Origin of the sequence: Tissierella pigra (assembly GCF_009695605.1) — a bacterium.
GTDB classification, from domain to species: Bacteria; Bacillota; Clostridia; order Tissierellales; family Tissierellaceae; genus Tissierella; species Tissierella pigra.
Map to the genome: position 1 here is coordinate 1 of NZ_VUNQ01000011.1, position 57,671 is coordinate 57,671.

Sequence of the window (57,671 nt, forward strand, 5' to 3'; positions counted from 1 at the left end):
TGGTATTCGTGGTGTTCATTACGAGTACAGAAAATAGTCTAACAATCTTAGGCTTTATTGGCATGCTCAAGATTCCTGGGCTGCCTTTTTTTTATTTAATAGGAAAAGTAGGACTTTCCTATTAAATAAAAAAATTGTAAATGAAATTAGATTTCATTTACAACCTTAATAAATTTATTGTTATTTTATATATGTAAAATAGATAGACAAATGCCTATTTATTATACAAAAAATCCATACATTAAGTATGGTATTTAATAACATAACAAATATAGAAGTATGCAATTTAAAAAATATAATCAATTTATTGTATTTTTTATAGCATAAATTTATAAAAGGTATAAATGCAAAAACTATTTCTTAACATTGATTATCTTAAAAATCAACCTTAATAAACCTATCGTAAATACAATTTTTATGTACAATAGTTATAACTACATTATAAAATAATAGTATTAAACTATACATAAAATAAACTTGTATACTTAATAAGTGAAAAGTATTTTTAAGATTGGTATTAAATTATATTACCCTACAATGTTTGAAATTAGTTTTTTCATAAGATTCTCCTTTTATAACTATAATGAACATATCTTATATCATTGTACCAATATTTACAAGTAAATTCTCTTTTTAGCTTATATTTTTCATTAGAAACTCTAAAAACTTATGAGTTTATAATACCATAATATATAAGATCTTCGTATCGACTATCCTTCATTACATGGTCAATTAAAATTCCTTCTCTTACCATACCTAGCTTTTCTATAACTCTACCAGAAGCAGGATTTGAAGCAAAATAACGGGCGTATACTTTGTGGTACCCTTTAACATTGAAGGCAAATTCTAAAATAGCTTTACTTGCTTCCGTAGCATATCCATTTCCCCAAAACTCTTCACCAATCCAATATGCTATTTCTCCATTATTAAATCGTTGATTATTAGATAATGCTACAGCACCATATAATATTCCTTTCTCCTTATCTGTAATAGCAAACTCATATAACCTGTCAGCATCAAAGTTATCAACGTGAGCTTGTATCCATAATAAAGCACAATCTATGGAGTATGGATAAGGTATATATAATGTATTTTTATAAATATTATAATTATTACAAAGCTTAGTAACAGTTTCTGCATCAGATTTTTCAAATATCCTTAGTACTAGCCTCTCAGTAGTAATTGTTTTATTTTCTTTATCATAAATCATAATTAATCCTCCTTATATAATTTTATTTGTTTATTTCATTAAAATATATGCTATTCTTTCAACCATTCATAAGACAAAATAAAAAGTCCGCCTCAAGCCTTAATGTTTAAAGCTTAGGGCGAACTATATATGTCCGTGGTACCACCTAATTTCAGATATGACTATCTGCACTCTGTCAATACGAGATAAAATATATTATCTGATATTGCTTTCCTTTTAACGGTGGAAAATTCCGTTGAAACCTACTAGGATTATATCTTTTCAGTTCACAACTCAAAGGCTACTTCCACACTTCCTTCACGAAGATTTTCACCAACCATCTTCTCTCTATGCTTCAGGTGAGTATGTACTCCTCCTCGTCAACGTCATTTTGTTCGTGTTCGTTTATATTATGATATTTTATTATGCACCAAAAGTCAATATAATTTTTTGATTTTTAAAAATAGATTTAATAGTCCTACAAAATAAATGATACTCCTTACTTTTAGATTAATAGATACTATATTTTCATTAAGGCTTTTTCTAGTATTTCATAATGCCAGTAATATAAATCCTCTGGTTTTATGGATAAAGCTTTTTCTTTATCAAAAATAATCTTACCATCTATAGCCGTTACACAACTAAAAAAAGGTTCTGCTAATAGTAATGATTTACTTGCATTTTTACTCCATTCTTCAATTGTTATATAATCATTACTACTCAATAGTTGGAGCAAATCGTAAAAGGTTTTCTGCATAACTTTAAGTTTAAAATTAGGACATTCTTTTTTTATAATGTATGAGTCTATTTCTTCCCATAATTTTTCAATATTATTTTGCCTTTTAATTAAACTCTCTTGTGATAAATCTCCTGTACTCATTGCCTCGGAAATTTTTATATCCCATTTTGTAGGTGTCCACGGAAGACTTCTGCTAAAATGAAGAATCCATTTTTCATGGGATATATATTCACCATTTGCTATAAATAAAGCTTCTACCAATTTAGTGACTGCTTCATTCATCATAATATCCAATTTAATTGTTTGTAAATAATATTAATGATTATTATTTGCTACATATTCTCTATCCTGTTTACGGATATATACAGAGCAATCTTTGCTTCTTTCTAATAAACCAAAATCCACAAGATATCTACGTAGCAAGGCATAATCTTCATAGTAATTAACTAATTTATGATTAATTTCTTTTTCGGTATACTCTACTCCATTTTCAAACTCTAAATTAGTTAAATAGTAAAAAAGATTTATTTTGTCACTTTTCCTTCTGGGGAAATTAATGATTCTATTTTCTTTCATCCACTTTTCAACTCCACTGTTTCCCACTGAATTCCCTCCTTTCTACAAAGTATTATCTAAATCAAATTTATGCTCTATATTCTTTTGTATATTCCATCTTCTCTTTCCATAAGATTAAATCCTATTAAATCTCTTCTTATGGTACAAAAGTCGTCATGAAAATCTGCTATTATTAAATTGACTTCCTTTTCTGTATAAGTCCTATTTCTTTCAAAACTTTCTACTATTTTTTCTAAAACTATTTGTTTTTTCTTTTGCTGTACTGGCAAATCCTTTAGTTTGTTGTACTTGAAAAAAGATTCTATTACTTTTTGTCTATATTTTTCTTCTCTTTGATTTAAGATTTCTTCTTCATTTCTATTATCCTTTACTAAATCTTTAAGATTCATTGAAAATATCTTTTCATTTAGTCTATAAACTGTATAGTATTGCTCTTTTTTACATGATACTATATTAGCTTCCATTAATTTTTTAAGATGAAAAGAAATAGTTGAAGCAGATAGTTCTAATCTTTCAGCCAGTAGTTCCACATACATAGGCTCTATCATTAAACTATTTATAATTCTTAATCTAGAGCTATCTGCCAAGCATTTGAAAATCTCTAATGAGTTCATTTTACCACTCCTAATCAATATATCTCTTTAAAATATTCTTTAAATCGACTTTTCAATTCTTCAGCTTCCTGTATTTTTATATCTTCTATTATTACTTCCTTTTCCTCCCCAAACTTTAAAGCTTTTTCTTTATTTATATACCAAGACTTTGTTATCTTATGAAAGAAATCTAGATATTTTTCTTCTAAGTCTACAGATTTATCACTGAAACTAATATTAAACATTTTATAAAATATCTCAACTATATTTAGTCTTATCTTGTCTAAATTAGCCTCATCTAAGCATTCCTTTTTTCGTAGTTCCTCTATGTTTGTTTTATAATTCTCTTGTTTTTCTTCTAAAAAGTTCAAATAATTTTCCTTTAACCAATTTATATCCTTCATCATATTCCCCCCTATGATTTATACTCTTATTGTATACTATTGTGTTTTCTATTTCAATATATATCTATATATTTTTATAACATTTAATTCTATATATATAAAATTAAATTGATTCTAAAGAGGTTTTGTACTAAAATATAATTTGATATATATCAAAATAAACTTAACAGGAGGTATTGATGTGAAATTTACAGACATTATTCCAAATATTTGTGAAGGGTTTCCCTTTGAAAAAGGAGATTTTGTTTTATTGAACTTTTGGGGTGATAATGAAGATCTAAAAATTTTAGATTTGATTTCAGAGAATTTAAGTAAAAAAGGAATCATTCCTTCTAAACATCATTGCTCAAATTCTTTTTTTGAAAAAGTAGTTTTAAATTTAATTGACAATAATCTAGAAACTCCTGAAGAATACTTAAGGTATCTATCTTCTTTTAATCAAGTAATAGATATATTCATGTATCCCCCTAGTTTACCCAATGGAGTTTCTGAATCGAGTATACCTAAATTCAAGAAATATTTAGGTGAATTGTTCAACTCTCTAACTGAAAATAAAAAGTATTATATACAGATTAACGTTCCTACAGAAATAAATGCCTCTAAGGCAGGTTTAGATTATGATATTTATAACTGGGCTTTATGTAATGCTCTGTCTGTAAATTTTCCTAAATTAAAAAAATTTTGTAAAGAAAAAGTCGAAAGCCTTAGAGATAAAAATAGTATAGAAATACTCACTGGAAAAGAATATTCATTAAAATTAGATATTAATAATAGGGAATGGTTTATAGATGATGGGTGTGGAGATTTTCCTCCAGGTGAAGTTTATATAGCTCCTATAGAAAATAATAGTAATGGAGATTTACTAGTCTCCATGGTAAATTTAAAGGGACAAATATATAGAGATGTACTTATGACCTTTAAAGATGGTAAATTTATGAAGTCTTCTTCTAAAAAATTAACTGAATTTTTTAATTCACTACCAGAAAATTTTCGAATCTTATGTGAGTTTGGAATCGGACTAAATCCTGAAGTCAAAGATTTAACAGGTATTTCGTCTATTGACGAAAAATCCTTAGGTACTTATCATATAGGATTGGGAATGAACCATTTATTTGGTGGAGAAAACAACTGTCCATTTCATATGGATTTTGTATTTACCTGTGATGATATAATATTTAGTTAACTGCTGCAATTGATTTTATTCCCTTTGTAGCCTTCCTTCATTGGTAGTATATACATCTGCACCTAGTTCATTACAATAAAAATGTAAATCTATTAATTATAAGATTTACCAATATCATAATTTTTCTTATAAACAATAATTATTAGACAAAGTTTTTCTTTTACTATATACTCTACTATGTTGTGTTAATCTAGTAATTTGCTATTAAATACATATCAGTTTAATCTTATGATTTGTGTTGATAAATCCTTACTTATTATAACTTAAATTGCAGATGTAATACTAAATAAGGAGGGAAAATTATGATGGATATATCTGTAAATGGTTTAAGCTTTTCCTATGACAAAGATGCTATATTGGCTGATATTAATATTGAAGTCAAATCGGGTTCATTTGTATGTCTGTTAGGTCAATCTGGTTGTGGAAAAAGCACTTTTCTTCGTTTACTGGCTGGTTTAGAGAAACCAAGTTCAGGAAAAATCACTATTGGAAATGAACCACTAACAAATGCTAGTCTACAAAGAGGGATGGTATTTCAAGATAGTGGTTTATTCCCTTGGATGAGTGCTGGTGAAAATATTATGATAGCAATCAAACAAAAATTTAAAGATATGAGTGCATCTGATAGAAAAGCAGAAGCTCTTAGAAGAATGAAAGATGTTGGTCTTGATGAGTCTGCTTTCAACAAACTTCCAAAGGAACTGTCGGGAGGTATGCAGCAACGTTGTGCAATTGCTCGTGCATTCAGCATTGACCCTCCAATCCTTTTAATGGATGAACCCTTTGGTGCCTTAGATGCAGTCACTAGATCAAATCTTCAAAATCTAATCTTAGATTTATGGAAACAGGAAACTGTAAATAGAAAAACTATATTTTTTGTTACTCATGATGTAGATGAAGCATTACTTCTAGCAACAGATATTTTTATATTTGGTCAATCTCCAAGTAAAATTATACATAGTCATTCTTTTTGTAGAGAAAAGAAACTAGATAGTAAGTCTATTTACGATGATCCTAATGCAATGGAGTTACGAAATGAGCTAATAAAAATCATATACGATGAAGTTCAGAAAAAATCTAGTAATACATATTAAAAATACATAAGGGGTGTAATGATGAAAAAAGAAGCAAAAATTATTCTACTATTGATTGTAGTATCTTTACTTTCAACTGCTTGTTCTACGAAAAACCTAAACGCTAGTTCCAATGATTTAGGATCAGATAATGAAGTCCTTAAAGTTAAATTAGCAGCACAAGCAACATCTGGTCAAGTATTTCAGTTTTTATCTGAAGACAAAGGATATTTAGAAGAAGAAAAAGTAGATGTTGATCTTGTTTATATAAACAACGGTTCAGATGCCTTTTCTGCCCTAAGTTCAGGACAGGTAGATGTTATTTCTACCTACGGTACAGGTGGTCCTTTGATACAAATTGCAAATGGTCAAGAATTTACTATATTTGGTGGTTATATGATTATTGGAGCAACTCCTGTTTTTGCAATGCCTGATACTGTATATAATAGTGTGGAAGATTTTCGTGGTAAAAAAATTGCTATCATGAGAGGTGGTACACCTGATATTGTATTAAAAGGTATCTTACATGATGCAGGATTTGATCTAGAAAAAGATGTCACATTTATCGAAATGAAAAAGAATACAGATGTAATGGAAGCAGTAAGAAATGGTGAAGCTGACTTTGGATCAGTTTCCACAGGCTTTGAACTTCAAATTGCTGATGCAGGAATGAAAATAGTTTTATGGCCTGATGAACTGTGGCCAAACCATTCATGTTGTCGTATGATTGCTAAAACTAGCTGGTTAAAGGAAAATCCTGAAGCAGCAGAAAGATTACTCCGTGCTTATTTAAGAGCTGAAGCAGATATGCAGCATGATATGAGTCGTGTTGTTGAATTGACAGTTGAAAATTTAGATATGTCTGTTGAAACTGCAGAAAGTTTTTTACTTAGTGAACATATGATTTATGAAACTGATCCTTACAAAAATAGCGTAATAAAGATGTGGGAAAAAATGCAGTCTTTTGGTTATATCAAGGATCCTGCAATTAAAATTGAAGATCATATAGATATAAATCATTATAAATCAGCTTTGGATTCTCTAATAAATGACTATCCTGATAACACATTTTTTAAAGATAAACTAGTTGAATTTAACAGTAATAATTTTTAATTCATAGTATTTATCTATGGCAGAATTGATATGTATATATCAACTCTGCTGTTTTTATAGATGAAAACCTTGGTAATTTAATATTTAAAAGGAGTGTATACTTATATGAAAAAATTTATATCCGATAGATTAGGGGTTATTCTTATCTTTATTGGAATAGTGCTATTTTATGGATTAGGAACGGATTTCCTTGGAATATTTGACCCTTTTTTATTTCCAGGATTCAGTAAAATTATTCCAGGATTTGTTACACACTTTAGCAAGCTTATATTGGGTCTAATAAATTCCTTGGGTCTTCTTGTACCTGCTTATGTTACAGCTGTTATTTTAGGAATAAGTATTGGTGTATTTATTGGATTAAATAAACTGCTTCGAAAGAATATCACCCCCTACATCAATGGCTTTAGTGCAGTTCCTGCTACACTTTTAACACCATTTGCAATTCATATTTTTCCATCATTTCGAATAGCATCTATATTTATTATATTTTTAGGATCATTTTGGCCAATATTAGGTACAACAATTAACGCAGTAATTACTATTGATAAAAAGTATTTAGAAAATGCAGCTACTTTAGAAATAAAAGGTGCAGAAAGGATGTTTAGAGTCATACTTCCGGCTGCCTCACCTACTATATTATCAGGCTGTGCCATTGCACTTAAGTTTTCATTTGTAATGCTAACTGTTGCAGAAATGTTTGGTGCAACTTCTGGTATGGGATATTTTGTCCAGTATTATTCTGATTTTGCTAGATTTGACCTTGTAATTGTTGGTTTTATATTTATGGCTTTAATTTTAGTTTGCATAATGCACCTATTTGATTTAATGAAATCCAAAATTCTTCATTGGACTATAAACGACTAATATTTTTATCACTTAACTATAATTGTTATTTAGGAGGTTATATTTATGTCTAATACTGATCTTATGACTCCAGCTGAAAGAGGAGCAGCTATTGCAAATGGTGTGGAAGTAGATAGATTGCCCTGCAATCCCAATATTGCCAATGGAGTAGCAAGAATTTATGGTTGTAAAATTTCCGAGTTCAATCATAATCCTAAGATTATTGCTGAAGCACAAATGGCAGCATATCGTAAATTTGGATGTGATAGCTTACGTATCTTTACTGATTTATTTACTTGGGCAGAAGCCATGGGTGCGACTGTCATCTTACCAGATGATGATACTGTGGATTTAGTAAAACCTGCAATTTCTCGTATAGAAGACATTGACACATTAACTCCTGCCAATCCATATAAGGATGGTCGATTGCCTATATATTTAGATGCAATGAAATACTTACGAGATCTTGCAAAAGATGAGATAAAATGTTCCGCAGGAGTTGTTGGTCCTTTTACCAATGCCTTTTTCCTTTTCGGAGTGAATGAAACATTAAAACTTATATATAAAAATCCAGAGGCTGTACATAAACTTTGTAAGATTTCCTTAGAAACATGTAAGGCCTATGTAAAAGCTTCTATGGACATTGGATTAAATCCTACAATATCTGAACCCATGTCCTCTTGTACCGTAATTAGTCCTAATACCTTTAGAGAATTTTCTCTGCCATACTTAAAAGAACTTGTTGATTATATAAAAAGCTATGGTAGCAGCCCCATTATTCATATATGTGGTCAAACTGATAAAATTTGGCAGGATCTTGCTGACATAGGTATTGGAGGTATGAGTATAGATAATGTAGCAAGCTTAAAAGATTGTAAAAATACGATTGGTAACCAAACAAAAATTCTAGGAAATGTTGACCCCAGTGGGATTATGTATATTGGAACTCCAAGAGATATTCATGTCAAAACTTTAGAATGTATTTTGGAAGGTTATGATTCACCTAAAGGTTATGTTGTTATGTCTGGTTGCAGTTTACCTATAGATACTCCTTCAGAAAATATTGAAGCCATGATGGAAACTGTTCGAGAAGTAGGCTACCCTGTTGATCCAGAAAAGGTAAAGTATCTTTTAGAACATTATAGCAAATAATCTAAAATCTACTAAAAATATGGGTTTTATATCAGCCTTAAAGACTGTTATAAAACCCATGTTTTACATTTAGAAGACTTTCATATATTGAACAATGTCACTTACATTTTTAAGATATAACTTATACTATAAAAATCTTTATATCCATTCATCTCTTTCAATCTCTAAATAGACATCATTATCTTCAAGGTAAACAGGTCGAGGTTTGCTGACGAACCCTAATCTTTCGTAAAGTTTCCATGCACTTATATTATCTTTATGTGGCTCCACATATACTCTTTCAGCCTTTCCTTCTTCAAAGGCTTTATCTATAGTATATAATAATGCCTCTGAAGCAATTCCTTTACCTTGGACAATGGGTAATAATTTAATATCTAATGCAGCTGTTTTAGTATTTACATCGGTATTATAAAATGTTTCTCCGCAATAAGTACCATCCTCTAAATAAATAGAATAATGACAACGATATGGTAGTTTTATTGCCTGTATAATCCACTTTTCAAGATTCTTTATAGTTGTTCCCAAGCCATGAGGAAAACCTACAAATTTCATTACTTCGCCATTATTCCATAGCTTCATGATGTTATCTAAATCATCTCTACTTGTTTCTCTAATAATAATTTTATTATCTACCAAAATATTTCCTCCTAAAATCTTCATTTTGGAGGGTTAAAGTGAGTGCACCCTCCTTGCACTATGCTTTAATAATTTAGTTATATTTCTCATAAAAAACACCCTTTCTTTTTAAAATTTGGGTACATCTTTTTATATTATATCTTATTAATCTTTATTTTTCCATTCCTACAGACTACAATTATAAGAAAAGAGATAGATAATTGATTTTGAAAGATTTATTGTGATCTTTCCTATCCTTGACTATGAATATTTCTTCAAATATAATTTAACTAAGTGAGGTGGTACATATGATTGAATGTAGTATAAATAGTTTAATCAAATATTATGGAGCAAATAAGATTTTTGAAAATATATCCTTTGAATTACACAGTAATGAAAGGGTCGGGTTGATTGGACAGAATGGATGCGGAAAAACTACTTTAATGAAGATACTAATGGGCATTGAAGATTATCATGGAGGAAATATTAGCTTTAGAAAAGGAAGTAGAATTGGATATTTAGACCAGATATTCAAATGTTCCAAGGATACTACTGTAATAGAAATCCTTGAAATGCCTTTTGAAAATATATTTAATATTAAGCTAGAATTAAAAGGATTTGAGGAAAGATTAAAAAATTTATCTGGTGAAGAATTAGAGATTGAAATGAAAAATTATGGTCTTCTCATGGAGGAATTTGAACGCTGTGGCGGATATACTATGGAAATCAATATAAACAAAGTATGTAATGGACTTTTCATACCAGATGATTTTAGAAATAAATTATTTGAACAATTATCTGGTGGTGAAAAAACCAGAGTTCTTTTAGCAAAATTACTTTTAGAAAATCCAGATATACTCTTATTAGATGAGCCTACTAACCATTTAGACATAGAATCCATTGAATGGTTGGAAGAATTTTTATTAGGATATAATGGTACAGTTCTTATGGTTTCACATGATAGAAGTTTCCTTGATAAAGTTGCCAATAGAATTATAGAGTTAGAACCTACAGGTACAAAAATCTATGATGGAAATTATAGTTACTATGTTGAGGAAAAGCAAAGGCGATTTGAGTTAGAATATAATGCCTATATAAATAATCAAAGAAAAATTGAGAGAATGGAACAGCAAATTGAAAGATATAGAATTTGGGGTGCCATGAGAGATAGTGAAAAGATGTATAAACGTGCTAAAGAGCTTGAAAAACGATTGGAAAAAGTAGAAGTAGTAGATAGACCAACATTGGAAGATTCCAAAATTAGACTCTCTGCCGAAAAAGTAAATCGTTCTGGAAAGATTGTTCTTAATGTAGAAAACTTGAAAAAATCCTTTCCTCAGAAAAAATTATTTTCAGATATATCCTTTACTCTATTTTATCAGGATAAGTTATGTATAATGGGAGAAAATGGTGGTGGAAAAACAACCTTATTGAAAATTATACTTGGAGAAATTGAAGCTGATAATGGGAACTTTACCATAGGATCCAGTATAAAATTAGGCTATTTACCACAAAATGTAGTATTTGAAGATGAAGATATGACAATTCTTGATTACTTTGCTGCAAAACATAATATCAGCAATTCAGAAGCAAGGTCTGAACTGGCAAAAATGTTATTCATTAGAGATGATGTATATAAGAAAATCAAATCCCTATCTGGTGGTGAAAAATCTCGACTTAAATTATGTTCTTTAATACTTGATAAAGTGAATTTTATGATTCTAGATGAGCCTACTAACCATTTGGATATTGATTCTAGGGAAGTTTTAGAAGAAACACTTTCTAATTTCAATGGCACAATTTTATTTGTCTCCCATGATAGATATTTTGTACAAAAAGTAGCCACAAAGATAATGGTATTAGATAAATCTAAAGCTAAACTATATCCTGTACCATATGATGAATATTTAGAAATAAGGGAAAAGGAAATAGTTGTAAAACCTATAATAAAAGGATCTAAGCCAGTTAAAGCCATTCCAACTAAACCACCTAAAAAACCTAATACCTTTAAAATAGCACAGGTTGAAAAGGAAATTGAAGAATTTGAAAATAAATTAAAACTGATTGATGAAGAAATGGCTTTAAACAGCGATAATGCAGATAAATTATATGAATTATTTGCCCAAAAAGAATTAATTGAAAAGCAACTGGAGGACTCTTATGAATTATGGGAGACCCTTCAAATCTAAACATCATTAAACAATAATAATATATCCCTTAATCGTAACGATTAAGGGATATATTATTTAAAACTCACTTTCATATTTCTTGAAAAACTCATAGTATGTACGCACATTTTCTAGTTCTGTCCATTTCTTCACTACAACTGGATTTTCATCAAGATCATATATTTTCGCCTCAGCCATAGCAAGAAGAAAAGGAGAATGTGTTGATATAATAAACTGACATTTAAAAAATCGTGCTGAGTCCTCAATAAATTTCATTAACTCCATTTGACGTTTTGGAGAAAGGCTGTTTTCAGGCTCGTCTAATAAATAAAGTCCGTCTTCTTCTATCTTTTCCGTAAAATATAAAAAGGAACTTTCACCATTTGAATATTCTCGTACATTATCCATTAATTCATTTCTTACAAAACGAGATTGAGTTTTTCTTCTAGTGTCATTTATCTTTTTTAATTTTTCATAATCTGCTATGGAATTCATTTGAAAGTGAGAATACTTAGAATCCAAATATTCCTCAAAAAGTTCTTCTCGTTTTTGGTCGATTCCTTCGTTAAGGTTACGGATATTAAACATATAATCAAATACATCATCACTAGTAATAATTCTACTCTTTTCAGAAATCTCAGTCCTAATCTCCATTGTACACATACTGACATAGTCGGTATAAAAATTAGATTTATTATAGATAGAATCACGATTGACTCCTGTTTTTTCTGCTATAACATTCAATGCAGTTGACTTTCCTGAACCATTTCCTCCATATAAAATTGTAATTGGCTGAAAATCAATTCTTTCAAATTTATTTCTTGATAATATATTAAATGGATAAAAGGAGTCATAGCAAGTTCTTTTTATCCCTAGAAAAAAATCAAATTCCATGTCCTTATTTGGAAATGTAAAAGCATTTAAATAAATCATTATCATCTTCCTTTAACTAATACATTTTTTCCAGACTGCTTTAGTTGCAATTAATCCAACTGGAATATAAATATATGCACCATAAGGAATTCTAGTCAATATATAGTGTCCCAATACAAATACTCCCATTATAAGGATACCTATTATAATATTATATCCACCTGGCCCTTCTGTTACTTCAAAGGCTTTGGAAAATGGTAGCTTCTTATCTAATATTTTAAATTCTATAATGATAAATAGCAGCATATTTATTCCAACCACTATAATTTGTTCAACTATCTGCATTTTATATATAATTAAAAATATTAAACTAACTAAAATAAATACTGGTACAAATAGATTAACAATTGCTGCCTTAACAGTTCCTCTATAAATAGCTGCTTTATTTTTAATAGGTATAGTTTCGTATATCCATGCCCCTTTATAATTTCCCGAATACCCTAAAAAGGCTAATATATTAGGAATCATTGCAAAAACCATATAAATCCATAAATAATTCTTCGTATTGGAAATATTTGAGATTTGACTTCTATTCATACTAAACATCATAAGAAATGGAAATATAATTGCCATTCCCAAACTTGGATAAACCTTTAACTTGAAAGTTCTTTCATTTTTTAGCATACTAGTAGCAAATTTGTAAAAACTTCTTTCCTCTTCATCTTTACAAACTACCTTAGATATAAAAATATTAACTTTGCTTTTATCCTTAGTCTGCCCCTCTGCACTATTTAACTTCTGTAAATTTCTTTCAAATATAGGTATGAATTTTATATAAATTACTATAGATATGATTGGAATTAACACTCCAAGTATAGAGTAAATTACAATATAACTTTGATTATTACCCTTTAATATTAACTCAAAGGGTGCTGCAAACCATAATGGTGGAAAAAAGTATTTCCATGGGCTTGGATTAAATTCTAAATTATTTATATCTATGAAATTAAAAATCCTGCCTATTAATTGATACCCCAGTGACATTCCTATGGCTAAACCTATTTGAACATAGTTAATAATATCCTTTAGTTTTTCGCCACTGGAAAACCTAAGAACTACAAGGTAAATAAGGGCGGTGAGTATTATTATAAATAATGCAATCAAAATTACTTCTACCAAATATATTAAGAAGAAAGTTATCCCATGTCTTATTATAGATGCAATAAGCGAAGGGCCAGAAATAGCCATAGTAATAACTGTAATATACATAAATATATGTAATATTTTAGCCATGTTTAAAGTCTTACTATCTACAGGCTTTGAAAGCAGTATCTCTTTATCCTTTATATCCAGCAGTACAGAACTAAAATCTGCTATTAAAGAAGTCATCAATAAAAAAATAATTACTCCAAATACAAAGCTCATTTGAAACAAGAAATTATCTCCAACTACTATAAATAAAATTAAGAATGCTCCCATTAAAACATATGTCCATAAAGATTTTAGAAAATTATTCTTGTCATTATCTTCTTTTACCTTTTTCTTATTATTTTCATTGCTTAAAATGGTAGATACTCTTCTTCCATCTAATATTAGCTTTACATTGAGTATCTTTCGCATAACAGGATAATCTACTCCCATTTTTTCAAATACTCCCCTGAAAACATCTAAGAATCTCAATACTCCAAAATCCTTCATCTATATCACCTCTTCTATGGTAGCCACTATTTCCTTAGCTATTTTCTCGTGTTCATTAAATCCAGTTAATTGGTTAAATATCTCCTCTAATGAACTATCCATAGTTGTACCCTTTAAATCATTGAAACTTCCATCTGCTACTATTTCTCCATTATTTATAAGTATTATCCTACTGCTGATTTTTTCTACTACCTCCATGATATGAGAAGAATAAAAAATAGTTTTTCCCTTTCTAGCTAATTCTGCTAATACTTCCTTAAATACCATAACACTGTTGGCATCCATTCCACTTAAAGGTTCATCTAGGAATAGAACTTCAGGATCATTGATTAAGGCTGATATTATAAGAGCCTTTTGCTTCATTCCCTTAGAATAAGAGCTAATTCTAGCATCGTAAACATCTTTAACCCCAAATAAATCCATTAGCTTCCCAGCTTTTTTATTTGCTTCTTCATATTTCATACCATAGAGCTCTCCAATAAAAGTTAGATATTCTCTAGCTGTAAGGTTTTCATAAATTTCAGCAGTCTCAGGTACATATCCAATTTTCTTCTTATAGTCTACTTTTCCATCTCTTATATCTTCACCAAATATCCTTATATCTCCAGAATAGTCTCCAACTAAACCTAACATTATCTTTACAGTCGTACTCTTACCAGCACCATTTGGTCCAATATACCCTATGATTTCTCCCTTATGTACATCTAGATTAATATCCCTTAGTACTTCTTTATCTCCATAGCTTTTACTTAAATTCCTTATGGTTACTATTGATTCCATTTTTTTATCCCCCTAGAAATTTATTTACTATATTATAACATAATGAATTCTACTAAATCTCACCTTATTTTTTCAAATCCTCTATCCTATCTTTAAATTTACTAAAATAGTCATCAAAATTACCTCTTAATTATAATTAAGAGGTAATTCTATTTTTATTATTTAAAATAAAATTGCCATATCTGTTAATCTTTTATAACTTAATAATGTAGATACGAAAAGCTCTTGCAATATGGTAGCTATATTTATTCTTTAATCAATTATATTATTTATATAAAAGTAGATTAGCTAATATTACAATCTCTCCTTATTTCATCACATATATTAGTAATTTGAATAAAATAATACTAGTTTTAAATGATAGGGGTGTGAGTATGGAAGTTATACTATTAGTATTGGTATTATCTTTAGACTCTTTCGTAGCTAGTATTGCTTACGGAACAAATAAAATAAAGATACCATTTAGGTCAATCCTAATTATTAATACTATTTGTTCACTTTTCCTAGGTGTTTCTATTTTCTTTGGCTCTCAAATAAAAAAAATACTCCCTAATAATATTACATTAATATTAAGCTTTTCTATACTAATGCTACTTGGAATATATTATTTATTTGAAAGTATTATTAAAACCTATTTGGAAAAGAAGTTAGAAGAAAATGAGAAAGTTAAAATAAAACTATTTGATATATGGATAATGATAGATGTATATTGCGATGAAACTAAAGCAGATTTTAATCTATCTAAAAAACTTGATGCAAAGGAAGCAGTATATCTTGCCACTGCCCTTTCACTAGATTCATTGGCTGTAGGTTTTGGAAGTAGTCTAGGTAATATTAATTATATTCATGTAATAGGATTATCTTTAATTATAGGATTACTTTCTATTTACAGCGGAATCTTTATCGGAAAAAAGATTATGGAAAAGACAAAAATCAATTTATCTTGGTTATCTGGTATTCTACTAATAATATTAGCAATTTTAAAATTAGTTTAAAATAAGTCCTATGGCTGATTGACATAGGACTTATTTATTTTTATATTAATTTTTTTACAAACTGTCCTTCCTTCATAATTACTTCCATATTATCAACAGAAATATTATGAATATCCAATAAAGGATTTTCTTTTAAAACTATTATATCTGCAAACTTTCCTTCTTCCAAAGTTCCTGTAATCTTATCTACCTTTAACATCTCTGCTCCATTTTTAGTTGCAGCAAGTATTACTTCCATTTCTGTTAACCCTGCCTTATTTAGTGCATACATTTCTGTAATTGCATATTTACCATAAGGAGTTAAGCTACTACAGAAGGAGTCAGAACCTACTGTAATTCTAATTCCTTTTTTATTGGCATTTTGTAAATTATCAATTATACGGTTCAACTCTTTTTCCGCAGTTGTATTTCCTGGATACTGATCATGTATAGGTCTATATGGCGGCTCATATACTGTAAACCATTCAAAGAAGAATTGAAGTGTAGGGCAGAATGTTATATCCTTTTCCTTCATAATCTCTAAACATTCTTCATTTAATTCTTGTCCATGAATAATAGAATCTACTCCTGCTTTACATGAATTTAAAGCTCCTTCATAGCCTTCAGCATGGGACCATACAGGTATACCTACCATATTACACTCATCAACTACTGCCTGTATTTCTTCCATTGTATAGTGAGTATCAGCCTTAGCATCATATCTCCATATTCCTCCACCAGTAGACCATATCTTAACTGCATCTGGATTTTCACGAAGTCTCTTTCTAATGGCTTTTCTTAATTCCCAAGGTCCATCTACTCTTTCTGCCCAAGGATGAGAGTCATTATTATATTCTAAAGGCAGTCTATGGGAATCTCCATGTCCAGCAGTTCTACAAAAACCAAGTCCTGTTGTTATTACTCTTGGCCCTTCAATAACTCCTTTTTCAATCATATTCCTAATATGTATACCTGAACGAGAGATTTCTCCTACTGTAGTTAAACCATGTTCTAAGGATTCTTTTGCTTGTGCCACTGCTACTACAGTTTTTTGAATTGCTGGTTCAAGTACCCATTCATTATCGTCATCACTTAAATTACCGCTAAAATGAAGGTGTGTATCTATTAAACCTGGCATAATAGTTTTTCCAGTTATATCAATTACTGTACCTTCTTGTTCTGTATCCAACTTAGGTCCTGCATATTTAATTTTTTTAGCTTCTACTACTACCATAGAATCTTCTATTACTTCTCCAGTACCATTTATTAATAACCCACCAGTGAATATGATTTTATTCACAAAAACCCCCTCCTTATAATTTAAATATATCAATCACCAATATTATACCATGTTTTTATTAAAAATCACTTAAATAAATTCCCTTAGTTGTTGTAACTAAGGGAATTTATTTAACTAGTTCATATGTTTTTTTCTTTGTTCTTCTTTTAACTTCTCAGGAGTCACATCGTTGCCTTCCTCATCTACTACTTTGACTTCCATTAAAGTCCTTTTCATATTTCCTCTAAATATTTTAAGGTATTCTTGACGCAATTTTTGTTGTTCTTCCTTTTCTTCATCTGTTAGTCCTATGGTTTTAGACTTATGAGAAAGTTCATTTATTCTTTTTATTAATTCTTCCATACAATCTCTCCAATTCTTGATTTTGATACTTAATTAGATTTTAACACTTAGGACTATCTTCTTCAATAAGTAGTTTTTTGTGCTTTGTCCTTCTATACAGTATAAATCCTATTCCATCGGCTAAAGCCCAACCTATGGGAACAGACCACCATATTCCTCTTTGTGCTATAGATGGAATACTTGAAAGTATATAAGCCATAAGTACCCTAGTACCTAATGAAATTATTGTAAGAATCAAAGATATATTTAATTCACCAATACCTCTGAAAAATCCGTAAAACATAAATAAAAATCCTATTAGAACATAGAAAACAGATATTATTGATAAATATTCTACTCCTAATTTAATTACATTTACTTCACTTGCCTCTACAAATATTCTCATTAGACTGCTTGAACTCATATATATTATTATGGACATTATAAGACAAAATATTATTATAGTTTTTATGGCTGATTTTACTCCCTGAATTATTCTGTCATTTTTCTTAGCTCCTTTGTTTTGTGCCACATATGTTCCAAAGGCATTTCCAAAATCTTGAACTGGCAAATATGCTATGGAGTCTACCTTACCTGCCGCAGTAAAAGCCGCAATAGTATCTGAACCAAAGGTATTTACTATACCTTGTACACATACCATTCCAAAGGTCATTATGGACTGTTGAATAGATGTAAGAAAGCTAAATTTACTTACCATTGCAAATATACCTTTATCAAATACTAAATCTTCTTTCTTCAACCTTATAAATTCTATTTTCCAGAGCCCATATATTAAACATAAAATAGATGAAACTCCTTGAGCAATTACAGTGGCAAATGCAACTCCAAATACTCCCATATCATAAACTATGACAAATAATAAATCTAGTACTATATTGATTATAGCCGCTAATATTAGAAAGTATAAAGGTGTTTTTGAATCCCCTATGGATCTAAGTAAAGCTGAACAAGCATTATATAGGTAAACAAATATCAATCCTGCAAATATGGTTTGTAAATATTTTTGTGAGTCTAAGAATATTTCTTCTGGTGTATTTATAAGGTTTAGCATACCCTTTGTAGTAAATACTAATATAATAGATAATACAATAGTAAAAATCCCTATGGATGAAAATGATATAAATATAGTTTTCCTAAGATTTGAGTAATTCCTCTCACCAAAATAATAGGAATATACTACTGCTGCTCCCATACATAAACCTATTATAACAAAGGAAAAAAAGTTCATAAGCATAAAAGACGAGCCTACTGCTGCCAAAGCATTTTTTCCTACATATCTTCCAACTACAACTGAATCTACTATATTATATAATTGCTGAAATAGGTTTCCAATTAACATGGGAAAAGTAAATGCTATTAAAGTCTTAGTTGGATTTCCCCTTGTCATATCTGTTATCATATACTTTCACTCCTTTTCCATCTATACTATTGTAGTTTAACATGAATAAATATATAATTAAAATATCAATATATTATGGAATGTATATATTTTATTATATAGGGAGGGTTGACGTGGATATAAAACAACTTTTATATTTTATTACTGTTGTAAATGAAGGAAATATTACAGCTGCTGCAAGAAAACTTCATATTGCACAGCCTGCCCTTAGTAACCATATTAAAAATCTAGAGGATGACTTAGATGTTAAGTTGTTTCATAGAGGACCTCGAAAAATCACCTTGACAGAAGCAGGTGAAATTCTCTATACTAAGGCAAATAATATTCTTGAATTGAAAAATTCCATAAGAAAAGAACTAGAAGACAGTAAATCAGGATTTAAAGGTACTCTAAAAATAGGCACTATATCTGCAATAGATGCTGATTTCCTAGAAAATACTTTTCTTAGATTTCATAAAAAATATAACAATATCAAATATGAAGTCTATGAAGGTATAACTCCTGAAATTATTAATCTATTATTTTCAAGAGTTATTGAAGTAGGAATTGTAAGGACTCCTTTTGATAAAACAGGACTAAATACTCATTATTTAGAAATGGAACCTATGATAGCTGCATATAAAGAGGATAATGATTTAGATAAAATAAATTCTAAAATCAGCATAAAAGATTTAGATGGAAAACCTCTTATTATTTATCGTCGATTTGAAAACATAATAGTATCTGCATTTCAAAAACTTGATGTAAATCCATATATATTCTGTATTAATGATGATTCTAGAACTTCGCTTCTATGGGCAAATACTGGATTAGGTGTTGCTATTGTTCCAATGTCATCTAAAAACCTGGTTTTAGCAAATAACTTAAAGTTTAAAATCATAGACAATGAATCCTTATTTTCTCAAGTATCTATAATAACCTTAGAAGATAGTAATTTGTCTACTGTTGCAACTAATTTTATAGATAATATAAAATAAATACCATGTCTCGAAATTCTAGACATGGTATTTATTTTAAAATAGTATATGCATAAACAATGCAGCAAATGGCATTGCTATTATGGTTCTTTGTAAGAATATAATCATTAATTCTTTGAATTTTAAAGGAAGTCCTGTATTCATAATTACAACTACTGACTCTGCTAAGAATATAATTTGTACCATTGAAACTACAGTTACAAAAAATCTTGTCTTAATGTGTAACTGAGCTACCTTATCTGCAATAGTTAATACTGGAATAAACATCTCTGTAATTCCAGTTGGAATTGCTGTTGCTGCAACTTGAGCATCTGGTACTCCTAACAATTTAGTTAAAGGTAAAAAAGCATATCCTATTATATCAAATACTGGAGTATATTTTGCAACAATCATACCTAGTATACCTATGGAACATAATAAAGTAATAACCTTTGGTAATACAGGAAATGAATCCACAACTGAATCAACTATTCTCTTAAACATTCCACCTGATGTATGAGCTCTGACAGATGCCCTATTTACACCAGCCTTTAACATTGAAGGTCCAAATTTTAATGAAGCTTCTTTTCTATCTTCATCTGTTTGCACTTTTCCATTTGCGAATACATCTCTCTTTTTATTTAAAGGCCACAATCTACTACAAATAGCAGCTAATATAAAGGCTAATAAGAATGATACAAAATAAGTCTTTATAAAGTGTTCACCTATTCCTGCTGTTTCCATAACTAACAGAGCATAGCCTACAGAAACCGCACTAAAGCAAGTAGCCACTATAGATGATTCTTTCTCTGTATATATATTTCCTCTATACATTCTACTAGTAATTATAATTCCCATAGTTGTTGATCCTACGAAAGAAGCACAGGCATCAACTGCTGATTTTCCCGGTGTCTTAAACAATGGTCTCATTAGAGGCTCTAAAAGAACTCCAAAGAAATCTATACAGCCATAATCAGTTAAGAAAGGAATAAAGAATGCTCCTACTGGAATAATAAATGCTACACCTATAACTACTCCAGGTATTACCATTTCACCTGTTGATGGTCCAACTATCATTTCTGGTGCAGAATAAACACCAATTTTATTTAAGAAATAAAGTAATATAAATATTCCACCTGCTAAATATAAAAATGGATGTATGATTGAATCTGCTTCAAAATACTTATAAAGCTTACTTTCCTTTTTTGAAAAGAATTTTCCAATTACACTTGCAATTCCTGTACTCATAAGTACAATTGTACATAATAATAATGCTCCAACAGCCTGTCCATTAATAACTATTAGTGAATCTACAATTGATATTGCACCTTGGTAAATATATCCAAATGGAATTCCCCCATTTATAGGTACGAAAAACACAAATATTGCTATTGCTGAAATTATAAATGCTTTTATAGCTCCCATTGTCCAGTCTCTTCTATCTAATTCAATAGAGTCTAGAACCTTGGGATCATTTAAATCTAATTGACTTAAATCATAGTCTTTGTTTTTGCTTAAATTTATTGTTTTCAGTTCTGTCACCTTCTTCTTTCTGTTATTTGAATCACATGTATAAGGCTGTCCATTTACGTTCCTAGATGGACAGCCTTATATTTATTAACCCATTAAGTGAGTTTCTAATATTTGTTCTTGCTTTAATCCTTGTAATCCTAAATAATGATTTAAGTTATTTAATAAGTATTCTAATTTAACTGGTCCTACTAATTCTGAACCTGTTACTGCTACACCATATTTTTGAGCTTCAAGTTTAACTAATTCAAAAGTTCTATAAAGTGGAGTGTTTGCACAGTCAAACATATTCATTGACACAACTACTCCTTCTCTTTCTGGGAACTTGATTCCTACTGCTCTTACTGTTGAATATCCACCGCTTGGCCCTCTTACAGCTTTTGCTATTTGTTTAGCTATATTTACATCTTCTGTAGCTAGGAATACATTGTATGCAGTTAAACCTTCTTTATCTGCAGACACTATAGTTGCTCCTAATTCAGGACTTAATTTTCCGTCTACTGATAAATCAGGACGTCTTGCTTCATGGTCTGGATGATTAGGATCATCTAATAAAGCTTTTAATCCTTCATATTGTCCTTTTCTTATATATGAAATACTCTTTTTATCTTCTGTTCTAGCATTTTCACCAGAGAAGAATATTGGTACTTGATGTTTTTCAAATAATTCTTTTCCTATTTCTTCTGCTAATTCTTTACACTCTTCTACTGTTGTATTCATTAATGGGAATAGAGGAATTGTATCTTGTCCACCTATTCTTGGGTGAGTTCCCTCTTGAACTGTCATATCAATTAACTCATATGATTTTGCAGCCATTTCTAATAAAGCTTCTTTTAATGGAGCTGGTTCTCCGATTATTGTTAAAACCGTTCTGTTAAAATCATGTTCTGGTTCACAAGTAACAAGTTTAACGTCTTCTCTATTTTTAATTGTACCAGAAATTGCATCTATTACTTCTTGTCTTCTACCATCACTAAAATTAGGTACTGCAAGTATGAATTTCTTTTCCACTATTATCTCTCCTTAATATAAATTTATATGTTTCTAGCCATTAAGCCTTTCATAAACAACTTTTAAGGATGCTTCCTTTAATTCTTTTGCTGAATTCAATAATGAAGATACTTCTGCTGATATTGTATTTCTATATTCTTCATCTTTTATGCTTCCTAGATTAATAGTTACATTTAATAATGCACCTTCTAATCCTGAATAAGCTAATAATACACCTACTCCTATATCAGTTATAGCATTTACATTTCCATACTTCGCAAAAACATCTTGTAATTCCAATACTCTATGGCATTTCTCTGCACATTTTAAAGGAACTTCCAATGCAATTTTATATCCATCTTGAATAGCTTGTGATCTAGCCTTTTTATCTTCATCTGTTTCTTTTGGCATTTTAAATGCTTCCATTACTTTATCAAAAGCATTTGTATCTTCGTCTACTATATTTGCTAATTCTTCAAATAATCCTTCTAATTCTTTTTCATTTGTTTCTAAGGTAGTTCTTACTTCTTCTGGTAACTCTTCATAATTCTTCTTAGAAAATGTTAATCCACCAACCATACTTGTTAAAGCTGATCCAAGTGTTCCTACATAAGCTGATACACTTCCGCCTCCAGGAGTAGGATCACTACTCTTAGTATCTAAGGCATACTGTTTCAAACTTTTATCAATAAACATTATTGCACCTCCGATATTAATATATAACTTTGCTATTTCTAACCACTGCCCTTATATATAGCAAGACTTATGCCAAAAATAAAACTTCTTTCAATAATTATTGAAAGAAGTTTTATTTTTATATCTAATATTTAGATGATATGGTAATTTACTTATTTTGAACAGATATATAATTATTATATCTTTTTGTAAAGTTCTAAAAAATACTTTAATCTTAAATAATATGTCTCTTTATATATTATTAAATTAATTATTCAGAAGATTTTTTTCTCTCTTAAAACTTCAATTACCTACAAGAACCTTCAAAACGTATAATTTTAAGGTTGAGGAATTTTTTCCTGCCAATTAGGAATTTTTTCCCGTGCTGAATTTAAGGTCAATCCCAAGTCTTTTTGCCTTTTTTCTTAAGGTACTGGCTTCTAATCCGGTCATTTTGCTTAACTCATGTATATCTCCTGCCTTATACATATATTCATCTAATAATACTTTCTCATAGTTATAGATATTTTCCTTAAAGGATTTAGTCTCATCTAATGCCATAGTTCTAATTTTGCCTATATCTCCACTTAAAATATCTCTTTCACTTATTAGATTCATTTCAGACGTTACAACTAATCTTTCAATTTCATTTTCTAACTCACGTATGTTTCCCGGCCAATCATAACTAATTAGTAACTGCATTGCCCTTGAAGAAATTCTTTTATCATAATTATAATGTTCATTTAATCTTTCTAGGAAAAACTTAATCAATGGAACTATGTCTTCTTTCCTTTCTCTCAAGGGAGGAATATCAATTGGAACAACCTTTAATCTGTAGTATAAATCGCTACGAAACTTTCCTTCTTCTACCATTTGATGTAAATCCTTATTTGTAGCAGCTATAATCCTAGTGTCTACAGATATATTCTCTGTACCCCCAACCTTTTGCAATACTTTATCTTGAATTACAGATAAAAGCTTTACTTGTAGATTAAGTGGCAGTTCTCCAATTTCATCTAAAAATAGAGTCCCCTTATGTGCCAACTGAATCAACCCTATTTTCCCTTCTTTCTTAGCTCCTGTAAATGCTCCTTCTACATATCCAAATAGTTCCGATTCTATTAGACTTTCAGGAAGTGAAGAACAGTCAACCTTTATAAAATTTCCTTTTTGTCTAAGACTATTTTCATGTATATATTTACTGAGAACCCCTTTTCCTACTCCCGATTCTCCTGTAATCAATACTGTAGAATCTACCTTGGCAATTCTAAGAGCTAAGTTTTGTATATCCTTTATAACTTTACTTTTGGCTATCATATAATTATCTTCTGTTTCCTTAGCATTTAATATATCTAGCTCTCTTTGCATCCTTATATTTACGCTTCTTAGTTCATTTAATTGAAACTTCAAATTTTCTATACTTGTTATGTCCATAACACTTACAACTACATTTATCAGCTGTCCATCTTCAAAAATTGGGACTCCTGTGGAAAAAATATTTTTTCCATTTGCTTTCTGGGTTTTCCCCACTACTTCTCCCTTTTCAATAACTTCCAAAGCAACAGATTCAGAATAAACACCTTCACTTACTAGATTTTTCATATCCTTTCCCACAATCCAATTGCTTTCAATTCCTTCTATTTCTTCACAGGCCTTATTATATAAAATTGTTACACCTTTAGAATCCACTACATGAACTCCTAAATTTAATGAATTAAATATATCTTTAATCTTATTTAGGTTTAAACACATTTTGACATTTTCCATATTAACACCTCTTTTAACAGCATTATTAATTATATAACATTATATCATAAGGCTATGACTATATAAAAAGGCTAGTTAGAAAATCTATTCTCCAACTAGCCTTTTACTCGGTTATTGTAATTTAGTCAAAAGTTTAATTAAATATTCATAGGTCCTCTCTGTAGATGATATACTAAGTCTTTCCTTTGGAGTGTGAACATCATACATATTAGGACCAAAGGAGATAATATCCAATTTAGGATATTTTTTAGCAAGTACCCCACATTCCAATCCTGCATGAATAACTGTAGATTCCATTTCTTTTCCAAACATATCTTTGTATATTTCAAGTGCTGTATCTCTTAGTCTTGAATTAGGATTGTATTCCCATTCTGGATAATTTCCACTTATACTGCATTTAGAATGGGTTTTGTTTATTTCATCTACAATCTTTTCACGTAGTTCCATCAATACACTTTCCGTAGAACTTCTAGTAGATACTTGAATAATAATTTGCTCATCTTCTATTTTTAATATGGCCAAGTTACTAGAACTTTCTACTATTTCCTTATTGTCTGGAATCATAGTATATACTCCAGTAGGAATATTGTGAAGAAGCAGAGTTAAAGCATCAAAGGCTTTGTTATCTATTACCTTGCTTACTTCTTCTCCTTTAGATACTGCTACATCTATTTCTGGTTCTTCTGATTTATATTTATTTATAGTTTTTTCTTTGATTTCTTCTACTTTGTCTATAAATTTAGATATTTCTTCTGATTTTACACCAACTGTAACAGATGTTTGTCTTGGAATAGCATTATCCTTAGTTCCACCATTGATAGACACTAATTTTATATCAAAACCATCTTTTAGTTCTTCCACTATATCATTTAAAATCTTGTTAGAATTTCCTCTAGGTTTGTGAATTTCCATACCTGAGTGTCCTCCAAACAAGCCTCTTACTTCTATATGAACAGCTGAATAATTTTCTACTTCTTCATATTCTATAGGAATTCTTACTTCAATTAATTCTCCACCAGCAGAGCCAGTAACTAGAACTCCTTCTTCCTCTGAATCTACATTTAACAATCTCGTCCCCTTTAGAACATTTTCAGATAGACCTAAAGCTCCCTCCATCTCCACTTCTTCTGATGTAGTTACTAAAAGTTCTATTTCAGGATGCTCCAGTGTATTATCTTCAAGTATTGCAAGACCCATGGCTATGGCAATTCCATTATCTGCCCCTAAAGTAGTTTTATCTGCATATATATAGTCTCCATCTATTTTTAATGAAATAGGGTCTTTGGCGAAATCATGGTTACTATCATCTTCTTTTTCACCTACCATATCCATATGACCTTGTATAATAACTCCTGGAGAATTTCCGTATCCTGGAGTAGCTGGTTTTCTTATGATTACATTTAGTGTGTCATCTTGAATAGTTTCAAGTCCTAACTTTTCTCCTACACTTTTAATATAATCACTTACTCTTTTTTCATCATAGGAACATCTAGGTATTTGTGTTAATTGTTCAAAGTAACAAAAAACCCTTTCTGGTTTTAATCCTTCTAATTTACCCACCTTATCACCTTCCTTTGTTTACTTTCCGTTGTTCTCCACAATTTTTACAATTAGTTGAGATGCTAATTTCATAGATTCAGTTGGAATAAATTCAAATCTTCCGTGGAAGTTATATCCCCCTGTAAAAATATTAGGGCAAGGTAAACCCATATATGATAATCTAGCACCATCAGTACCACCTCTAATTGGCTGAATCATTGGCTCAATTCCAAGGTCCAACATAGACTTTTTAGCTAATTCTATGATTTCCATATGAGGTTCAACCTTTTCCTTCATATTGTAATAACTATCTTTAATTTCTATTTTAATTATATTGTCATATTTATCATTTAAGAAATTAACTATTTTTCTAAAGTCTTCTTTCATCTTTTCAAATTTTTCTCTGCAATGCTCTCTAATAATATAGGTAACTACAGTATAGTCTACAGTTCCATTAATTTCATCTAGTAAATAAAACCCTTCATATCCTTCTGTATATTCTGGTTTTTGATTTACTGGAAGCATATTATCTATTTCCATAGCTATTCTTGAGGAATTTATCATGATATTTTTTGCTGTTCCTGGGTGAACATTTTTCCCTTGAATTTCTATTTTTACACTTGCTGCATTGAAGTTTTCATACTCTAATTCACCTATAGGTCCACCATCTACAGTATAAGCAAAATCTGCACCAAAATCTTTTACATCAAATAAATCTGCTCCTCTTCCTATTTCTTCATCTGGTGTAATTCCAACTTTTATATCTCCGTGTTTTATCTCAGGATGATTAATTAGATATTCCATAGCATCGATAATCACACTTATTCCAGCCTTATCATCTGCACCTAAAAGTGTTGTGCCATCTGTTGTAATGAGTTCCTTTCCAACTAAATCTTTTATAAAAGGAAACTCTTTCTCTGTTATACTATATTGTTCATTTAATTTTATGTCTCCACCTTCATAGGTAAATATCTTTGGATTTACACATTTACCATCCAAATCTGGACTAGTATCTAAATGAGCTATAAAGCCTATGGTTGGTACTTTTGTGTCCATATTAGATTTTAATGTTGCATATACATATCCATTTTTGTCTTGACGTACATCTTCAAGACCTATCTCTTGTAAGTCTTTCACTAAAAGGGCACCTAGTTCTAGTTGTCCCTTTGTACTAGGACAAGTACTGCTATTTTCATCAGACTTAGTGTCTATAGCAATATAGTTTTTAAATCTTTCAATAATTTTATCCATATTAATCATCCTTTCAATTAATTATCCATAAAAAAGGCTTCTAAAGAAATCTTTTCAGGAAGCCTTTTTTATATTCATGAAGGAAAATTCTTAATTGCAAAAATAGAAAGAACCTTCCTATTCATTATAATAGTGTTTGTATTACAAGCATGGCTATTGAGAAAACTCCTATTATCCCCATAAGAGGAAGTATAAATTTTAGCCATTTATTATATGTTACATCTACCATTTCTAAAGTTGCTAAAATTAGTCCAGTTGGAGTAATAAATGCCATCCAACCTTGACCCCAGTTATATGCTGTAACTACAACATCTCTAGCTACTCCAACAGTATCTGCTAAAGGTGCCATTATAGGCATTGAAAGTGTAGCAAGACCTGATGAAGATGGTATAAAGAATCCTAAGAAACTAAATAATATCATCTGAACTCCTGCAAAGATACCACCATTCATATTTCTAATAATAGATGATGTGTAGAATAACAATGTATCTGAAATCATTCCATCATCCATTACAATATTAATAGCTCTAGCAACTCCTATTATAAGTGCTACTCCAACTAAGTCTGCTGCTCCAGCTACAAATGTGTTTATTGCCTCTTTCTCAGAAAGTCCTGATAAGAACATTATTATAATAGCTACTGATAAGAAAAGTCCGCCCATTTCTGGGAACCACCATCCACCACTAGAAACTCCCCAAATCATAACTGGAAAAGCACCTAAAAATACAACTAATATTAAAATCCTCTTCCAATTAAAAGGTGCAACATTGTTTGGGTCATAGTTCTTTAAAAATCTTTCTTCAATTTTATCCATATCCTCATGAACTATGGAACTCTTAGGGTCTTTTCTAACCTTTCTTGCGTAATAATATATATATACAAGAGTTATTATAGTTGCAAGTATCAGTGCTATAATACGGAATGTAAGTCCTTCGTTAAATGAAATCCCCGCAGCATTTGAAGCAATAACAACTGAAAAAGGATTCACTGTCGAGAACATAGAACCGATAGAAGAACCCATATATATTGCTGCAATGGCAACTATTGCATCATATCCACTTGCTATAAATATAGGCATCAATATAGGATATAGGGCTATTGTTTCCTCTGCTAATCCAAAGGTAGTACCTCCCAAAGCTATCAACGCTGTTACAAAGATTACTAATAAGAATTCTTTACCCTTTGTTTTTTTAGATAAAGCTGCGATTCCTGCATCAAAGGTTCCAGTTTTATTAACTAAACCTATGATTCCACCAAGAATCAATACAAATACCATAATGTCTACTGTATCCATAATACCCATAATAGGGGACATTATAACTGGTAATAATCCTTGTGGTGATTGTTGTATAGTCTCATAGGTATCTGGAATTGCTATGGGTTTCTTTATACTTCCATCTGTAAACTTGCTTAGATCCATTTTAATATTTAGACTATCAAGGGTTTCTTGAGTTGCTGGAAGTTCTGAAACTTCTCCCTCTGGATTTACTACTGTAAAGATATTTTGTTCTGAATCATATTCTAACTTTGCATAAAGTCCTGCTGGAACCATATAAGTTAATATAGCAGCCAATATTAATATTATAAATAAAACTGTAAATGCTGTAGGAAATTCAAATTTCTTTTTTTCCTTATTTTTTTTCATATTTTCATCTCCTGTTAAAATATTATGAGTTTGAGTATTCACTACTATTGTTTACATTTATTAATTAATTATAAATATTTTTGTTTATAATCATTCTTAATAATTGTATATTAGGTTTTTATAAATATATTTCCCAATATTTTTGTCACTCCTTCTATGTCTAATTTTTATTTAATCAAATAAAGCTTACCATAATTTGTTAAGGCTTACAAGATATAACACACCAAATTTTCTCTTATGTACGAAAATAGAGATAACTCTATTATTTAGAGTTATCTCTATTTTTATTTTAAGCTTCTACAGCTTCTCCCATGAACATTGCTATGTCATCTTCTACATTTGATATTGTTCCTATTCCAAAAGTATCTACTAATACTTTAGCCACATTTGGTGAAAGGAATGCTGGTAATGTAGGTCCTAAATGAATGTTTTTTACACCTAAGTGTAACAATGCAAGTAATACGATTACGGCTTTTTGTTCATACCAAGCAATATTATATGCTATTGGTAATTCATTTATATCATTTAGTTCAAATATTTCTTTTAATTTAAGAGCTATAACTGCTAAGGAATAAGAGTCGTTACATTGTCCTGCATCTAATACTCTTGGAATTCCTCCAATATCCCCTAAATTTAATTTATTGTATTTATACTTTGCACAACCTGCAGTAAGGATTATAGTATCCTTTGGTAATGCTGCTGCAAAGTCTGTATAATAGTTTCTACTTCCTTGTCTTCCGTCACAACCTGCCATTACAAAGAACTTCTTAATTGCACCTGATTTAACTGCTTCTACTACTTTATCCGCTAATGCAAATACTTGAGCATGAGCAAATCCACCTACGATTTTACCTTTTTCTATTTCTGTTGGAGCTGGTAATTTCTTTGCGTGTTCAATTAACTCTGAGAAGTCTTTTTGTTTTCCTTCTACTCTATCTGCAATATGTTTGAATCCTGGATAACCTGATGAACCTGTTGTATATACTCTATCAGCATAGGATGCTGCTGGAGGTACTATACAGTTTGTAGTAAATAATATAACTCCATTGAACTTTTCAAATTCTTCTTTTTGTTTCCACCAAGCATTTCCATAGTTTCCTACAAAGTGATCATATTTTTTAAACTCTGGATAGTAGTTTGCTGGTAACATTTCACCATGAGTATAAATGTCTACTCCTGAATCTTTAGTTTGCTCTAACAATTCTTCAAAGTCTTTTAAATCATGTCCTGATACTAAAATACCTGGTCTATTTGATACTCCTATATTTACTTCTGTTATTTCTGGATTTCCATAAGTAGATGTATTTGCCTTATCAAGTAATGCCATTACATCTACACCAAATTTACCTGTTTCTAAAGTTAATGCAACTAATTCATCTGCTGTTAAACTATCATCTGTAATAGCAGCTAAGGCTTTTCTTATGAATTTTGAAATTTCTTTGTCTTCATAGCCTAAGTTACTTGCATGTTCTGCATAGGCTGCCATTCCCTTTAGTCCATAAGTAATTAATTCCCTTAAAGACCTTACATCTTCATTCTCAGTAGATAATACTCCAACTTTTTCGCTAGTTGACTTAAATACTATTTCATCATTTGAATTAACAGTAAATGTTGAAGCATCTTTTAACTCTCCTAGTTCAATACCCTTTTCAGTTAATGTAGCTTTTAATTCATCTCTTACTTTAAGAGCTTCTTTAATTTTTGCAAAGAATCTGTCTTTATCAAAGTTTGCATTGGTAATTGTCATAAATAAACCATCAATTATTAATCTATCAAGTCCTGGAATTTCAATTCCATTCTCATCTGCTTTAACTCCCAACAAAGAAATACCTTTTAACGTATAAATCATTAAATCTTGTAATGCCGCTAAATCTGCAGTTTTACCACACATACCTACTTTTGTACAACCTTTTCCTCCTGCTGCTTCTTGACATTGATAACAAAACATAGTCATTATTTCTCCCCCTATTATATATATTTATAGTGTTTATACACGTTGTTCCTTTTATCTTACATTTATCATTATATATAAACTCATTTAATATTTCGGTAACATATGTTACGAAGTAAAAAATTTTTATAATTTTTTGTTGATTACCAACTAATAATCTTTACCTGCTGGTTTGATTCTTTCTGGGTATGCTACTGAGCAAGGTGTTACACCATAAACCATATTACAATGAGGGCATTTTGTTTCTAAATGAGTCATTTCAAACTCATTTTCACATTCAACACATTTTATAACAACTCCCGGTGGCATTGGGCGAGTATTGAATCCCATCATTCTTATTTTATCTACTACTTCTTTTCCACTTCCGAAACTTCCTGTACATCCGTCGTGCATTTATATTTCCTCCTTTTTTAATTGTTCTCCAGTTCTAAGTTTATTTCTCATTCCTTGAATTACATTGTCCATCTTTTCAAGCTCTATTAATAATCTTTTTTCTTCATCACTTGTTTCTATAATTTTATCTATACCGCCATTTTTGATTATAATTCTCTTATGTGCCATAAGGGCAAGTATTGGATCATGGGTTGCCATTAGGACTATTTTATCTTCAGATACCAACAGTTCCAATGCCTTTTTTCTATCTATTCCTGCATTTTCTATTTCATCTATTAATACTATTGGCGAAGAACTAAGTATTGCTGTATCTGCAATCATCAATGCTCTTGATTGTCCACCACTTAGTGATGTTACAGGAGTATCTAGGTTGAATTTTTCTCCAGCTAAATTATTGGCAGCTAATATTATTTTTTCTGTTGTTCCCTTTACATCTTCTACTAGTCTGCTTTCTGCATGGAGTTCTAAGAACTCCCTTACAGTAAGATCCATTACAAAATTCATGTTTTGAGATAATTGTGCTACTAATTTATTATTAGATGAAAATCTCCATTTCTTGTCTGGCAATTCATCATTTATAAATATGCTTCTTCCTGTAGGGGTATCCTTTTGAGCAGTCCATTCTATATCAGCTAAAAGCCTTGATTTTCCTGAACCAGTAGGCCCTACAATAGATATGATTTCAGATTTATTTATGGTCAGTTTCTCAAATCCTTCTTTATTACCTGACTTATCATGACCTGGTAATATAGTTAGAGACTTTACCTTTGTATCTTCCTTTATTCCTAGAAACTCCTTCATCTGTTCTATGAAGGCTTCTAAATCTAGTATTAATTTCTCCTTATTTATTGCCCAGTTTTCTATATCTTCTTCACTGAAAGTATCTAGATATTCTTTAAATGTTTTATCTCTATGATTTTCAATATCTAATTTGTTTTCCTCAAAATAACTTATTACAAAAGGATACTTTTCTTCTAATTCTCTTATGGTTAAATTATTCATAGTCTTCACCTAAATCCATTTTTCTTACATTTCCCATTTGATAAGCCTCTCCTATTCTAGTTTCGCCTAAGCAATAGGAACACATGGCTGATGGCATTGGGAATCTTAGTTCCATTCCTTGTACTGAATCTATTTTTTGTTCTTCGTCAAATAATAGGGTGCTTAATTCATAGGCACCTTGACCTGTAAGTCCATTAATGTGCATAGTAGTTGCCCTTGGGTTTACTGAATTTACTTTTGAGGCAAATACTTCTCTTTCTGCCTGAGACACTATATCTCCCTTAGTAATAACTACTATATCTGCTGATTTTAACATGGGACCAATTTTCTTTGGAGTATTTATTCCAGATAAATTGTCTATGACACAAACACCTTTTATATTTCTTATATAAGGTGAACACCTATTACAAAGTCCTGCTGACTCAGTAATTAACATATCTAATTTCATTTGATTTCCCCATTTTACTACTTCTTCTATATTTGAAGCAAAGAAATGGTCTGGGCAAAGAGCTCCTGAAAGCCCCTTCTTTACTGGAATCCCAGCTTTATCATATAATATATCATCATCCGTATAAAGACAGTCAAATTTCACTACTCCTACAGAAATATCTCTCTGTTTTAAAGCATCTATTGTTTTCAATATTATTGAGGTCTTCCCTGATGAAGGGGGACCTGAAAATACGATTAAATTCATTTTCTACCTCCTATCCTAAACTGCATCATGAAATATTTTTTCACATTTTCTTATTAATTCGCCAATATCATGATTATTTATATAGTCCCAACCAAGCCACATAAACTTCTGCTCCATAGATAAGTTATTATCCACCTCTGGATTAGTTGATGGAAACTTTCCATTGGTTGAAAGTATTTCTCCTACTTCTTTGGAAAAGAAGAAGTCTACAAAAGGTTTTGTTTGCTTCTTAGTCTCTTTCTTAGCCAATAAAAATACTGGAGAAATTATTGCACCGTCTTCTGGCCATACGGGCTTTAATGGAGACTCACTTCTTACCATCTTTGTGAAGAAATATGGCATAATGGTTATAGTTGGAATCTTAGACTCCGTTTTCTTTGTATGAGCCTTTACCATTTCTGCAGGGTGCATACTCCTTAGAAGTGTTTTTCCAAGTTTAGTTACTCCTTCTTCTCCATAGTTTTTATATATATTTAAAAGTATAGCATTAAATAAATCAAAATCTTTCATAGGAAGGGATACAGAGTCTTCAAATTCTTCTTTTAATAAATCCTTCCAAGACTTAGGCATCGGTCTATCTCCTAATTCTTCAGTATTTACCATAAATACAGCAGGAACTACTGCTATTATAGAATATTGTTTTTTTGGGTCTTTTAAATCTATTTCTTCATTATCAAAATCTTTATTTAATTTTTCCAACCCTGTAATATCTTCAAATACTCCTCTTGATTTAAACTTTCCCATTAATTCCTTATCAAAGAATAAATCAAATCCTGCTGACATAAATAAATCTGAAAGAGACTCTTCCTTATCGGAATGAATCCTTTCCTTTATCCAATCTACACCTAAGTTTGCAGACTTTAATTCATAGTCAACCTTAAAATCAAATTTATCCTTATTTTCATCCATCCAAGTATTAAATCCTTCTAGTAAAGGAACTCTTACTGGACAAGGCAAAACTCCTTCTATTTTTATATCTCCTCCATTTTGTCCTTTAGGTGCAGATAATGCTGAATCTACCGACACTCTATTTTGTTCTATTACATCTACTAATTTTTGAGTAAATAATTCTACATTTACCTTTTTAGTCATACAAGCCATTTCAAGGGAAATTGTCTTACCCATTAACTTTCTCATTTTCTCGTTGGCTAATTGTTCAAAGCCACTTTGTACAAATGTATCTATGGTTTCTGGATATTTTTCCGTTATATCATATACCTTATCTTTTATATCAAAATATTTATTCATATTTACCTCCTATATAATCCGTCATTCTCTAAGGCTATTATACCCATAAACAAAAAAATAGTCGGTAACTATTGTTACCAACTATTTTTATTTATTGAATAAAAGTTCTCTGGTTCTTTTTTATGTGATTTTAAGTCATTATGTCTCTATATCTGCTTTTCAATGTGTTTCTTGATGCAAGCTTTGCTAATTTGTTTAGTTTAAAAATAAATTCATACGATTTTACTCTAAAATACGACAGGAATTTATTATACTTGCCCCATTTATATTATTTTTAATTATTAAGTTGTTCCTTTAATTCTTCCACCTCAGATTTAGAAAGACCTGTTGCTTTTACTACTAATTCTATTTCTAATCCTTCTTTTAATAAGTTTTTAGCTACTTTTTCTATTCCTTTTTCTATTCCTTTTTCTATTCCCTTTTCTATTCCTTCTTGTAGTCCTTTTTCCATTCCTAATAACTCTCTTCTTTCTAATATACTCATAGTAACAGCCCCCTTTCCATCTAATTTCCTTATTTCCTCTTTTATATCTTCCTCTGTAGCATCACTATTGGTTAATTCTATATATTTTAAATATATTTCCCCATAATATACTATTGTCTCCAAGGACTCTTCTTTTTGTACTTCTTCTAATGCTAATAGAAAGTTTTTCAAAACCACTTCCAAATCCTCTTCAAAAGAATATTTAAAGGCTTTTAGCATCATTGCTGTTAATCTAGTTAGTTTCTGAAAATCATTTTCCTCATATTCTCCTATATTGAAAAAATCATATTTGAATACTGGTACTCTTTCTTTAAAGTATTCTGGTAACTGATAAAAATCTGGTATCATATCTCTTATATCTGTCCTAATATTCCATTTTTCTTTTCCATGATAAATAAGCATTGGAATTATAATTGGCAGTTCTTCTTTGTTTTCTTTTTGTATTATTGTCATCCACGATTCTAAAATATATTTATTTAATTGAAACATTGCCAATTTATCTTTATAGGATTTATGCTCTATTAGAAAAGATATATAGGCATCTTTATTATTTATTTTTACCCTATAAATTAAATCTGAAAAATTTTCTTGTAACTCTTTATTTATAAATGTATCCTTTTGAAGTTCTAAACTCTCCATATCTATTATATCTAAAGCTTCTTTAGGTATATTATTTTCTATAAAATCTTTTGCTATTCTTTTCTGACTAAATACTTCCTTAAATGTGGCATCATGCTTATTTGCTATTTCACTTTTCATCCTATCACCAACTTTTTTAGTCTTCCTAATTTTATTATATCATTTATATAATTGTTCTTCCATATATTCTATTTGTTAAAAGACACTACTTTTGAAAACATAAAAACTTTTTATTATAATTTCTTGGAATCTGAGACTCAAGCTCTAAAGTTATGATTTAATTTTATTAAGTGTATAATACAAAAGAACTATTATTGTAGTTCCATAAAGAATTACTAACTGTTGAATTAGATTTCCAATAGGTATTGTAAAAACAAAAGATATAAAATAGCTAACACAAGTAAACACTATACAAAATATGAGGTTTAGAAGAAAATGTTTAATTCCATTTACTTTATTTTTTTGTACAAAAAGGACGACTAAATATCCTAAGCATATTAGTATCATAAAAATCACCAGAACATTATTCATCTTCCATAAGTTAGAAATATATTGATAATGCTCCTTTTGTATTTGTCCATTTAAAGAATATTTTTCAATATATTGAAATCTAGAAGTTTCTATAAATAAATATATTGAATTAATTAAAGTTAAAAATAAAAAATAATATCTTACATTCTTATATTTTTTAAATTTAAAAACAGAATCTTTCATGTTAGTAACCTCATATTCTTGTAGGTGGTGTTGGTAGGTCTGTAGTCGTGGTGTAGGAGTATAGGAATACCTCTCTATAAGAATCCTCACATACGTATGGGTCTGAAGGGGTGCAAGGTGTAGGTCCTTTACCTTCGGGTGGCATCTGATTCTTCTTCTTTTCCTTCTCTTTCTTTTCCTCTGATTCGTGGGTCTCCGTTGTTTCAAACACTAATCCTATTGGGAACGATGCCATCGAATGGTTCTTAAACCAGTCTACATCCAACATTATAGTCCTCAAAGCCTTTTCGTAATCATAATTAGGGTTAGTTGTTGGGTAGTCCTCTTTAAATTTGGCTACCATGTCCTTTATAAATTTTGGGTCATTTAAATTTCCTCCTGCATCACTGTGCCTTTGTGCCATAGCCTGAACTGATGATGGAACTTGAGGCCATTGTTGAATCATGTCCTTAGATACGGTAACATCTGCTGACCATTGTACATAAGTTTGACCGTTCTTTGTAACATAACCTTCTATTTTAAAATTTGATAAGGCATCCGAATCTAACATTCTTTCCCCAAACGTATCTGTGACTTGCTGTCCATTAGTAATGCTTTGCCCATTGGGGGTGGTATGTCCGTTGGAGTTGAAGTTTTTCCCTTTGCCTGCACCTTGTAATGCATCTTTTCCCCAGCTTACGTTTACCTGTGTGGTTCCATTTGGTACTGGCGTCATGTTAGTTACTTTCTGGGTGTAGGTGTCGTTCCCATTATCTCTAGTTCTGGTATCATTAGGTTTCCCATCTGGGTTTAGGTAAAATCCTACACCCGGGACAGATAAGGTTTGGTCACCAACCTCGGCATCTCCTGCAAATACTGTTGATGTTAGTAACATTACTACACATACCAGTAGAGTTATCTTTCGTTTGTTTGTTATCATTTTAAATCACCTATCTTTATTAATTGCTTAGTCTCTGAATATTTCATTCCTTTACGGCTTGAAGGTTTATCCCTTTTCATATTGCCTACCTTAACAGGTTTATTCAGATTAATTTCAATTACTGTATTGTTGTCGTAGAAGTATAATGTCTTTAATGTTTTACCCTCTAGAGTCTCACCTTTGTTAGCATATATTGTTCCACTCTGTGCCCTAGTTGTGTATACAGTTCCTTCTGTGTCTGCTATTGCTATTGGGTGCATTGTTCTAGGACTTACAGGGCTCCTCACAGATACATCTAACCCAACACCAATCTCCCCATCATTATTTTCTTCAATTCCATATTGAGGTATTGTTATATCTTTATAATAACTGGTTGCGTCATATAATTTACTTCTACTAAAACTTAATTCCTGTTTTACATTTCCTAAACCTACTAACTTCTTATATTTATTCTCTATATACTTCCCATCTTTATTTGGGATTTCTTTTATGGTTGATAGGTCTACTGCTGTGTAGGTGGGTGATATATAATACCCATAATCCTTGTAATAGGATATTACTTTATCTAGGTTTTCCATTGTTGCCTTATTACCACTTTGACTCGGTTTCTCCGCAGGCTTTTCTACAGGTTTCTCTACTGGTTTTTCCACTGGCTTTTCTACTGGTTTTTCAACTGGTTTTTCAATGGGCTTCTCTACAGGTTTTTCCGCAGGTGGGGTTACTGGTTTCTCTATTGGTTTTTCAATTGGTTTCTCTACTGGCTTTTCTATTGGTTTTTCAACTGGTTTTGTAGGTGTAGTCGGTTTCTCTGTAGGTCTTTCCACAGGTTTATCCACTGGCTTCTCCACGGGTTTTTCTGTTGGCTTGGTTGTAGGTTTTTCAACTGGTTTCTCCTCCTCGTGTTTTTGTTTAGGTGCACCTTCTTCTCTAATATCTATTGCCTTTGCTTCATGATAATAGTCTACTGTATATCCTAGGCTTTCCATTATACTTCTAAATGGTAGGTAGGTTCTACTTACAGCAGGGTCTACAGTTGCTGAGGTATCTAATTCTACTAATTCTCCATTTGTGGACATTACCCTTTTGTTTATTGGATACTTTAATTCTTTACCATTTCCTTTGGCTATGGCTAGTGAGTTTGCTTGGTCCCATGTTAGGTCTAATCCTTCTATATTGTCTGCTATATCTCTTATTGCCACAGATGTTCTACCATTTACCATTTTAATTCCATAGGCAAACTTATTATCCAACCTTACTTTTGTACCATCTTTTCGTATTAGTGTTACTTTGTAATTGTAGGCTGCATCTTCCATCTTTTCAACATTGGTCTTGTATTGGGTGAATGGGGTTTTAGTATTGTCCATGTTATTTAATACTGCTGCTTGTGTAGTATTTTGTATATTCTCCACGGCATTACAACCTACTGAGCCTAATAGTGTAATGGCAACTAATGTAGTTACTCCTGTTTTCTTTAAAATATCTGCTTTCTTATTCATTTATATTTTCCCCCTATTTTTTATAATTGTTCTTTAATTCAACTTTTTACTAACTTATGTAATTTAAAAATAAATTCATCCAATTTTACTTTATAAAATACGACAGGAATTTGGTATGCCTGTCGTATTTATATTATTTTAGTTATCAAGTTGTTCCCTTAATTCTTCCACCTCTGATTTGGAAAGACCTGTTGCTTTTACTACTAATGCTATTTCTACACCTTCTTTTAATAAGTTTTTAGCTATCTCAATATTTCTTTTCTGACTAAATACTTCCTCAAATGTTTATCATTTTCTATAATATAAAAGTTAGATAAAATTCAGGTTCCAAATTTAAGCGTACGGTTCCAAGAATAGCCTTAATAAAAGTTAAACTCTTAAAAATAGTTAGTAATTATTGTTAACCATTCAAAGCATTGGGACAGAATGCATGTCCCCATATCCTTCTCACTCCATGCAGTCTATTATCAGTTTAAGTGCCTGGCACCGTTAGTTTAATCCGATTATAGTAAAGTTCACTAAATATCCATTTTTACTGATTTCTGCTTCACATACTAATCCTAATTCTTTTTCTTTCCACTCTTCTGATAGACACCATGTATCTTCATTTAAATATTCTTCAACTGTATATTTAAAATTTATATTTAATACAAACTCAACACAATCAGAATTTTGAGCAACTATATGACATGATTCTATATTAGATGATTTCATTTCATCGAACCTTAAACCATCATCAGATATCCTCTCAATTAACGGTTGTTCTAAATATTTCTCTATATTGTCTTTATTGTTCAATGATATAGCCATAATTTTTTTATCCATATACAAATCTCCCTTTCCTAATCTATTATATCTAAAGCTTCTTTAGATATATTATTTTCTATAAAATTTTTTGCTATTCTTTTCTGACTAAACACTTCCTTAAATGTGGCATCATGCTTATTTGCTATTTCACTTTTCATCCTATCACCAACTTTTTTAGTCTTCCCAAATTTATTATATCATTTATATAATTATTCTTCTACATATTCTAGCAGTATAATTTTATTCTATTATATCTACTTTAATATTGATGATTCTAAAAAATCCATAAATAAGTATTACCTAGGCATTTTGTATAATTTCTACAACTGCTATTTATTCAAAATCATATTAATTCTATACCTTTTATATTGATTTATAGCCACTTTGTATAGTTAATATTATACGTTTTCTAAATATTATTATATAAGCACTTTGTGTAGTTTGTCAAAAGACACTACTTTTGAAAACATAAAAACTTTATGATTTTTTAACCTGTTTATAGTTATTACTTGTAATTTTTATTTATCACTTTCTATAATATAAAGTTTAGTTAAAATATAGGCTTTAAATTTAAGTGTGATGTAGAATTAATTTTCCCAAATCACACCTTTCTTATATTATGCTTATATTATGCTTAAAGTAGATATTATAACAATTATATCTACGATTCCAAGAATAACTATAATAAAAGTTAAATTTTCATAAACAAAAAAATAGTCAGTAACAACCGTTACCAACTATTTTTATTTTTCAGATTTGCCACTTCATCTTCTAATATAGATATTCTCCTATTTAATTTATAAATCACTGGAATATATCCTAGTATAATAACTATCCACGGCCACATTATAACCCTCCTACAATTTAAATTTAAGCTTTATATAGTATATCATCTTTTAGTTCTTTTGCTTTTTCTTCTCCTAATAAGTATTCTATTATTTCTATGGCAAAGTCTACTGCCAATGCTGGTCCTCTTGCTGTTATGATATTGCAGTCCCTAAGAACATTTTCTTCAATATATATTCCACTTTTTAATTCTTCTCCAAATCCTGGATATGAAGTTACATTTTTACCATTTATAACTCCTGCTCTTTCAAGAACTATAGGGCCTGCACATATGGCTGCTACTAGACCACCATATTTATCTATTTCCTTTACTATATCAATTACTTTATGATTATCCCTAAGATTTGTAGCTCCTGGTAACCCTCCTGGAATAATTACCCCATCATAGGAATCTATATCGCTAATATTGTCTATATTGTTGTCTGCAATAACTACAATATCATGAGCTCCTTTTACCCTATTATCTTGTGTAATGCCTATGGTTTCAACAAGAATATCTTTTCTTCTAAGATAATCTACTACTGTTAAAGCCTCCACCTCTTCAAATCCTTCTGCTAAAAATAAGATAACTTTCTTCATATAACCCCTCCTATTTTTCCTTATATTTATCTATACCCAAAATCTCCAAAAATCCTTACAAATAATCTTTTGGATAATTTATACATAGGAAGAATTTAATTTATATGTATAATACTAAATAAGATACTGATAAAATTTATAAGGAGTGAACAAAATGATTTTATATGTTGCTATATTAGAAACTACTGATTCAAAAAAAGATGATGAAATATTAGATGTACATAAAGCTTATCTTCAAAAGCTTATAGATGAAGGGAAGATATTTGCTAAAGGGCCTTTTACAGACCATAGTGGGGGACTTGTGATTTATAAAGCTGATTCCTATGAAGAAGCCAAAAGAATGGCTGAAAATGATCCTGCTATATTGGAGAAGTCTCGAAAATTAACATTAAAGGAATGGCGTAGCAATATAGAATAGCTTCCTGTAAAACACTAAGATTCTTAGTGTTTTATTTATTTTATAGTAATTCCACTAGAATATATATTGACTATGTATGGGTATTATAATATATAATATTAGTTAGCCAGATAGGTAAGGAGAAGATAATTCTATGAATAAGTTTAAAAGGGTACTTCTAAAGATTTTATCTATTCCCCACTTTAACCTTAAAAAGCATTATAAATTATATAGAAGATTTTTAAATATATTTAAACAAGCACCTGAACCAATATATAAAACATTGGATCATAAAATTATAATGGAAAATAGAGAGATTCCCCTTAGAGTTTTTATTCCTAAATCAAATCCTTTACAAAAAGTTCTTATCTTTTTCCATGGTGGAGGTTGGGTTACGGGAAATATTGATTATTATACTAATGTATGTACAAATTTAGCCAATATGACTAATCATATAGTTGTTTCAGTAGACTATCGATTAGCACCTGAAAATCCTTTTCCTGCTGGATTAGAGGATTGTTATTATGTTGCTCGAGAAATCTTTAAAAACCCTGAAATACTAAATTGTAAAAAAGAGGATATAGTCTTAATAGGAGATAGTGCTGGGGGAAACTTGGCTGCTGTCGTTTCTCTTATGGCTAGAGATAAAGGTGAGTTTCTGCCTACTAAACAAATACTAATCTATCCTGCTACAAATTATGACCATAGTATAAATTCTCCTTATGCTTCAGTAATAGAAAATGGAGAGAACTATATAATGACCTCAAGACGAATACAGGACTATATGTACTTATATGTTGAAAATGAAGAAGATAGGTTAAATCCCTATGTGGCACCGATACTATCTAAAGACCTTTCTAACCAGCCAAAAACTTTAATTATAACAGCTGAATTTGACCCTCTCCGTGATGAAGGTGAAGCTTATGGCATGAAATTAAGGGATTTTGGCAATGATGTCAAAATACATAGAATGAAAAATATGATACATGGATTTTTCTCTAATCCTTTAAGCTTAGATAGTATAGATGAATTCTATGAAATTATAAATATATTTTTAAAAGACTAAACATTGAAATGGTGGTTAATATGAAACAACAAAAAGAAGAAAAATGGACTAGACTTGATAATGCCTCTAAGTTTTTCCCTGCAGTTGCAAATAATAAGGATACAAAAGTATTTAGATTTTCCTGTGAGTTGTACGAAGATGTAGAGCCAAAGGTTTTACAAAAATCTCTAGATTTAACTATGGAAAGTTTTCCATTCTATAGGTCCATATTAAGAAGGGGACTCTTCTGGTACTATTTTGAATCCAGTGACCTAGAACCTATTATTGAACTAGAAAATAAACCTTTATGCGCTCCTATTTACATAAGAAATGAAAGAAATCTTTTATTTCGTGTCTTTTATTACAATAAAAGGATTAACTTGGAAGTATTCCACTCTCTTACTGATGGTGCTGGTGCTATTTGGTTTATGGAAACCCTTATATATCATTATATGACCATAAGATATAAAGATAAATTTAAGGATAAAGGTCTAAAACTAAACTATAAAGCTTCCATAAGTGAGAAATCAGATGATAGCTTTAAGAAAAACTACAATAAAAGAGATATTTTTATACACGGTAGAAACAAAGGGGTTTCTGCCTATCAAATCAAAGGAAGTAGAATTAAAGAAAATAGAATGAAATTAATCGAAGGTGCTATGTCTGTAAAATCAGTTTTGGATATAGCTCATGAATATAATACTACTTTAACAGTATTCTTGACTTCTTTACTTATATATTCTATTTATAAAGAGATGCCACTTAATAAAAAGCACAAACCCATAGTACTGTCTGTTCCCATTAATTTAAGACCTTACTTTAAGTCAACAACAGCAAGAAACTTTTTTAGTACTATGAGCATTAGCCATGGCGTTCACAATCAAGATTTAAATTTAGATGAAATAATTCAAAATGTAAACAATAGTTTTAAGGAAAATCTAACTAAAGAAGCCTTGGATAAAAAATTAAATCATTTTATGTCCTTAGAAAAAAGCATTTTTACAAGAATAGTCCCTTTAACTATTAAAGACTATGTTATACATGCAGCAACTAAACTAGATGATAAAAAAATAACTTCATCTATTTCAAATATTGGAAAGATTATTATGCCAGAGGAGTTTAGTGATTATATAAAACAATTTAGTATTTGCGTAAGTGCAAGAAGACCCTTAATTACTTTATGTACTTATGATGATAGATTAGTTATAAGTTTTACTTCACCTTTTGAAGAAACCGATATACAAAGAACATTTTTTCAATTTCTTTCTGAAAAAGGAATAGAAATTGAAATCACATCAAATCTTTAGAAAGAAGTGAATATATGAATTACTGTAGCCATTGTGAAGTTAAAATACGAGGAGAACAAGAAAAGTGCCCATTATGCGGAAATATGTTATCAGATAATCATCATAATCACCATGAAAAGATTTTTCCAAATGTTCTCCCATATTACGAAAAACATTTAGCCATTAGAATTTTACTATTTATTTCAATAGCAACTGTGGTAGTTAGCTTTTCCATTAATATTATATTTCCTTCAAATATAAACTGGCCATTATTGTTAGTATTTGCTCTAGTTAGTATATGGCTTGGAGTTATTGCCCTTATTCAAAGAAGGTATCATATAGCGAAAAAAATCGTTCGGCAAGTTTGTATTATATCTTTATTGGCAATTTTTTGGGATTGGCGAATAGGATGGAAAGGTTGGTCATTAGATTATGTAATACCTATTACTTGTGTTACTGCTATGATAACTATGTATATAATAGCTCAAGTTATGAAACTTAGTACAAAGGAGTATATTACTTATACATTAATTGATGGGTTATTTGGTATTATTCCAATTTTATTTTTTATATTTGGTTGGATAAATGTAATCTACCCAACTATTATCTGTGTAACCCTAAGTATTATATCTGTATCTGCAATATTTATATTTAGAGGAAAGGATATTAAAGTTGAATTAGATAAGAGAATGCACATATAAAAGCTTCTACAAGATTTGTAGAAGCTTTATATTATTATTTTATTTCTCCCTGCATTTTTGGCCTCATATAGTCTATTATCCGCTATTTTTATTAGTTCATCTGTATTGATATTATCTAAATCTATTTCACTAGATTCTACAATTCCAGAACTAAATGTAATATTTATACTTATACCCTCATAGATAAAAGGTTTATTTCCAATTATATTTAATATCCTTTCCATTAGTATATAAGCATTTTCTTTATCTGTATCTGGTAATAATAGGATAAACTCTTCTCCTCCATACCTACCAAATATGTCATAAGACCTTATATTTTGATTTATAATATTTACAAACTTAGTTAATATATAGTCTCCTGCTTGATGCCCATAGGAATCATTGATTTCTTTAAAAAGGTCAATATCTAACATAACTAGAGAAAAAGAATTTTTAACTCTTTTATAATTGTCTATGAGTTGGCTAAATCTATCCATTAAATACCATCTATTATATGAGTTGGTCAATGGATCTCTTATAACAATTTCTTTTAGTCTAGCTTCTAAAAGTTTTCTTTCTGTTATATCATGTTTTACAGCTAAATAGTAGGTAAGTATTCCTTCTTTATTATATATGGGAGTAATTCTAGAATCCTCATAATATAAGCTTCCATCTTTTCTCCTATTTATTAACTCACCATTCCAGACTCCACCATTGGATATGGTATACCACATTTGTTCATATATCTCTGAAGGGGTAATCTCAGATTTTAAAATCCTTGGAGTTTTTCCTATGGCCTCTTGCCTAGAATAGCCTGTGACTTTTTCAAATACTGGATTCACATATATAATATCACCTTCTATATTTGTAATAAGTATTACAACAGAAGATTGATCTATTGCTGTAGATAATATATTTCTTTCGTTTTCAATATCAAAATCTATTTTTTCTTTATCTTTATTTTCCATATCTATCACCTTTACACTAGTTAGCTTAGATTCTATCTTATTTTTTATCTATTGTAAAGATATTAAATTCATTCCAAATAATGTATAAAAAAGAGCCTCTTTTTAAGAAGCTCTTGGAAATGTTGGATTAATAGGTGTAAAGTCAGGGTCTCTGCTAATATATTCATAAATATATTTTTCTACTGAAATACCCATATTTCTTAAGCCTTCGTTACCAAACATTACATTGTATTCTAATATATATAGTCTATTATCTACTACTACAACATCAAATCCTGCATGATTTATATTTAATTCTTTTGCTACATTTTCTACTAATTCAATAGCTTCCTTAGGTACATTATCATAATCATAAGTTGCACCTTTTGCTATATTGTTATGAAACTGTCCTTCTCCTGCAATTCTCCAATAAGCTCCAATTACTTTATCTCCTACATATACAATTCTAATATCCCTATCTATAGGAAGTTTTTCTTGAATATATATAGACTCATTGGTTTCTATATAAGATTTAAGTTCTTCTCTATTTTCTACTAAAAAAACTCCTCTGCCCATGGAGCTTTTGATTTCCTTCGCAACTAAGGGGTAGCCAAACTCCTCTTCTATAGTTTCTATATTTATACGATCCTTGCTTGTTATTTGAGTATAAGGTATGTTTTTAGGAAATATAGCTTGTAATACCCTAGTAGTCTCAACTTTATTATGCCCTAGTTGATAAGTGCTAATGTTTGGAAATATCTTTTTCTTTAACCCATATACCAATGTATTTACCTGCCAGTATTCAGGAAATAAAATATAATCTGCTTCTTTAATCTTATCCATTTCCATTAACATATTTTCTGGCTTAATATAGGTAACATTAGGCATTCCTAATGTCCTAAAAGGATTAAATGTAACTATTCTCATGATACCATCCTTTCTAATTTGTGACAAAAATATTTTACTCTTAAAAAGGACTTTTAGCAATATATTTTTTACTGGAAAAAGATATTTTTGAAGAAAACTTTTTTATGTATTCACAACAATGCTAAAAATAATAAAAATACTAAGAGAACATTTGCAGGACACGATTTAATTCTTAGCTTACATGAACTTTAGAATTATTCGTGTCCAAAACTGTGAACGTGGATTTTTATTATTTTTTTATTCACTGTCAATAGTAACAAAGATTTTTTTATGTATTAAAAATCTTCTGCATAGTAGGAACTTCTAACAAGAGGTGATGATGCTACCCTCTTAAATCCCATAGATAAAGCTATCTCTTTATATTCGTCAAATTGTTCAGGTGTAATATACTCCACTACTTCTATATGTGACGAAGTAGGTTGCAGATATTGTCCTAGTGTTAACATATCACACTCTACTTCTCGAAGTCTCTTAAATACATCTATTACCTGTTCTTTAGTCTCACCTAGTCCCAACATCATACCAGATTTTGTCATCATATTGGGCTTTACTTTCTTTACATAACTAAGTAGTTCTAATGATCTTTCAAATATTGCCATTGGCCTAACTTCATCATATAATTCTGGTACAGTTTCTACATTATGATTTAATACATTTGGTTCTGAATCTATAATAATATCTATTAACTTTTTATTCCCCTGCATATCTGGTATAAGCAGTTCAATAGTTACATTTGGTGTTCTCTTTCTTATTTCTTTTACAACATTTGCAAATTGATTTGCTCCTTGGTCTGGTAAATCATCTCTAGTGACAGATGTAATAACAGTATGTTTTAAATTAAGTTTTTCTATAGCCTTAGCTACATTTTCTGGTTCTTTTAAATTTACCTTATCTGGCATTTCCCTAGTTACATTACAAAAAGTACAATTTCTAGTACAGTTTCTGCCTAGTATCATAAAAGTAGCTGTTCCTCTTGCAAAACACTCCATTCTATTGGGACAATTGGCTTCATCACATACTGTATTTAAAGAAAGATCCGATAATAAAGATTTAACTTTGTTAGATACGACTCCTCCTTGCATTTTTACTCTAATCCACTCTGGTTTTCTTAATCGCATTGGCTTACCTCCATATCTAATTCTATATCCAGTAATCCTTCAATAAATTCCTTTGCTGATAATCCATGAATATAGTCATTTATATTTATTGTATTTAATACAGCTTCTAAAGCATTTATATTATGTTTTACCCCCATTAGTTTTTCTTCCAACTCTTTGATATTTTTTTCTCCGAAAAAATCCCCATAAATAGAGATATTCTCTATTTGACCACTTTCCACCTCTAAATGATACTCAACCACTCCACTTGGATATTTTCTAGAATTTGTATATCTATAGTTAGGACTCTTTCCATAGTTCCAATCCCAAGTTTCAAATCTATTTTTAACTATTTTATCTATTTCTTTTAAATCTTTTTCATTAAATTCATATATGGTTTCTATTCCATGGGTTTTTATTACATAGTTTTTTAAGTACTCTCTAAATTCCAGTAAATCCATTTTTTCGTCTATATGTTCAATAATATTAGTTACTCTAGCTCCCACGGATTTCACCGATTTATCTACAAACTTTATAGGCTTACTTTTAAGTGCCAAAGATAATTTTGACATATCGCAATTATATAGTAGCGTTCCATGGTGAAGCAGTTTGTCCTTCTGAGAGTATTGTGCATTTCCAGAAAACTTCTTCCCACCTATTACTATATCATTTCTTCCTGTAAATTCTGCATTTGCCCCTAAAGACTTTAAGGCATTGATTACTGGTAATGCAAATTTTTCAAATCCATTTTTTACTTTAGTCTCTAGGGAATTTCTATAAGTAATAAATGTAAAATTCATATTTCCCAAATCATTATAAACAGTTCCACCACCTGATAATCTTCTAACTACTGTAATATGATTTTCCTCAACATAATCTAAATTTATTTCAGATATGGTATTCTGATTTCTACCAATAAGTATAGAAGGTTTATTTATCCATAACATAAAAATCTCTTCATCAAAGTTATTCATTAGATATTCTTCCGCAGCATGGTTAAAGAATGGATCATTGCTATTATTTATTACATAAATCATTAGAGTCCTCCTATTCATATGAACTATTCTAGTATAATTATATACAATAGTTCTACTACTTTCAATATTTCCATATTAAAGTATATTTCTTCAATCTAATTATAATTTAAAAAACACACTTAAAAAGTTAAGAATAAATTTAACTTTTTGAGTGTATTTTTAAGTAAATCAAATTTCAGTATTTCTATTCTTCAGTAGCAATTACAATTTTCTTTATGGGTTTTCCTAACTCCTTCTCTAACATTTCAATGATTTCCACATTAGGTATTCCTATAATTCCAATTGACGCTGCGTCTTTTCTTCCATACTTCTTTAACATATAAGCACTCCTTATAATATTATCTAGACAGTATTATAAAATTTATAAATGCAATAATCCATAAATGTAATGGATAGAAAACATAGAAAAAATATTTGCCGAATTTATTATTCAATCCTCTTTCTCCATTATATAATGCTATAAAAGGAAAAACAAAGAAATAGTATATTTCACTTCTTAGAAGTATTGCTATAATTTCCACAGCTATATACCCTAAAAATCTTTCCCCTTTCTTATTGTGTAAAAAATATGTAATTAACATAAATGGTAATAATACAACACCCCATTCTGACCAGAAACCTATAATAAAGCATATTGCTGACATCATTAAAAATAAAGACCGTACAATACCTTTGCTATCTTTACTCCATATGATGAATGAAATACATAATACTCCAGCTACAATAGTGGGACATATAAAGGTTCTAATTTTTAGATATATATAATTGGATTCAACTATTGTTGAGCTGAAATTTATAAGTAAGTATGTTAAAAGCTTATTACCTGCTAATACCAAAATCGTCCACATAACTAATCGCAAACAATATCTTTTTAAATTCCTAGTATATATAATTCCCTCAATAGCTAAATATGCAAACATAGGAGCTACACATCTTGAAATAATTAAAAAAACATGTGCTAAGTCATCGGAAACAAAATTATATCCAAATTCCAAATGATTCAACACCATCAAAAAAGCCATAATAAGCTTAATCTGAAATCCATTTAATCCCCTACGTTGAGTCATTACCTCCATAAAATAGCACATCCTTTCTCAACTAATTATAATATATCCTAGCAAATAACATAATTTGAAAGAAATTACTTTTCTTCTGTTATCCTATCATATTTATTGCCAATTAGGAAATGTAAATTATTAAGCTGAAGTTTTTCCCTAAATAATGTTGTAGATTTCTTAATTGCAAAAGGTTATTATACCAAGAAAGAAAATAGAGCTACTCTCAATTAAACATTTTTTTGCAATGACACTGCAAGAATTAACTATTATAGATTATAAAAACGTTTTATATTAAATTAACTTCCTTTGAACTATTCATTTTTATATATACAATAGATACTAAAATAGAGGTTATAGATGCTACTGGTCCAGTTAAACCTAATCCTATTAAACCTTTTTGAAGTACTATGGTCATCAAAAATGCTACTGGTATTCTAACTGCTATAGATGATACTATCCCATTTATCATGGTAAAATTAGTTCTTCCACTTCCATTTAAATATCCATTTAAATTAAATTTAATGGCAACTAAGATAAAATCTATACTAAATGTTTTTAAATATTTACCTCCTGCATTTACTACATCTGCATCAGCTTTAAATATTCCCATTATAGATTGAGGGTGTGCTTGAGCCCATACGAAAAAAAATAAGGAGCATATAAAAGATATTAATATACTTATCTTTAAGGCTTTCATAGCCCTTTCTGGTTTATTAGCCCCTATGTTTTGAGCAGTTAGTGCTGCTAAGGCATAGGATATGGACATAGGTGGAAGCATTGAAAATACTTCAAATTTAGCCACTACACCTACTGCTGCTGACTCTGCTAGCCCCATACTATTGGCAATACCAGCTATAACCAAGAAAGAAGCCCAAAGCAATACTTCTTGTAAAGATAAAGGTGCTCCAACTTTTAGTAGCATTGACATCTTGTCCTTTTTTATTTTAAAGTTTCCCAATTTAAATTCAAATATAAAGTTTCTTTTGGCTAAATATATTATTGCCAAAACCATACTAATCCCTTGTGATAATATAGTAGCTAGGGCAGCTCCTGCTGCTCTCATATCAAATACTCCCACTAAAATTAAATCTAAAACTATATTAGTTACACAAGCTATGGCAATAAAATATACTGGTCTTTTAGAATCTCCTAACCCTCGCAGAATAGAGCTTATGGCATTATATCCAAATATAAATATAACTCCAGAAGAACATATCATTACATATTTAACAGTATCTGCATAAGCCTCTGGTGGTGTTTTCAAAATATTAAGTAAAGGTTTTGTCAGTATAAACATCAAAACAGTTATAAACAATGATACAATTGCACCTGAGGATAGTAAACTTCCTATGGTTTCAGATACATCATTATTTCTCTTTGCTCCATAATACTGTCCAACTAAAATAGTCCCTGCCATAGTGAGTCCAATTATTAATCCATTTACAATTTGCATAACTTGTGTACCAATGGCTACAGATGATAGTCCAGCAGTATCTGTAAATAGACCTACAATTAATAAATCTGCTGTTCCATATAAAGCCTGTAGAATATTTGCTATTATAAAGGGAATCGAAAAACTTATAAGCGATTTATAAATACTCCCTTCAGTTAAACTTTGTTCAAGTTGTTTCAATTGATTCTCCTCCTTCTAATACCTTTTCAATTTATTATATGGATTTTCTCAATTATATCTTATATCTATAATTATATTATGATAAACTAGTTACAATCCATAAGTATATTGTCATAAACTAAAACTATATTAGCGAGGTCTTTAATATGTATTTAAATACTTTCAATGTTAATAGTAATTTACAATCAAAAATGGAATATGGCACTCTTGAATTTCCCTTAGAAGTCTTTTATGACGATTTATATAAATATGATATGAATTTTATTCGTTGGCATTGGCATAAGGAAATTCAGTTTGCCATTGTACAAAAAGGCGTTGTTGAATTTTTCTTCTTAGATGAATCCTTTCAGCTATCGGAAGGAAATGGTTTATTTATTAATTCAAATAGTCTTCATCAAATGAAGCCGATTACTCCAGACTGTGTAGTAGTCAATATAGTATTTAATCACACATTAATAGGTGGACACAATTTATCCCTTATAGATAGGAAATATATATATCCTATTGTAAATAATAGTAGTCTTGATTTTCTACTTTTAGATAATACCATTAAGTGGAATAAGGATATAATTATAAAATTATTTGAGATTTATGATTTCCATAAGAATCGTGATTTCGGATATGAACTTTCCATAAAAAATAATCTATGTAGTTTATGGCTAATTTTAGCTTATAATTTAGTTCCAAATTTAAATTTATCATCTAAGCTTCATAAACATGAAGAAGAAAGAATCAAAATTATCCTTGAATATATTCATAATAACTTTTCAAATAATATTAGTCTCAAAGATATATCTGATTCTGTTCATATTAGTAAATCAGAATGTTGTCGATGTTTTAAAAAATATTTGAAAATGTCACCTTTTGAGTATCTTATGCAATATAGAATAGTAGAAGCCTTGAGCCTTATACAAAATACCACTAAATCCATAACCGAAATTATGTGTTTAGTGGGATTTAATGATGCAAGTTATTTTACAAAGATATTTAAACGATTTACTAATTGTACTCCTACTGAATATCGAAAACAATTTAATTAAAAGCCCTATCTATTTTTCAATAGAGATTATAATTTTCTTTTTAAATAATCCTTTACCAATTAACAAAATACTCCTTCCCTCTTTCTCAACTAATTATAATCTATCTTAGTAAATATCATAGTCTGAAATAAATTATTAGTCTCTCATACTAAATCATCCCAAGTATTAATTCATACAATAAGTATTTTTCACCAATATCAATATTTATGTATTCTAAAAATATATCATCATAAAAACCTCCTGATGAAATAACTCCTATTCCAAGACCTTCACATATCAAGCATATATTCTGTGCAAGATGTCCTGCCTCAATATTTAAAAATCTATATGCTCTATCTTGATATTTCATTCCTTTTATACTCATATCTCCTACTATATATATATTAAATGAAGATCCATAACAAAAATGTTCATTTGCAGTAATAAAATTATATTCTTCTTTAGAAAAATTATCTTTTATTATATATAAGCTATTGTCTAGATTATTATATAAGTATATTCCAGCTTCCAGTTCCTCTACATTTAAAACTGTTACAAATAAGTACATAGAGTCAATTGCACCAGAACTTGCATAAGGTGTTAAGTTTGCTTTTGGATAGAACATAAATTCATCTAATCGTCCTGTAACAAAGCTGGAGTAAAATAAAACTTTTGTAAAGTCCATTAAACTTATAGGTTGTTTTGAAAACTCTCTTTTTGTTCTTCTCACTTGTATTGAATTTATTTGATCTGATGATAGAATAAAAAACGGAGAACATAAATATGATATATCCTTGAATCTGGTATAATAATTATAACAGATAAGGAGAGGTTATTTATGGGAACAAAAAAACATTACACTAAAGAATTTAAACAAGATGCAGTTAATTATTATTATTCATCTGGGAAATCAATCAAAGCAGTAGCAGAAGATCTAAAAATTAGTGCTACAGGTCTTAATAACTGGATTCAAAACTCCAAAATGAATGATGGAGTAGTAAATCATAGAGGCTCTGGTAATTACTCATCAGACGCAGAAAAAGAAATTGCAAAACTAAAAAAAGAACTTAGAGACAAAGAGGATGCACTTGAAATACTAAAAAAGGCCATAGGCATACTGAACAAAGATTAACTGAAGGAATATATATAAAGAAGTAAAAAACCTATCTAAAGAACGCCGAATTTCAGTTAACAGTGTGCTTAAAATACTAGGCGTTTCATCTTCTGGATATTATGATTATTTAAAAAGAGAAGATTCAAATCAGAAGATTAGAAAACAACAAGTTAAGCAAGAAATTACAGAGATTTACAATGAATCCAAGCAAATATATGGTGCCCCTAAAATCACATCCATACTTCAAAGCAGGGGTCATGTTATTGCTGAAAAAACAGTAGGAAACTACATGCGTGAACTCGGAATCAAAGCAATTTGGGTAAGTCCGTATAAAAGAACGACAATAGATCCAGATTTTGATAGTAAGCTTAGAAATATTCTAGATAGAAATTTTTCACCTAATGCACCAAATACGGTATGGGTAACAGATATTACCTATATATGGACAGTAAGCGGATTTGTCTATCTAACAACAGTTATAGATCTATTCTCACGAAAAGTAATAGGTTGGCACCTTTCAGATACTCTATCAACAGAAGGAGTGCTAAAAGCCATCAATAAAGCAAAATCATGCAGGAAAATAGATGCTCCTATAATTATTCATAGTGATAGGGGTGTACAATATGTGTCAAAGGCATATATTGAGGTAACACCAGCAGGGAAATTCATACGAAGCTATTCACAAAAGGGAACCCCTTGGGATAATGCTGTCATTGAGTCATTTCATGCTCTAATAAAGAGAGAATGGCTAAACAGATTCGTCATAAGGCATATTAGTCATGCTCATGAACTCATTTTTGAATATATTGAAACATTCTATAATACTAAGAGAATTCACAGCCATTGTGATATGTCTTCGCCTTATGATTTTGAGGATAAACATGTTGGTTAATCGATTCAAGAATATATTAAGTTTTTATTGTCCGTTTTCTTGACAGAAGACCATTCACCAGTTTTCTTATTAATTTTTTCTTTATATAGTAGTACCATTTTTGTATTTCCATTTGTAAAATCTTTTTGTGTTTTAAGAAAAAAAGATCTACAAAACATCTTTTCTTTTAATTCATAATTTCCATCTATAAAAATATAAATAGATCCTCCACTATCTATATTCTCCAAAATAAATTTACATTCTACACTTGTCCAATTACTTTGACTTCTATTAAATTTAAATACTAAATTATTACTATCCATTATTTCTTCTATTTTAACAAAAGGGGTTATCCGCTCTATGTTTGTAACTTCATATTTACTACTTTTAGAAATAAAGCTTTCTGTTATTTGATTTTCTATTATTAAATCAAATACTTTTTCTTTATTCTCTGAGGGATAGTTAATATCATTTAACTTCTGTAATCCTACAAGATGAAAAAAATTTTCTTTTTTAAATTCTATAATTAACTCTGTTGTAATTCCTTTTCTTCCAACAACTATTTTATACTCTATATCTAACAAATTTTTAAAAGATAATGCTGCACTCTTTAGACTCAATTTATTCACCCCATAACATAGAAATGGCACTACGGATAATCCATAGTGCCATTAAATGTTTTCTTTCAGATATTTAAATCCTATCCAAGTTGTGGTTTTCATTTAAACCCCTCGGAAGCTCCACAGGACACTGCGACTTGGAACAACATCCTGTTTCTACGCTTAATAGACACACTCTGTTGCCTATTCTCTATTAGTATATACAAAAGTTAACTTTTGTATATCAATATTCTTTACTACAATTTAATAATATATCAATTTTGGCTAAAAGTCAAATTTTTAGGGTTATCACCTGCACTTAAAACCCTTATACCCTCTGGAATATATACTTCTTCTATAATCTCAGGATTATATTTATCCTCAGACTTTGCAAATGGGTTTTCTGTTTTTATTCTAACAGATACAACAGGGTCTCTGTTCATTGTTGCTGGAAACCAAACCCTTGTTTAGTCACCATTATAAAAAACCTTCACTCATTGTAAGTCAGAGTCACATGTGTAATCAAAGTCTGAATCAGGGTTTTGTTCCTATACCTTAGGTGGATAATTATGGGATTGGGTACTAGTTTATTTATCTGAATTATTGCTTGAAAGATTCTTACAAGCTGTTAATAAAAATATACAGGCAAATATTAACCAAGCATATTTTATAATTATAGACCTTTTCATTTTATGCTATAACCTTTCCGATTTGGTTAGTATTTATTGATAAAAAAATTTGTTGCCAAGACTTTTTTTATAATATAAAAAATATTTACCTTGTGCCTTTTTTACTTATGAAAAGCATCATATAGTTTACTCAGCTAGATATCTCTTACCTGTGTCTATACCTACAGTATTGGTTGGTCCATCCCATGTTACTCCTATATCAAAGGCTTTAGCTATATCCCTTAGTTTAAAGAAGTTACTTCCACCTATATTATAGGCAGTTAGTGAAATCTCTTTTCCATCCTTGTAAATGGCTGATGTAGTCACCTGTGCTGATTTAGACTTTCCATCACCCTTGGCTAATTCTCCTCCTATAGGAGTATAAACTTTGTTTGATATGAGCTTTATTGCATTCTTAGCTCCATCCCATTCCACCTCGAAATTTTTGGCAGTTTTATTTACAACCTGAGCTAAATCTCTTAATTTAAAATAATTATTGCCATCTATATTGTAGGATTCAAGTTCTCTTAAAACTCCATTTACTTTCACTTTAGAAACTGTGGCCATAGCTTTTACTGTATTTGTCATTGCAAGAATTTCATTGATTTGATTTGGTCGATTGGATTTGCTAATTGATCCAGGGATAAAAAGATTTTTGTCAGATACCCCATATTTTGTGATCAATCCATCATAAGTTGATTTAGAAATTATCTTATCATCCTGAGAATAAGTAGGATTTTCATCGTCTTTTCCATAGTCATCATAGTCGGCTATGATATGAGTTAATTCTATAACCTTTCCATTGCTAATAGATAAAATATGATAGTGTGTATACAGGCCGTGGCTGTAATCTATCAAATAGTTGTTTGGTGAAACAAACAGACTACCTTGTACATATGATTTGTCATAAGTACAAAGCTTTCCATTGTGAAAATAAAATAAACGATAAGATTGCCCTCCCCCATTTAGGTCATCTTTATGTGCAATCACTTCCTTTGTGCCATCACCATTTATGTCAACCAGGTAAGCTGCCTTGTAGCCTGCTGCACCTTTGAAATACTCACTCAAGGCAGTTGAGTAGGGATGAGGGTCAGCTGTTGCTGCTGCCGCTATGGGAACAAACTTAATAAAACGGTTACCATCGGCATCAGTAGTATTAGCTGCATATTGCTCAGCGGCTGAACCAATAGTGCCATATATTATAAATCCGTCATGTGGGGTATGAAAACTTCCAGCTCTATCCCAACCCAAACTATCTTTGCCAATAACTTTAACACTTCCCGGGATTGTAATTGAATCTAATCCAGAGCATCCCCAGAAAGCATTATCGTCTATTTTTACTACACTGTCAGGGATAAATACCGATTTTATCTTATCATGGTCAAAAAAAGCATGATCTCCAATTTCAGTTACACCATCTGGTATAACAACATTTTCTGGGAAGTCGCTACCAAAGTCGCCATCGTATCTGACTAAAACACCATTCTTAATATTAAATAAACCTTCTGCTTGCACAGGTATTGAAAATGTTGACACGAGTCCCAATAGCATAAATAACAGCAGTATAACAGATAAAACTTTCTTCTTCATAACAATTAGCCTCCAAAAAAGTATTTTTTAATGACGAACTACATAGTAAATTGATGTTATAAACGCTCACATAACAACTCACATAAGATGCCCGAATGCTCTGGTACTGGCCCATCAAATGGTGATATTTTGCTTATACGGTAACCACGCGGAATTAAATAAACACTATTTACATTTGTTATGTCATCATAAGAAAGTGTAAAGTTTGGATAAGTAATAAGATATTCTTTTAATTTTGGTTTCATAAACGTTAGTACTTTACGTTCTTCCTTTACATTGGCATAAAATGAAATTGTTGGTGATATATCCTCCGAAAATAAAACCACCCTGAAAGTCATTTTTTGCTTATCAACATTATTAATTACCAATCCTGTAAGGTTTTGTTTAGAAGTTGCTAACGTTAGATCATAAATTGTAGCAACAGTGTTTATATCATTAGGGTGATTATCAAACTCTACAATAACCTTCTTTAAAAGTGAAATGTCTCGTTTGGATTTTGGTATTTGTGCTGTGTTTAAATTAATATAATTTTGTATATTATACCAACCTAACAAAGAATTAAAT

General features: G+C 30.1%; 57 protein-coding genes and 1 other annotated feature (1 of these 58 running past the window's edge). Of the genes, 15 read left to right on the plus strand and 42 right to left on the minus strand.

Annotated elements, in window-relative coordinates; genetic code table 11:
• Positions 1-667: 667 nt before the first annotated feature.
• The 5 genes from FYJ83_RS06540 to FYJ83_RS06560 form a co-directional block, all read right to left on the minus strand.
• The gene (locus FYJ83_RS06540; RefSeq protein WP_154439535.1) at positions 668-1,210 is read right to left on the minus strand and encodes a GNAT family N-acetyltransferase; all 543 of its coding nucleotides are present in this window, start codon (positions 1,208-1,210) and stop codon (positions 668-670) included.
• A 111-nt stretch (positions 1,211-1,321) separates the two neighbouring features.
• Positions 1,322-1,582 (minus strand) — a binding site (T-box leader).
• Between the two features lie 127 nt (positions 1,583-1,709).
• Positions 1,710-2,213 carry a hypothetical protein gene (locus tag FYJ83_RS06545; protein WP_229768516.1) on the minus strand — a complete coding sequence of 168 codons (504 nt, stop codon included), beginning with the start codon at positions 2,211-2,213 and terminating at the stop codon, positions 1,710-1,712.
• Between the two features lie 30 nt (positions 2,214-2,243).
• Positions 2,244-2,531 carry a DUF2087 domain-containing protein gene (locus tag FYJ83_RS06550; RefSeq protein WP_326828313.1) on the minus strand — a complete coding sequence of 96 codons (288 nt, stop codon included), beginning with the start codon at positions 2,529-2,531 and terminating at the stop codon, positions 2,244-2,246.
• Between the two features lie 47 nt (positions 2,532-2,578).
• On the minus strand, positions 2,579-3,118 hold the full coding sequence (locus FYJ83_RS06555) for a DUF2087 domain-containing protein (RefSeq protein ID WP_154439537.1): 540 nt from the start codon (positions 3,116-3,118) through the stop codon (positions 2,579-2,581).
• Between the two features lie 14 nt (positions 3,119-3,132).
• A complete protein-coding gene (locus tag FYJ83_RS06560) occupies positions 3,133-3,501 on the minus strand; it encodes a hypothetical protein (protein ID WP_154439538.1) in 369 nt (122 codons plus the stop codon).
• A 181-nt stretch (positions 3,502-3,682) separates the two neighbouring features.
• Here FYJ83_RS06560 and FYJ83_RS06565 point away from each other — a divergent pair, with 181 nt between their 5' ends.
• The 5 genes from FYJ83_RS06565 (at position 3,683) to FYJ83_RS06585 (ending at position 8,865) form a co-directional block, all read left to right on the plus strand.
• Positions 3,683-4,684, plus strand: coding sequence for an aminopeptidase (locus FYJ83_RS06565; RefSeq protein WP_195837935.1), 1,002 nt, complete (start codon positions 3,683-3,685; stop codon positions 4,682-4,684).
• A 302-nt stretch (positions 4,685-4,986) separates the two neighbouring features.
• Positions 4,987-5,778, plus strand: a complete 792-nt coding sequence (locus FYJ83_RS06570; protein WP_154439540.1) for an ABC transporter ATP-binding protein — start codon at positions 4,987-4,989, stop codon at positions 5,776-5,778.
• Between the two features lie 21 nt (positions 5,779-5,799).
• A complete protein-coding gene (locus tag FYJ83_RS06575; RefSeq protein WP_154439541.1) occupies positions 5,800-6,870 on the plus strand; it encodes an ABC transporter substrate-binding protein in 1,071 nt (356 codons plus the stop codon).
• A 105-nt stretch (positions 6,871-6,975) separates the two neighbouring features.
• Entirely contained in the window at positions 6,976-7,734 is a 759-nt protein-coding gene (locus FYJ83_RS06580) for an ABC transporter permease (protein ID WP_154439542.1), read from the plus strand.
• Between the two features lie 45 nt (positions 7,735-7,779).
• Entirely contained in the window at positions 7,780-8,865 is a 1,086-nt protein-coding gene (locus FYJ83_RS06585; RefSeq protein ID WP_154439543.1) for a uroporphyrinogen decarboxylase family protein, read from the plus strand.
• A 138-nt stretch (positions 8,866-9,003) separates the two neighbouring features.
• Here the strand turns inward: FYJ83_RS06585 and FYJ83_RS06590 are convergent, their stop codons facing one another.
• Complete coding sequence (locus FYJ83_RS06590; RefSeq protein ID WP_195837936.1) at positions 9,004-9,501, minus strand: GNAT family N-acetyltransferase; 498 nt, start codon at positions 9,499-9,501, stop codon at positions 9,004-9,006.
• Positions 9,502-9,788: 287 nt separating this feature from the next.
• On the opposite strand from FYJ83_RS06590, the gene abc-f reads away from it, so the two are divergent.
• Positions 9,789-11,669 carry a ribosomal protection-like ABC-F family protein gene (gene abc-f, locus FYJ83_RS06595; protein WP_154439545.1) on the plus strand — a complete coding sequence of 627 codons (1,881 nt, stop codon included), beginning with the start codon at positions 9,789-9,791 and terminating at the stop codon, positions 11,667-11,669.
• Positions 11,670-11,726: 57 nt separating this feature from the next.
• Here abc-f and FYJ83_RS06600 read toward each other — a convergent pair whose 3' ends face one another.
• From FYJ83_RS06600 to FYJ83_RS06610, 3 genes are read right to left on the minus strand one after another with little or no spacing between them, the layout of a single operon-like run.
• Positions 11,727-12,581, minus strand: a complete 855-nt coding sequence (locus tag FYJ83_RS06600; RefSeq protein ID WP_154439546.1) for an AAA family ATPase — start codon at positions 12,579-12,581, stop codon at positions 11,727-11,729.
• A 12-nt stretch (positions 12,582-12,593) separates the two neighbouring features.
• On the minus strand, positions 12,594-14,219 hold the full coding sequence (locus FYJ83_RS06605) for a hypothetical protein (RefSeq protein WP_154439547.1): 1,626 nt from the start codon (positions 14,217-14,219) through the stop codon (positions 12,594-12,596).
• The gene (locus FYJ83_RS06610) at positions 14,220-14,999 is read right to left on the minus strand and encodes an ABC transporter ATP-binding protein (protein ID WP_154439548.1); all 780 of its coding nucleotides are present in this window, start codon (positions 14,997-14,999) and stop codon (positions 14,220-14,222) included. It abuts the gene before it with no gap.
• Positions 15,000-15,373: 374 nt separating this feature from the next.
• On the opposite strand from FYJ83_RS06610, the gene ytaF reads away from it, so the two are divergent.
• On the plus strand, positions 15,374-15,994 hold the full coding sequence (ytaF, locus tag FYJ83_RS06615; protein WP_154439549.1) for a sporulation membrane protein YtaF: 621 nt from the start codon (positions 15,374-15,376) through the stop codon (positions 15,992-15,994).
• A 40-nt stretch (positions 15,995-16,034) separates the two neighbouring features.
• Here the strand turns inward: ytaF and FYJ83_RS06620 are convergent, their stop codons facing one another.
• The 3 genes from FYJ83_RS06620 to FYJ83_RS06630 form a co-directional block, all read right to left on the minus strand.
• Positions 16,035-17,273 (minus strand): metal-dependent hydrolase family protein, encoded by a 1,239-nt coding sequence (locus FYJ83_RS06620; protein ID WP_326828314.1) that lies wholly within the window; start codon positions 17,271-17,273, stop codon positions 16,035-16,037.
• A 114-nt stretch (positions 17,274-17,387) separates the two neighbouring features.
• Positions 17,388-17,615 (minus strand): DUF896 domain-containing protein, encoded by a 228-nt coding sequence (locus FYJ83_RS06625; RefSeq protein ID WP_154439551.1) that lies wholly within the window; start codon positions 17,613-17,615, stop codon positions 17,388-17,390.
• Positions 17,616-17,655: 40 nt separating this feature from the next.
• The gene (locus FYJ83_RS06630; protein WP_154439552.1) at positions 17,656-19,014 is read right to left on the minus strand and encodes an MATE family efflux transporter; all 1,359 of its coding nucleotides are present in this window, start codon (positions 19,012-19,014) and stop codon (positions 17,656-17,658) included.
• Between the two features lie 113 nt (positions 19,015-19,127).
• On the opposite strand from FYJ83_RS06630, the gene FYJ83_RS06635 reads away from it, so the two are divergent.
• Entirely contained in the window at positions 19,128-19,991 is an 864-nt protein-coding gene (locus FYJ83_RS06635) for a LysR family transcriptional regulator (RefSeq protein WP_216584594.1), read from the plus strand.
• 36 nt (positions 19,992-20,027) lie between these two features.
• Here the strand turns inward: FYJ83_RS06635 and FYJ83_RS06640 are convergent, their stop codons facing one another.
• From FYJ83_RS06640 to FYJ83_RS06725, 18 genes are all read right to left on the minus strand, one after another.
• Positions 20,028-21,512 carry a YjiH family protein gene (locus FYJ83_RS06640; RefSeq protein WP_154439553.1) on the minus strand — a complete coding sequence of 495 codons (1,485 nt, stop codon included), beginning with the start codon at positions 21,510-21,512 and terminating at the stop codon, positions 20,028-20,030.
• 75 nt (positions 21,513-21,587) lie between these two features.
• The gene (gene ftcD / locus FYJ83_RS06645) at positions 21,588-22,511 is read right to left on the minus strand and encodes a glutamate formimidoyltransferase (protein WP_326828315.1); all 924 of its coding nucleotides are present in this window, start codon (positions 22,509-22,511) and stop codon (positions 21,588-21,590) included.
• Between the two features lie 33 nt (positions 22,512-22,544).
• Entirely contained in the window at positions 22,545-23,186 is a 642-nt protein-coding gene (locus FYJ83_RS06650; RefSeq protein ID WP_154439554.1) for a cyclodeaminase/cyclohydrolase family protein, read from the minus strand.
• A 345-nt stretch (positions 23,187-23,531) separates the two neighbouring features.
• Entirely contained in the window at positions 23,532-24,932 is a 1,401-nt protein-coding gene (locus tag FYJ83_RS06655; RefSeq protein WP_154439555.1) for a sigma-54 interaction domain-containing protein, read from the minus strand.
• A gap of 111 nt (positions 24,933-25,043) precedes the next feature.
• Positions 25,044-26,492 (minus strand): aminoacyl-histidine dipeptidase, encoded by a 1,449-nt coding sequence (locus FYJ83_RS06660; RefSeq protein WP_216584593.1) that lies wholly within the window; start codon positions 26,490-26,492, stop codon positions 25,044-25,046.
• Between the two features lie 18 nt (positions 26,493-26,510).
• A complete protein-coding gene (pepT, locus tag FYJ83_RS06665; RefSeq protein WP_154439556.1) occupies positions 26,511-27,722 on the minus strand; it encodes a peptidase T in 1,212 nt (403 codons plus the stop codon).
• A gap of 124 nt (positions 27,723-27,846) precedes the next feature.
• A complete protein-coding gene (locus tag FYJ83_RS06670; protein WP_154439557.1) occupies positions 27,847-29,367 on the minus strand; it encodes a YfcC family protein in 1,521 nt (506 codons plus the stop codon).
• Positions 29,368-29,656: 289 nt separating this feature from the next.
• Complete coding sequence (hcp, locus tag FYJ83_RS06675; protein ID WP_154439558.1) at positions 29,657-31,321, minus strand: hydroxylamine reductase; 1,665 nt, start codon at positions 31,319-31,321, stop codon at positions 29,657-29,659.
• A 147-nt stretch (positions 31,322-31,468) separates the two neighbouring features.
• On the minus strand, positions 31,469-31,711 hold the full coding sequence (locus FYJ83_RS06680; RefSeq protein WP_154439559.1) for a hypothetical protein: 243 nt from the start codon (positions 31,709-31,711) through the stop codon (positions 31,469-31,471).
• Positions 31,712-32,713 carry an ATP-binding cassette domain-containing protein gene (locus FYJ83_RS06685; protein WP_154439560.1) on the minus strand — a complete coding sequence of 334 codons (1,002 nt, stop codon included), beginning with the start codon at positions 32,711-32,713 and terminating at the stop codon, positions 31,712-31,714.
• Positions 32,706-33,407: a GTP-binding protein gene (locus FYJ83_RS06690; protein ID WP_154439561.1), complete on the minus strand. Its 702-nt coding sequence runs from the start codon at positions 33,405-33,407 to the stop codon at positions 32,706-32,708. Before FYJ83_RS06690 ends, FYJ83_RS06685 begins: the two co-directional genes overlap by 8 nt.
• 15 nt (positions 33,408-33,422) lie before the next feature.
• Positions 33,423-34,655 (minus strand): ABC transporter substrate-binding protein, encoded by a 1,233-nt coding sequence (locus FYJ83_RS06695; protein ID WP_154439562.1) that lies wholly within the window; start codon positions 34,653-34,655, stop codon positions 33,423-33,425.
• 274 nt (positions 34,656-34,929) lie between these two features.
• The gene (locus FYJ83_RS06700; protein WP_154439563.1) at positions 34,930-35,898 is read right to left on the minus strand and encodes an Rpn family recombination-promoting nuclease/putative transposase; all 969 of its coding nucleotides are present in this window, start codon (positions 35,896-35,898) and stop codon (positions 34,930-34,932) included.
• A 604-nt stretch (positions 35,899-36,502) separates the two neighbouring features.
• Positions 36,503-37,411, minus strand: a complete 909-nt coding sequence (locus FYJ83_RS06705) for a hypothetical protein (protein ID WP_154439564.1) — start codon at positions 37,409-37,411, stop codon at positions 36,503-36,505.
• Positions 37,408-38,907, minus strand: coding sequence for a stalk domain-containing protein (locus tag FYJ83_RS06710; protein ID WP_154439565.1), 1,500 nt, complete (start codon positions 38,905-38,907; stop codon positions 37,408-37,410). The genes FYJ83_RS06705 and FYJ83_RS06710 overlap by 4 nt, the downstream gene beginning before the upstream one ends.
• Before the next feature lie 489 nt (positions 38,908-39,396).
• A complete protein-coding gene (locus FYJ83_RS06715) occupies positions 39,397-39,732 on the minus strand; it encodes a hypothetical protein (RefSeq protein ID WP_154439566.1) in 336 nt (111 codons plus the stop codon).
• A gap of 17 nt (positions 39,733-39,749) precedes the next feature.
• Positions 39,750-39,872 (minus strand): Rpn family recombination-promoting nuclease/putative transposase, encoded by a 123-nt coding sequence (locus tag FYJ83_RS06720; protein WP_154439567.1) that lies wholly within the window; start codon positions 39,870-39,872, stop codon positions 39,750-39,752.
• A gap of 712 nt (positions 39,873-40,584) precedes the next feature.
• Positions 40,585-41,139: a DJ-1 family glyoxalase III gene (locus FYJ83_RS06725; protein WP_154439568.1), complete on the minus strand. Its 555-nt coding sequence runs from the start codon at positions 41,137-41,139 to the stop codon at positions 40,585-40,587.
• Positions 41,140-41,293: 154 nt separating this feature from the next.
• Here FYJ83_RS06725 and FYJ83_RS06730 point away from each other — a divergent pair, with 154 nt between their 5' ends.
• From FYJ83_RS06730 to FYJ83_RS06745, 4 genes are all read left to right on the plus strand, one after another.
• Positions 41,294-41,557: a YciI family protein gene (locus FYJ83_RS06730; protein ID WP_154439569.1), complete on the plus strand. Its 264-nt coding sequence runs from the start codon at positions 41,294-41,296 to the stop codon at positions 41,555-41,557.
• A 133-nt stretch (positions 41,558-41,690) separates the two neighbouring features.
• Complete coding sequence (locus FYJ83_RS06735) at positions 41,691-42,602, plus strand: alpha/beta hydrolase (RefSeq protein WP_154439570.1); 912 nt, start codon at positions 41,691-41,693, stop codon at positions 42,600-42,602.
• A gap of 20 nt (positions 42,603-42,622) precedes the next feature.
• Positions 42,623-43,888 (plus strand): hypothetical protein, encoded by a 1,266-nt coding sequence (locus FYJ83_RS06740; protein ID WP_154439571.1) that lies wholly within the window; start codon positions 42,623-42,625, stop codon positions 43,886-43,888.
• Between the two features lie 14 nt (positions 43,889-43,902).
• Complete coding sequence (locus FYJ83_RS06745; protein ID WP_154439572.1) at positions 43,903-44,568, plus strand: DUF6320 domain-containing protein; 666 nt, start codon at positions 43,903-43,905, stop codon at positions 44,566-44,568.
• A gap of 26 nt (positions 44,569-44,594) precedes the next feature.
• Here FYJ83_RS06745 and FYJ83_RS06750 read toward each other — a convergent pair whose 3' ends face one another.
• The 7 genes from FYJ83_RS06750 to FYJ83_RS06775 form a co-directional block, all read right to left on the minus strand.
• Positions 44,595-45,515 carry a GGDEF domain-containing protein gene (locus tag FYJ83_RS06750; RefSeq protein ID WP_154439573.1) on the minus strand — a complete coding sequence of 307 codons (921 nt, stop codon included), beginning with the start codon at positions 45,513-45,515 and terminating at the stop codon, positions 44,595-44,597.
• A gap of 102 nt (positions 45,516-45,617) precedes the next feature.
• Complete coding sequence (locus tag FYJ83_RS06755; protein ID WP_154439574.1) at positions 45,618-46,421, minus strand: ATP-grasp domain-containing protein; 804 nt, start codon at positions 46,419-46,421, stop codon at positions 45,618-45,620.
• Positions 46,422-46,696: 275 nt separating this feature from the next.
• On the minus strand, positions 46,697-47,539 hold the full coding sequence (gene lipA, locus FYJ83_RS06760) for a lipoyl synthase (protein ID WP_154439575.1): 843 nt from the start codon (positions 47,537-47,539) through the stop codon (positions 46,697-46,699).
• Positions 47,530-48,555 (minus strand): lipoate--protein ligase, encoded by a 1,026-nt coding sequence (locus FYJ83_RS06765; protein ID WP_154439576.1) that lies wholly within the window; start codon positions 48,553-48,555, stop codon positions 47,530-47,532. Before FYJ83_RS06765 ends, lipA begins: the two co-directional genes overlap by 10 nt.
• A 184-nt stretch (positions 48,556-48,739) precedes the next feature.
• Positions 48,740-48,874, minus strand: a complete 135-nt coding sequence (locus tag FYJ83_RS20245) for a hypothetical protein (protein WP_268233511.1) — start codon at positions 48,872-48,874, stop codon at positions 48,740-48,742.
• Positions 48,875-48,893: 19 nt separating this feature from the next.
• Positions 48,894-49,631 (minus strand): TraX family protein, encoded by a 738-nt coding sequence (locus FYJ83_RS06770; RefSeq protein ID WP_195837937.1) that lies wholly within the window; start codon positions 49,629-49,631, stop codon positions 48,894-48,896.
• A gap of 268 nt (positions 49,632-49,899) precedes the next feature.
• Positions 49,900-51,246, minus strand: coding sequence for an MATE family efflux transporter (locus FYJ83_RS06775; protein WP_154439578.1), 1,347 nt, complete (start codon positions 51,244-51,246; stop codon positions 49,900-49,902).
• Positions 51,247-51,392: 146 nt separating this feature from the next.
• Between FYJ83_RS06775 and FYJ83_RS06780 the strand changes: the two genes are divergently transcribed.
• Complete coding sequence (locus FYJ83_RS06780) at positions 51,393-52,286, plus strand: helix-turn-helix transcriptional regulator (RefSeq protein WP_154439579.1); 894 nt, start codon at positions 51,393-51,395, stop codon at positions 52,284-52,286.
• Between the two features lie 148 nt (positions 52,287-52,434).
• On the opposite strand, the gene FYJ83_RS06785 is transcribed toward FYJ83_RS06780, so the two are convergent.
• Complete coding sequence (locus tag FYJ83_RS06785) at positions 52,435-52,995, minus strand: SagB/ThcOx family dehydrogenase (RefSeq protein WP_154439580.1); 561 nt, start codon at positions 52,993-52,995, stop codon at positions 52,435-52,437.
• A 108-nt stretch (positions 52,996-53,103) separates the two neighbouring features.
• On the opposite strand from FYJ83_RS06785, the gene FYJ83_RS06790 reads away from it, so the two are divergent.
• Together FYJ83_RS06790 and FYJ83_RS06795 are read left to right on the plus strand one after the other, a co-directional pair.
• Positions 53,104-53,397, plus strand: coding sequence for a transposase (locus tag FYJ83_RS06790; RefSeq protein WP_154439581.1), 294 nt, complete (start codon positions 53,104-53,106; stop codon positions 53,395-53,397).
• Between the two features lie 49 nt (positions 53,398-53,446).
• Complete coding sequence (locus tag FYJ83_RS06795) at positions 53,447-54,271, plus strand: IS3 family transposase (protein ID WP_326828316.1); 825 nt, start codon at positions 53,447-53,449, stop codon at positions 54,269-54,271.
• A gap of 5 nt (positions 54,272-54,276) precedes the next feature.
• Here FYJ83_RS06795 and FYJ83_RS06800 read toward each other — a convergent pair whose 3' ends face one another.
• From FYJ83_RS06800 to FYJ83_RS06815, 4 genes are all read right to left on the minus strand, one after another.
• The gene (locus FYJ83_RS06800) at positions 54,277-54,870 is read right to left on the minus strand and encodes a PBECR4 domain-containing protein (RefSeq protein ID WP_154439582.1); all 594 of its coding nucleotides are present in this window, start codon (positions 54,868-54,870) and stop codon (positions 54,277-54,279) included.
• A 254-nt stretch (positions 54,871-55,124) separates the two neighbouring features.
• Positions 55,125-55,292: a hypothetical protein gene (locus FYJ83_RS06805; protein ID WP_154439583.1), complete on the minus strand. Its 168-nt coding sequence runs from the start codon at positions 55,290-55,292 to the stop codon at positions 55,125-55,127.
• A gap of 372 nt (positions 55,293-55,664) precedes the next feature.
• Positions 55,665-57,107, minus strand: a complete 1,443-nt coding sequence (locus tag FYJ83_RS06810) for a leucine-rich repeat protein (RefSeq protein ID WP_154439584.1) — start codon at positions 57,105-57,107, stop codon at positions 55,665-55,667.
• Positions 57,108-57,163: 56 nt separating this feature from the next.
• On the minus strand, positions 57,164-57,671 hold the final stretch of the coding sequence (locus FYJ83_RS06815) for a hypothetical protein (RefSeq protein WP_154439585.1). 566 nt of this gene lie beyond the right edge of the window; 508 of the gene's 1,074 nt are visible here — the last part of the coding sequence; its start codon lies off the right edge, out of view; its stop codon occupies positions 57,164-57,166.

Bases quoted from the DNA above. Each gene is read 5' to 3' on its own strand.
- FYJ83_RS06540 (WP_154439535.1), bottom strand. From the start codon at position 1,210: ATGATTTATGATAAAGAAAATAAAACAATTACTACTGAGAGGCTAGTA.
- FYJ83_RS06545 (WP_229768516.1), bottom strand. From the start codon at position 2,213: ATGATGAATGAAGCAGTCACTAAATTGGTAGAAGCTTTATTTATAGCA.
- FYJ83_RS06555 (WP_154439537.1), bottom strand. From the start codon at position 3,118: ATGAACTCATTAGAGATTTTCAAATGCTTGGCAGATAGCTCTAGATTA.
- FYJ83_RS06560 (WP_154439538.1), bottom strand. From the start codon at position 3,501: ATGAAGGATATAAATTGGTTAAAGGAAAATTATTTGAACTTTTTAGAA.
- FYJ83_RS06570 (WP_154439540.1), top strand. From the start codon at position 4,987: ATGATGGATATATCTGTAAATGGTTTAAGCTTTTCCTATGACAAAGAT.
- FYJ83_RS06575 (WP_154439541.1), top strand. From the start codon at position 5,800: ATGAAAAAAGAAGCAAAAATTATTCTACTATTGATTGTAGTATCTTTA.
- FYJ83_RS06580 (WP_154439542.1), top strand. From the start codon at position 6,976: ATGAAAAAATTTATATCCGATAGATTAGGGGTTATTCTTATCTTTATT.
- FYJ83_RS06585 (WP_154439543.1), top strand. From the start codon at position 7,780: ATGTCTAATACTGATCTTATGACTCCAGCTGAAAGAGGAGCAGCTATT.
- abc-f (WP_154439545.1), top strand. From the start codon at position 9,789: ATGATTGAATGTAGTATAAATAGTTTAATCAAATATTATGGAGCAAAT.
- FYJ83_RS06600 (WP_154439546.1), bottom strand. From the start codon at position 12,581: ATGATTTATTTAAATGCTTTTACATTTCCAAATAAGGACATGGAATTT.
- FYJ83_RS06605 (WP_154439547.1), bottom strand. From the start codon at position 14,219: ATGAAGGATTTTGGAGTATTGAGATTCTTAGATGTTTTCAGGGGAGTA.
- FYJ83_RS06610 (WP_154439548.1), bottom strand. From the start codon at position 14,999: ATGGAATCAATAGTAACCATAAGGAATTTAAGTAAAAGCTATGGAGAT.
- ytaF (WP_154439549.1), top strand. From the start codon at position 15,374: ATGGAAGTTATACTATTAGTATTGGTATTATCTTTAGACTCTTTCGTA.
- FYJ83_RS06625 (WP_154439551.1), bottom strand. From the start codon at position 17,615: ATGGAAGAATTAATAAAAAGAATAAATGAACTTTCTCATAAGTCTAAA.
- FYJ83_RS06630 (WP_154439552.1), bottom strand. From the start codon at position 19,014: ATGATAACAGATATGACAAGGGGAAATCCAACTAAGACTTTAATAGCA.
- FYJ83_RS06650 (WP_154439554.1), bottom strand. From the start codon at position 23,186: ATGTTTATTGATAAAAGTTTGAAACAGTATGCCTTAGATACTAAGAGT.
- FYJ83_RS06655 (WP_154439555.1), bottom strand. From the start codon at position 24,932: ATGGAAAATGTCAAAATGTGTTTAAACCTAAATAAGATTAAAGATATA.
- pepT (WP_154439556.1), bottom strand. From the start codon at position 27,722: ATGGATAAAATTATTGAAAGATTTAAAAACTATATTGCTATAGACACT.
- FYJ83_RS06670 (WP_154439557.1), bottom strand. From the start codon at position 29,367: ATGAAAAAAAATAAGGAAAAAAAGAAATTTGAATTTCCTACAGCATTT.
- hcp (WP_154439558.1), bottom strand. From the start codon at position 31,321: ATGACTATGTTTTGTTATCAATGTCAAGAAGCAGCAGGAGGAAAAGGT.
- FYJ83_RS06680 (WP_154439559.1), bottom strand. From the start codon at position 31,711: ATGCACGACGGATGTACAGGAAGTTTCGGAAGTGGAAAAGAAGTAGTA.
- FYJ83_RS06685 (WP_154439560.1), bottom strand. From the start codon at position 32,713: ATGAATAATTTAACCATAAGAGAATTAGAAGAAAAGTATCCTTTTGTA.
- FYJ83_RS06690 (WP_154439561.1), bottom strand. From the start codon at position 33,407: ATGAATTTAATCGTATTTTCAGGTCCCCCTTCATCAGGGAAGACCTCA.
- FYJ83_RS06695 (WP_154439562.1), bottom strand. From the start codon at position 34,655: ATGAATAAATATTTTGATATAAAAGATAAGGTATATGATATAACGGAA.
- FYJ83_RS06700 (WP_154439563.1), bottom strand. From the start codon at position 35,898: ATGAAAAGTGAAATAGCAAATAAGCATGATGCCACATTTAAGGAAGTA.
- FYJ83_RS06705 (WP_154439564.1), bottom strand. From the start codon at position 37,411: ATGATAACAAACAAACGAAAGATAACTCTACTGGTATGTGTAGTAATG.
- FYJ83_RS06710 (WP_154439565.1), bottom strand. From the start codon at position 38,907: ATGAATAAGAAAGCAGATATTTTAAAGAAAACAGGAGTAACTACATTA.
- FYJ83_RS06715 (WP_154439566.1), bottom strand. From the start codon at position 39,732: ATGGATAAAAAAATTATGGCTATATCATTGAACAATAAAGACAATATA.
- FYJ83_RS06720 (WP_154439567.1), bottom strand. From the start codon at position 39,872: ATGAAAAGTGAAATAGCAAATAAGCATGATGCCACATTTAAGGAAGTG.
- FYJ83_RS06725 (WP_154439568.1), bottom strand. From the start codon at position 41,139: ATGAAGAAAGTTATCTTATTTTTAGCAGAAGGATTTGAAGAGGTGGAG.
- FYJ83_RS06730 (WP_154439569.1), top strand. From the start codon at position 41,294: ATGATTTTATATGTTGCTATATTAGAAACTACTGATTCAAAAAAAGAT.
- FYJ83_RS06735 (WP_154439570.1), top strand. From the start codon at position 41,691: ATGAATAAGTTTAAAAGGGTACTTCTAAAGATTTTATCTATTCCCCAC.
- FYJ83_RS06740 (WP_154439571.1), top strand. From the start codon at position 42,623: ATGAAACAACAAAAAGAAGAAAAATGGACTAGACTTGATAATGCCTCT.
- FYJ83_RS06745 (WP_154439572.1), top strand. From the start codon at position 43,903: ATGAATTACTGTAGCCATTGTGAAGTTAAAATACGAGGAGAACAAGAA.
- FYJ83_RS06750 (WP_154439573.1), bottom strand. From the start codon at position 45,515: ATGGAAAATAAAGATAAAGAAAAAATAGATTTTGATATTGAAAACGAA.
- FYJ83_RS06755 (WP_154439574.1), bottom strand. From the start codon at position 46,421: ATGAGAATAGTTACATTTAATCCTTTTAGGACATTAGGAATGCCTAAT.
- lipA (WP_154439575.1), bottom strand. From the start codon at position 47,539: ATGCGATTAAGAAAACCAGAGTGGATTAGAGTAAAAATGCAAGGAGGA.
- FYJ83_RS06765 (WP_154439576.1), bottom strand. From the start codon at position 48,555: ATGATTTATGTAATAAATAATAGCAATGATCCATTCTTTAACCATGCT.
- FYJ83_RS20245 (WP_268233511.1), bottom strand. From the start codon at position 48,874: ATGTTAAAGAAGTATGGAAGAAAAGACGCAGCGTCAATTGGAATTATA.
- FYJ83_RS06770 (WP_195837937.1), bottom strand. From the start codon at position 49,631: ATGGAGGTAATGACTCAACGTAGGGGATTAAATGGATTTCAGATTAAG.
- FYJ83_RS06780 (WP_154439579.1), top strand. From the start codon at position 51,393: ATGTATTTAAATACTTTCAATGTTAATAGTAATTTACAATCAAAAATG.
- FYJ83_RS06790 (WP_154439581.1), top strand. From the start codon at position 53,104: ATGGGAACAAAAAAACATTACACTAAAGAATTTAAACAAGATGCAGTT.
- FYJ83_RS06805 (WP_154439583.1), bottom strand. From the start codon at position 55,292: ATGAACAGAGACCCTGTTGTATCTGTTAGAATAAAAACAGAAAACCCA.
- FYJ83_RS06810 (WP_154439584.1), bottom strand. From the start codon at position 57,107: ATGAAGAAGAAAGTTTTATCTGTTATACTGCTGTTATTTATGCTATTG.